52 protein-coding genes and 6 tRNA genes are annotated in these 57,671 nt (G+C 42.8%); 15 read left to right on the top strand and 43 right to left on the bottom strand.

The annotated features are described in order from the left end of the window. The first annotated feature begins 21 nt into the window (after positions 1-21). The gene (gene cspE, locus AABS66_RS18325) at positions 22-231 is read left to right on the top strand and encodes a transcription antiterminator/RNA stability regulator CspE (RefSeq protein WP_206085253.1); all 210 of its coding nucleotides are present in this window, start codon (positions 22-24) and stop codon (positions 229-231) included. Between the two features lie 159 nt (positions 232-390). On the opposite strand, the gene lipA is transcribed toward cspE, so the two are convergent. The 9 genes from lipA to rsfS form a co-directional block, all read right to left on the bottom strand. Beyond that, positions 391-1,356 carry a lipoyl synthase gene (lipA, locus tag AABS66_RS18320; protein ID WP_206085254.1) on the bottom strand — a complete coding sequence of 322 codons (966 nt, stop codon included), beginning with the start codon at positions 1,354-1,356 and terminating at the stop codon, positions 391-393. A 123-nt stretch (positions 1,357-1,479) separates the two neighbouring features. Next, a complete protein-coding gene (gene lipB / locus AABS66_RS18315; RefSeq protein ID WP_241016873.1) occupies positions 1,480-2,043 on the bottom strand; it encodes a lipoyl(octanoyl) transferase LipB in 564 nt (187 codons plus the stop codon). Between the two features lie 218 nt (positions 2,044-2,261). Further along, complete coding sequence (gene ybeD, locus AABS66_RS18310; RefSeq protein ID WP_047756149.1) at positions 2,262-2,525, bottom strand: DUF493 family protein YbeD; 264 nt, start codon at positions 2,523-2,525, stop codon at positions 2,262-2,264. Positions 2,526-2,662: 137 nt separating this feature from the next. Then, on the bottom strand, positions 2,663-3,874 hold the full coding sequence (gene dacA / locus AABS66_RS18305) for a D-alanyl-D-alanine carboxypeptidase DacA (RefSeq protein WP_206085256.1): 1,212 nt from the start codon (positions 3,872-3,874) through the stop codon (positions 2,663-2,665). A 167-nt stretch (positions 3,875-4,041) separates the two neighbouring features. After that, complete coding sequence (rlpA, locus tag AABS66_RS18300; protein ID WP_206085257.1) at positions 4,042-5,019, bottom strand: endolytic peptidoglycan transglycosylase RlpA; 978 nt, start codon at positions 5,017-5,019, stop codon at positions 4,042-4,044. 13 nt (positions 5,020-5,032) lie between these two features. Continuing rightward, positions 5,033-6,145, bottom strand: coding sequence for a peptidoglycan glycosyltransferase MrdB (gene mrdB, locus AABS66_RS18295; protein WP_272539839.1), 1,113 nt, complete (start codon positions 6,143-6,145; stop codon positions 5,033-5,035). A gap of 39 nt (positions 6,146-6,184) precedes the next feature. Beyond that, positions 6,185-8,074 (bottom strand): peptidoglycan DD-transpeptidase MrdA, encoded by a 1,890-nt coding sequence (gene mrdA, locus AABS66_RS18290; RefSeq protein WP_206085259.1) that lies wholly within the window; start codon positions 8,072-8,074, stop codon positions 6,185-6,187. A 32-nt stretch (positions 8,075-8,106) separates the two neighbouring features. Then, a complete protein-coding gene (rlmH, locus tag AABS66_RS18285) occupies positions 8,107-8,577 on the bottom strand; it encodes a 23S rRNA (pseudouridine(1915)-N(3))-methyltransferase RlmH (RefSeq protein ID WP_430225265.1) in 471 nt (156 codons plus the stop codon). Positions 8,578-8,579: 2 nt separating this feature from the next. Then, complete coding sequence (gene rsfS, locus AABS66_RS18280; protein WP_206085261.1) at positions 8,580-8,906, bottom strand: ribosome silencing factor; 327 nt, start codon at positions 8,904-8,906, stop codon at positions 8,580-8,582. Between the two features lie 267 nt (positions 8,907-9,173). Between rsfS and AABS66_RS18275 the strand changes: the two genes are divergently transcribed. Continuing rightward, positions 9,174-9,899: a DUF1722 domain-containing protein gene (locus tag AABS66_RS18275; RefSeq protein WP_272574310.1), complete on the top strand. Its 726-nt coding sequence runs from the start codon at positions 9,174-9,176 to the stop codon at positions 9,897-9,899. On the opposite strand, the gene nadD is transcribed toward AABS66_RS18275, so the two are convergent. The 8 genes from nadD to AABS66_RS18235 form a co-directional block, all read right to left on the bottom strand. After that, positions 9,887-10,561, bottom strand: coding sequence for a nicotinate-nucleotide adenylyltransferase (gene nadD, locus AABS66_RS18270; RefSeq protein ID WP_206085263.1), 675 nt, complete (start codon positions 10,559-10,561; stop codon positions 9,887-9,889). The two genes, AABS66_RS18275 and nadD, sit on opposite strands and share 13 nt — an antisense overlap. After that, entirely contained in the window at positions 10,554-11,585 is a 1,032-nt protein-coding gene (holA, locus tag AABS66_RS18265; RefSeq protein WP_206085264.1) for a DNA polymerase III subunit delta, read from the bottom strand. Before holA ends, nadD begins: the two co-directional genes overlap by 8 nt. Continuing rightward, the gene (gene lptE, locus AABS66_RS18260) at positions 11,585-12,124 is read right to left on the bottom strand and encodes an LPS assembly lipoprotein LptE (RefSeq protein WP_206085265.1); all 540 of its coding nucleotides are present in this window, start codon (positions 12,122-12,124) and stop codon (positions 11,585-11,587) included. The genes holA and lptE overlap by 1 nt, the downstream gene beginning before the upstream one ends. Before the next feature lie 30 nt (positions 12,125-12,154). After that, positions 12,155-14,737, bottom strand: a complete 2,583-nt coding sequence (gene leuS, locus AABS66_RS18255) for a leucine--tRNA ligase (protein WP_349422805.1) — start codon at positions 14,735-14,737, stop codon at positions 12,155-12,157. Positions 14,738-15,085: 348 nt separating this feature from the next. Beyond that, entirely contained in the window at positions 15,086-15,811 is a 726-nt protein-coding gene (locus AABS66_RS18250) for an amino acid ABC transporter ATP-binding protein (protein ID WP_206085267.1), read from the bottom strand. Then, on the bottom strand, positions 15,808-16,485 hold the full coding sequence (gene gltK, locus AABS66_RS18245; protein WP_206085472.1) for a glutamate/aspartate ABC transporter permease GltK: 678 nt from the start codon (positions 16,483-16,485) through the stop codon (positions 15,808-15,810). The genes AABS66_RS18250 and gltK overlap by 4 nt, the downstream gene beginning before the upstream one ends. Positions 16,486-16,489: 4 nt before the next feature. Further along, a complete protein-coding gene (locus AABS66_RS18240; RefSeq protein WP_206085268.1) occupies positions 16,490-17,230 on the bottom strand; it encodes an amino acid ABC transporter permease in 741 nt (246 codons plus the stop codon). A gap of 115 nt (positions 17,231-17,345) precedes the next feature. Next, a complete protein-coding gene (locus AABS66_RS18235; RefSeq protein WP_206085269.1) occupies positions 17,346-18,239 on the bottom strand; it encodes an amino acid ABC transporter substrate-binding protein in 894 nt (297 codons plus the stop codon). A 588-nt stretch (positions 18,240-18,827) separates the two neighbouring features. On the opposite strand from AABS66_RS18235, the gene AABS66_RS18230 reads away from it, so the two are divergent. From AABS66_RS18230 to AABS66_RS18220, 3 genes are read left to right on the top strand one after another with little or no spacing between them, the layout of a single operon-like run. Further along, positions 18,828-19,235: a metal resistance protein gene (locus tag AABS66_RS18230; protein ID WP_206085270.1), complete on the top strand. Its 408-nt coding sequence runs from the start codon at positions 18,828-18,830 to the stop codon at positions 19,233-19,235. Positions 19,236-19,283: 48 nt separating this feature from the next. Continuing rightward, on the top strand, positions 19,284-21,365 hold the full coding sequence (locus AABS66_RS18225) for a protein-disulfide reductase DsbD family protein (protein ID WP_430225264.1): 2,082 nt from the start codon (positions 19,284-19,286) through the stop codon (positions 21,363-21,365). Then, the gene (locus AABS66_RS18220; RefSeq protein ID WP_272682079.1) at positions 21,362-22,093 is read left to right on the top strand and encodes a DsbA family protein; all 732 of its coding nucleotides are present in this window, start codon (positions 21,362-21,364) and stop codon (positions 22,091-22,093) included. Before AABS66_RS18225 ends, AABS66_RS18220 begins: the two co-directional genes overlap by 4 nt. On the opposite strand, the gene AABS66_RS18215 is transcribed toward AABS66_RS18220, so the two are convergent. After that, positions 22,086-22,217, bottom strand: coding sequence for a hypothetical protein (locus AABS66_RS18215; RefSeq protein WP_430225263.1), 132 nt, complete (start codon positions 22,215-22,217; stop codon positions 22,086-22,088). The two genes, AABS66_RS18220 and AABS66_RS18215, sit on opposite strands and share 8 nt — an antisense overlap. A 151-nt stretch (positions 22,218-22,368) precedes the next feature. On the opposite strand from AABS66_RS18215, the gene AABS66_RS18210 reads away from it, so the two are divergent. Further along, complete coding sequence (locus AABS66_RS18210) at positions 22,369-22,869, top strand: protein disulfide oxidoreductase (RefSeq protein WP_206085273.1); 501 nt, start codon at positions 22,369-22,371, stop codon at positions 22,867-22,869. A 110-nt stretch (positions 22,870-22,979) separates the two neighbouring features. Further along, entirely contained in the window at positions 22,980-23,510 is a 531-nt protein-coding gene (locus AABS66_RS18205; protein ID WP_430225262.1) for a protein K, read from the top strand. A 47-nt stretch (positions 23,511-23,557) separates the two neighbouring features. Here the strand turns inward: AABS66_RS18205 and AABS66_RS18200 are convergent, their stop codons facing one another. Beyond that, positions 23,558-24,271, bottom strand: coding sequence for an NUDIX domain-containing protein (locus AABS66_RS18200; protein WP_206085275.1), 714 nt, complete (start codon positions 24,269-24,271; stop codon positions 23,558-23,560). A 151-nt stretch (positions 24,272-24,422) separates the two neighbouring features. Here AABS66_RS18200 and AABS66_RS18195 point away from each other — a divergent pair, with 151 nt between their 5' ends. Beyond that, positions 24,423-25,442, top strand: coding sequence for an SPFH domain-containing protein (locus AABS66_RS18195; RefSeq protein ID WP_206085276.1), 1,020 nt, complete (start codon positions 24,423-24,425; stop codon positions 25,440-25,442). Further along, entirely contained in the window at positions 25,442-26,365 is a 924-nt protein-coding gene (locus tag AABS66_RS18190) for a sugar kinase (RefSeq protein WP_430225261.1), read from the top strand. The genes AABS66_RS18195 and AABS66_RS18190 overlap by 1 nt, the downstream gene beginning before the upstream one ends. A 55-nt stretch (positions 26,366-26,420) precedes the next feature. Here AABS66_RS18190 and lnt read toward each other — a convergent pair whose 3' ends face one another. From lnt to miaB, 5 genes are all read right to left on the bottom strand, one after another. Next, positions 26,421-27,953 carry an apolipoprotein N-acyltransferase gene (gene lnt / locus AABS66_RS18185; protein WP_430225260.1) on the bottom strand — a complete coding sequence of 511 codons (1,533 nt, stop codon included), beginning with the start codon at positions 27,951-27,953 and terminating at the stop codon, positions 26,421-26,423. After that, positions 27,953-28,837 carry a CNNM family magnesium/cobalt transport protein CorC gene (corC, locus tag AABS66_RS18180; protein ID WP_206085473.1) on the bottom strand — a complete coding sequence of 295 codons (885 nt, stop codon included), beginning with the start codon at positions 28,835-28,837 and terminating at the stop codon, positions 27,953-27,955. The genes lnt and corC overlap by 1 nt, the downstream gene beginning before the upstream one ends. A gap of 404 nt (positions 28,838-29,241) precedes the next feature. Next, positions 29,242-29,709: an rRNA maturation RNase YbeY gene (ybeY, locus tag AABS66_RS18175; RefSeq protein ID WP_206085279.1), complete on the bottom strand. Its 468-nt coding sequence runs from the start codon at positions 29,707-29,709 to the stop codon at positions 29,242-29,244. Beyond that, a complete protein-coding gene (locus AABS66_RS18170; RefSeq protein WP_371007839.1) occupies positions 29,710-30,708 on the bottom strand; it encodes a PhoH family protein in 999 nt (332 codons plus the stop codon). A 93-nt stretch (positions 30,709-30,801) separates the two neighbouring features. Beyond that, positions 30,802-32,232, bottom strand: coding sequence for a tRNA (N6-isopentenyl adenosine(37)-C2)-methylthiotransferase MiaB (gene miaB / locus AABS66_RS18165; protein ID WP_206085280.1), 1,431 nt, complete (start codon positions 32,230-32,232; stop codon positions 30,802-30,804). 322 nt (positions 32,233-32,554) lie between these two features. Between miaB and ubiF the strand changes: the two genes are divergently transcribed. Next, complete coding sequence (gene ubiF / locus AABS66_RS18160) at positions 32,555-33,742, top strand: 3-demethoxyubiquinol 3-hydroxylase (RefSeq protein WP_206085281.1); 1,188 nt, start codon at positions 32,555-32,557, stop codon at positions 33,740-33,742. Between the two features lie 88 nt (positions 33,743-33,830). Here ubiF and AABS66_RS18155 read toward each other — a convergent pair whose 3' ends face one another. The 11 genes from AABS66_RS18155 to nagB form a co-directional block, all read right to left on the bottom strand. Further along, positions 33,831-35,162, bottom strand: coding sequence for a metallophosphoesterase (locus AABS66_RS18155; protein ID WP_430225259.1), 1,332 nt, complete (start codon positions 35,160-35,162; stop codon positions 33,831-33,833). A gap of 231 nt (positions 35,163-35,393) precedes the next feature. Then, on the bottom strand, positions 35,394-36,743 hold the full coding sequence (locus AABS66_RS18150) for a dicarboxylate/amino acid:cation symporter (protein ID WP_272516367.1): 1,350 nt from the start codon (positions 36,741-36,743) through the stop codon (positions 35,394-35,396). A gap of 516 nt (positions 36,744-37,259) precedes the next feature. Further along, positions 37,260-37,334: transfer RNA gene (locus AABS66_RS18145), tRNA-Gln, on the bottom strand. 13 nt (positions 37,335-37,347) lie between these two features. Further along, a tRNA-Met gene (locus AABS66_RS18140) sits at positions 37,348-37,424 on the bottom strand. A gap of 49 nt (positions 37,425-37,473) precedes the next feature. Then, positions 37,474-37,548 (bottom strand) — tRNA-Gln (locus AABS66_RS18135). Between the two features lie 32 nt (positions 37,549-37,580). Then, a tRNA-Gln gene (locus AABS66_RS18130) sits at positions 37,581-37,655 on the bottom strand. 31 nt (positions 37,656-37,686) lie between these two features. Continuing rightward, positions 37,687-37,771 (bottom strand) — tRNA-Leu (locus AABS66_RS18125). Between the two features lie 7 nt (positions 37,772-37,778). Beyond that, positions 37,779-37,855, bottom strand: a tRNA-Met gene (locus tag AABS66_RS18120). 389 nt (positions 37,856-38,244) lie between these two features. Further along, positions 38,245-39,468, bottom strand: a complete 1,224-nt coding sequence (nagC, locus tag AABS66_RS18115) for a DNA-binding transcriptional regulator NagC (RefSeq protein WP_206085283.1) — start codon at positions 39,466-39,468, stop codon at positions 38,245-38,247. Positions 39,469-39,471: 3 nt separating this feature from the next. After that, a complete protein-coding gene (nagA, locus tag AABS66_RS18110) occupies positions 39,472-40,641 on the bottom strand; it encodes an N-acetylglucosamine-6-phosphate deacetylase (protein WP_206085284.1) in 1,170 nt (389 codons plus the stop codon). A 76-nt stretch (positions 40,642-40,717) separates the two neighbouring features. Further along, positions 40,718-41,521 carry a glucosamine-6-phosphate deaminase gene (nagB, locus tag AABS66_RS18105; protein WP_272539849.1) on the bottom strand — a complete coding sequence of 268 codons (804 nt, stop codon included), beginning with the start codon at positions 41,519-41,521 and terminating at the stop codon, positions 40,718-40,720. 426 nt (positions 41,522-41,947) lie between these two features. Here nagB and nagE point away from each other — a divergent pair, with 426 nt between their 5' ends. Beyond that, positions 41,948-43,975, top strand: a complete 2,028-nt coding sequence (gene nagE / locus AABS66_RS18100) for an N-acetylglucosamine-specific PTS transporter subunit IIBC (RefSeq protein ID WP_206085286.1) — start codon at positions 41,948-41,950, stop codon at positions 43,973-43,975. 67 nt (positions 43,976-44,042) lie between these two features. On the opposite strand, the gene AABS66_RS18095 is transcribed toward nagE, so the two are convergent. Continuing rightward, positions 44,043-44,537 carry a DUF2569 domain-containing protein gene (locus AABS66_RS18095; protein WP_272682089.1) on the bottom strand — a complete coding sequence of 165 codons (495 nt, stop codon included), beginning with the start codon at positions 44,535-44,537 and terminating at the stop codon, positions 44,043-44,045. A 229-nt stretch (positions 44,538-44,766) separates the two neighbouring features. Here AABS66_RS18095 and AABS66_RS18090 point away from each other — a divergent pair, with 229 nt between their 5' ends. After that, positions 44,767-45,582: a sulfite exporter TauE/SafE family protein gene (locus tag AABS66_RS18090; RefSeq protein ID WP_430225258.1), complete on the top strand. Its 816-nt coding sequence runs from the start codon at positions 44,767-44,769 to the stop codon at positions 45,580-45,582. Between the two features lie 171 nt (positions 45,583-45,753). Next, positions 45,754-47,421 (top strand): glutamine--tRNA ligase, encoded by a 1,668-nt coding sequence (glnS, locus tag AABS66_RS18085; RefSeq protein WP_206085289.1) that lies wholly within the window; start codon positions 45,754-45,756, stop codon positions 47,419-47,421. Positions 47,422-47,630: 209 nt separating this feature from the next. Here the strand turns inward: glnS and AABS66_RS18080 are convergent, their stop codons facing one another. The 7 genes from AABS66_RS18080 to kdpF form a co-directional block, all read right to left on the bottom strand. Further along, entirely contained in the window at positions 47,631-48,026 is a 396-nt protein-coding gene (locus AABS66_RS18080) for a DUF5329 family protein (RefSeq protein WP_430225257.1), read from the bottom strand. Between the two features lie 92 nt (positions 48,027-48,118). Next, positions 48,119-48,802, bottom strand: a complete 684-nt coding sequence (gene kdpE, locus AABS66_RS18075; RefSeq protein ID WP_430225255.1) for a two-component system response regulator KdpE — start codon at positions 48,800-48,802, stop codon at positions 48,119-48,121. Positions 48,803-48,818: 16 nt separating this feature from the next. Next, the gene (gene kdpD / locus AABS66_RS18070) at positions 48,819-51,506 is read right to left on the bottom strand and encodes a two-component system sensor histidine kinase KdpD (protein ID WP_430225254.1); all 2,688 of its coding nucleotides are present in this window, start codon (positions 51,504-51,506) and stop codon (positions 48,819-48,821) included. 11 nt (positions 51,507-51,517) lie between these two features. Next, a complete protein-coding gene (gene kdpC, locus AABS66_RS18065) occupies positions 51,518-52,108 on the bottom strand; it encodes a potassium-transporting ATPase subunit KdpC (RefSeq protein ID WP_206085293.1) in 591 nt (196 codons plus the stop codon). A 10-nt stretch (positions 52,109-52,118) separates the two neighbouring features. Then, on the bottom strand, positions 52,119-54,182 hold the full coding sequence (gene kdpB, locus AABS66_RS18060) for a potassium-transporting ATPase subunit KdpB (protein WP_206085294.1): 2,064 nt from the start codon (positions 54,180-54,182) through the stop codon (positions 52,119-52,121). Positions 54,183-54,195: 13 nt separating this feature from the next. After that, positions 54,196-55,899, bottom strand: coding sequence for a potassium-transporting ATPase subunit KdpA (kdpA, locus tag AABS66_RS18055; protein WP_206085295.1), 1,704 nt, complete (start codon positions 55,897-55,899; stop codon positions 54,196-54,198). Position 55,900: 1 nt separating this feature from the next. Then, the gene (kdpF, locus tag AABS66_RS18050; protein ID WP_206085296.1) at positions 55,901-55,990 is read right to left on the bottom strand and encodes a K(+)-transporting ATPase subunit F; all 90 of its coding nucleotides are present in this window, start codon (positions 55,988-55,990) and stop codon (positions 55,901-55,903) included. A gap of 446 nt (positions 55,991-56,436) precedes the next feature. On the opposite strand from kdpF, the gene AABS66_RS18045 reads away from it, so the two are divergent. Both AABS66_RS18045 and AABS66_RS18040 read left to right on the top strand, forming a co-directional pair. Beyond that, entirely contained in the window at positions 56,437-56,643 is a 207-nt protein-coding gene (locus AABS66_RS18045; RefSeq protein WP_047756317.1) for a YbfA family protein, read from the top strand. Between the two features lie 203 nt (positions 56,644-56,846). After that, positions 56,847-57,590 (top strand): type 2 GTP cyclohydrolase I, encoded by a 744-nt coding sequence (locus tag AABS66_RS18040; RefSeq protein ID WP_206085297.1) that lies wholly within the window; start codon positions 56,847-56,849, stop codon positions 57,588-57,590. The last annotated feature ends 81 nt before the right edge of the window (positions 57,591-57,671 follow it).

Genomic DNA, 57,671 nt, shown 5'->3' with positions numbered 1-57,671 from the left:
TATTTTAAAGGTAATAATTTGATGTCTAAAGTTAAAGGTAACGTTAAGTGGTTCAACGAATCTAAAGGTTTTGGTTTTATCACTCCAGAAGATGGCAGCAAAGATGTTTTTGTTCACTTTTCTGCGATTGCTAGCGACGGTTTCAAGACCCTAGCGGAAGGCCAGAAAGTTGAATTTGAAATCACTGAAGGTGCTAAAGGCCCATCTGCTGTTAACGTTGTCTCTCTGTAATTTAAACAATTAACAATCAGAAACGAACAGCTGTAAACTCGCTCTAGTTAACTGGAGCGAGTTTTTTTATGGAAAAAACTGAGGAATGATTGGCAATAAAAAACCTGACTCGGTTTCCCAAATCAGGTCTCTAGGTGACTAAATGAATAAATTGAGTACTTATTTCACTTCTTCGCCTTTAGCTTGCAAGTCAGCATGGTAAGATGAGCGTACAAAAGGCCCACAAGCTGCATGGGTAAAGCCCATTGCCATCGCTTCTTCTTTCATCTCATCGAACTCTGCAGGGCTTACGTAGCGTTTTACAGGTAAATGGTGACGGCTCGGCTGCAAGTATTGCCCAAGGGTCAGCATGGTTACGCCATGGCGACGTAAATCCCGCATAACCTCAATGATTTCAGCATTAGTCTCACCAAGGCCAACCATCAAACCTGATTTGGTTGGGATATCAGGATGAGCTTCTTTGAATTTTTCGAGTAATTTTAGTGACCATTCATAATTTGCACCCGGGCGAACTTGGCGATAAACACGTGGCACGTTTTCAAGGTTGTGGTTAAACACATCAGGTGGTGTTGCCGTTAAGATTTCTAATGCGCGATCCATACGGCCACGGAAATCGGGGACTAGGGTTTCGATTTTAATCGATGGGCTTTTCTCGCGAATAGCACTGATACAATCCGCAAAATGTTGTGCGCCACCATCACGCAGATCGTCGCGGTCAACAGAGGTGATCACCACATAACGTAATGCCATGTCTTTGATCGTTTGCGCTAATTTTTCAGGCTCATTTGCATCGGGTGCGTTAGGACGGCCGTGGGCAACATCACAGAATGGACAGCGTCTGGTACAAATAGCCCCTAAGATCATAAAGGTAGCTGTACCATGATTAAAGCATTCAGATAGATTTGGGCAGGAGGCTTCTTCACATACGGAGTGAAGGCCATTTTTGCGCATCGCTGCTTTGATACCTTGTATACGTGTTGAGTCAGCGGGAAGCCGAATTTTCATCCAGTCAGGTTTGCGTAGAATTTCTTCGCGTTCAGTCACCACATTTTTGACAGGGATCAGCGCCATTTTGTCGGCGTCACGATATTTAATTCCGCGTTCTATCTGAATTGGTTTACTCATAATATGACGGTTCCAGTTATCTTTTATGCTGATGGATAAGTTCTAATTCTAAACAAAATACAGGGAGCGCCGTAACTCACCCATTAAAAAATTTTTTAAAAATGTTAAAAAATTATAGCATTATTATTGAACAATATGAAATCCCAGTGTGTCACAGAATTGGCTAATTAGCACAGGCTGAACATCAGATAATGACACTTTGGGGGCGAGGTCACAGACTTGAGTCATTTTCAACTCGCTGTAACCACACGGGTTTATACGGTTAAACGGCTCAAGATCCATATCAATATTTAATGCTAACCCGTGGAATGAGCAACCTTGGCGAATGCGTAACCCAAGAGAGCAAATTTTTTCCCCATTAACATAAACACCAGGGGCATCAGGGCGAGGGTAAGCTTCAATATTAAAATGGGCTAGAGTGTTTACCACCGTGTTTTCCAGCGCAGTGACGAGTTCACGTACGCCAATTTTATTGCGCTTTAAATCAAGCATAACATACATGACTTGCTGACCAGGACCATGATAGGTGACTTGGCCGCCTCTATCGCTTTGAATGACAGGGATATCTCCAGGAGCTAAAACATGTTCAGCTTTCCCTGCTTGCCCCTGAGTGAAAACACGCGGGTGCTCAACAAGCCAAATTTCATCAAGGGTTTTTGCGGTGCGACACTCAGTAAATTGGTGCATGGCATCAGAAACCGTTTGATAAGGTGCATGGCCAAGTTGGCGAATGATGATGCTTCTGTCTGACAAAATTTTGTGTCCAACGGTTCAAATGAAGGCAGTATAACTCCGCAAAAAGCATATCTCCAGTTTGCTTTGTTATTAATTTGTTATTTATCTAACCCATAAAACAAAAAAGCCGAACAGCAGTGATGCTATTCGGCTTGTCAGTTAAGCGTTCATTAAAGAACAACTTTCACTAATTCTAATGCACCTAATTCACTATACAAGGTTTCAACTTGTTCAATATGGGTGGCATTAATGGTAATCGACACTGAGTGATAATTACCTTTGCTGCTTGGTTTGACATCAGGGGCATAATCACCTGGTGCGTGGCGTTGAACCACTTCAATCACTTGATCAACCAGTTCAGGCTGTGCCAAGCCCATTACTTTGTAAGTTAATGGACATGGGAACTCAAGCAGTTCACCTAATTTCGTTTTCATGGGCACTCCTAATTTTTTTTAAATTGTGTCGCTGGTTGAAAAAGATTGGCTGGTATCAAACCAGCCAATGAGTTGTCTTCATCCAACAAACATATTGATACTTACTATATGGGGATGACTTATTTTCGTTTCAAGGGCTAGCCGAACCAGCGATGGAATAACAGTTTAATATAGTCGATTAGGCGACTGAAAAAACCACCTTCTTCAACATCTTTCAGCACCGCTAATGGGTGCTGCTCGATAGTTTTGCCATCTAGTTGGAAGCTAATTGTCCCCACCTGCTGGCCCTTTGTTAATGGGGCCTGCAGCTCTGTAGTGGATAGTTCATAGCTGGCTTTCAAGTCTTTTAAACGACCACGCGGTATAGTCAGGTAGAGATCTTCGACAACACCGAGTTTGACCTCGTTTTCATCACCAAACCAGACGGGTGCACTGGCAAAATCGACCCCTGCTTGCAGTGGTTTTACTGTTTCATAGAAACGGAAGCCATAAGTTAATAATTTTTTACTTTCTGCATCACGGCCTTTGCTACTTTTGCCTCCCATAACGACAGAAATTAAACGCATGTCACCTTCAGTTGCAGAGGCAACTAGGTTGTACCCTGCGGCATTAGTGTGACCCGTTTTGATCCCATCAACTGCGAGGCTCTTATCCCATAACAGGCCATTACGGTTTGTTTGGCGGATATTGTTAAAGGTAAACTCTTTTTCTTTGTAGATAGCATATTCTTCAGGGACATCACGTACGAGTGCTTGGCCAATCAGTGCCATGTCTCGTGCTGAACTATACTGCCCATCGGCATCCAAACCATGAACCGTTTGGAAATGGGTATTTTTCAAGCCCAGTTTATTCACATAGCCATTCATTAGCTGAACGAAATTGGTTTGATCACCCGCGATATGATCCGCCATCGCGACACAGGCATCGTTACCTGATTGCAGGTTAATACCGCGCGTTAACTGAGAAACACTGACGCGATCGCCTGGTTTTAAAAACATCAATGAGGAGCCTTTAAACACAGGATTTCCTGTTGCCCATGCATCTTCACCTACCGTGACCATGTCATTCGCACCAATTTTACCTGATTTAATCGCTTGACCAATCACGTAGCTCGTCATCATTTTGGTTAAACTAGCAGGATCACGGCGCTGATCTGCATTACTTTCAGCGAGGACTTTTCCTGAATTATAATCAATCAGAATATAAGCTTCTGCATCAATTGGCGGTGCCGCAGGAATTGAGGTATTTGGAAAAGTTTCATTAGCAGTTGCAATATTGGCAGTCAAAAGCAGCAGTGCAGAACCCAGCACAGTGTGACGCACAATGCGTGATGGAGCGACATTATTCATGGTTGTACCATTACATCCGAAATTCGGTTAACACAAGGAGGCGCAGTGTAGCAAAAGAGTGAGTGAACAAAAAAGCCCCTTTTACATTGCGCCAATCATTTTATTGCATTTTATCTTTTTCATATGTGAAGTGGTGTTATCTCTTTCCTCTTCACATATTTGAAGCCTTAAGGTGCGATAACCATCGAAGCTTGGTTGCGTTCGGACTGCAAACGCCCTTGAACCTCGACAGCTTGTTGTCTTGTACTAAATGGCCCTAATTGTACGCGGTAAATTCCATTGTAAGGTTGGAGACGACCAGGCACATTAAACTGGTTTTTTAACTCATTTAGCATCGATTGTGCATTGGTTTGGCTACTAATTGCCCCTGCTTGAACTAAAAAGCCGCGTTCAGGTACCGCTTCTTCACTCGCAGCTTGAGGCGCAGGTGTAGGCGTTGGTGTTTGCAAGCTCATGTCAGGCATGGTGGGCTGCATTGGTTCTTTAGGTTGTTGAACTGGCAGTGCATTTTCTGGCGTTGGTAAATTTTCCATTACAGGTGTGCCCATTGGGCCTGAACCTAATTGTGGACGTCCTGGCAGGGCATAGCTTTGTTTGACAAAGTTGGAGCCAACGGTACCTGCACCAGATAAACTGCCATCTTGTGCAACTGAAATTGCATCAATTTTGATTTTTGTTGTCGGCATTAAATTTAAGCGATCTGCCGTTGCGCGGGAAACTGCAATACTTTTACCTGGGATGTAAGGGCCACGGTCATTAACACGAACGACCATCATACGGCCATTCATCATATTGGTAATGCGAACATAGCTTGGGATTGGTAGCGTAGGATGTGCAGCCGTTAATTCAACGGGGTTTACGCGCTCACCAATTGCGGTCATATTGCCAGTCGATTCAGCACCGTAAATTGATGCATAACCGACTTGTGAAAATTGAGCTGGATCGCGAACAATTTGATATTGTTGCCCATTACGGGAATAGTCGTTATTTGCCGTCGGATGATATGGCTCATAATGAGGCTCTGCACCTAATACATCTTGTGTTGGCACATTTGTCGGCACTTGTGGTGCCTGCTTAACGTCTTCTGTCACACAGCCACTGAGTAGCGCGGCAGTGATGCCAAGCATTATCCATTGTAAACGCATACTAAGCCTCATTTTATAAACTTTTGGATAGAAATTTTCGGTGTGTATGTATCGACATGATAATACCGAACCCAGCCATTAATACAATTAAGGCAGACCCCCCATAACTCACCAAGGGGAGGGGGACCCCAACAACGGGTAATATACCACTTACCATGCCGATATTAACAAATACATAAACAAAAAGGATTAAGATCAAACCGCCAACCATCACTCGGCCAAACGTATTCTGTGCACTTGCGGCGATATACAGCCCACGAATGATTAGCAGTATATAGAGACCTAAAAGAATAAGAACACCAACCAAACCCAGTTCTTCTGCCAGTACAGCAAAAATAAAGTCGGTATGCCTTTCTGGTAAGAACTCCAGTTGAGATTGCGTACCATGTAACCAACCTTTGCCCATGAGCCCACCAGAGCCAATGGCGATTTTAGATTGAATGATATGGTAGCCAGCACCTAACGGGTCTGTTTCAGGATCGAGTAGCATCATCACGCGAGCTCTTTGATAATCATGCATCAAGAAGAACCATAACAGCGGGATAAAGGCGGCAAGTGCGATGGCTGCAACGGCGATAAGCCGCCAGCTCATCCCCGCAAGAAAGAGAACAAACAGCCCTGAAGCCGCGACTAAAATAGAGGTTCCAAGGTCAGGTTGTGCGGCAACGAGTAGTGTTGGAACAAAAATCAGTATTAAGGCAATCAGTGTATTTTTAAATGAAGGCGGGCACGAATCGCGGTTCATAAAGCGCGCTACCATCAGAGGAACGGCTATTTTAGCGATTTCAGATGGCTGAAAACGTACAAAGCCTAAATCTAACCAACGTTGAGCCCCTTTACTTATTTGCCCGAACACATCTACAAAAATCAGTAAAATCACGCAAAAAATAAATAAGTGCGGCGCCCAACTTTCATACATCCGAGGAGGAATTTGTGCCATCACAATCATGACAATAAAACCTGTGGCAATTTGCCCAAGTTTTCTTTCCATCATTTCAGGGTCTTGCCCACTAGCGCTCCACATGATAAACGCGCTGTAAGCAAGTAATGCAATAATGATCAATAACATAGGTACATCTATGTGCAGACGCGTTGATAATGAATTTTTTCTCTTATCGTCAGTCATAATCTTTATTGCTCATAAAAAAGGTTCTTAAAACACGCATTAGCGATCTTCCCCCACACCTGCTGCTGATGAGACAACTTCAGTTCGGTTATCGCCAAGCAGGACATGGTCAAATATTTGGCGAACAATATCACCAACTGCTGGACCTGCACCGCCGTTTTCTAAAATAATCGCGACAGCAATTGTTGGCTTATCATAAGGTGCATAAGCAATCATTAATTTGTGGTCACGTAAATGTTCTGCCAGCTTACTTGCATTATAGGTTTCATAGCTGAAAACCTGTGCAGTTCCTGATTTGGCAGCCACTTTATAGGGGGTGCCAATAAAGCTGCGACGACCCGTACCGTTCGGCGCATTTGCGACACCATACATACCGTGTTTAGCCAGTTCCCAATATCCCGAATGAATGTCACCAATTTGCTTGGTTTCCTTATCTTCATAAGGCACCATTGCGTTACCCAGTTTCGTGCCATACAGCAGGTGAGGGGTTTTGACTTGGCCATCATTGATTAACGTCATCAATGCTTTAGACATTTGGATTGGTGTTGCTGTCCAGTAGCCTTGTCCTATTCCAACCGGAATTGTATCTCCTTGATACCAGGGTTTTTTATAACGCTTTTGTTTCCATTCTCGGGTTGGCATGATACCTGAACGTTCTTCCGCAAGGTCAATGCCTGTGTATTCTCCGAAACCAAAACGCGTCATCCACGCAGAAAGACGGTCTATCCCCATATCATAAGCGACTTGATAGAAGAAAGTATCCGCTGATTCAACAATCGATTTAACAACATTTAATTTACCGTGCCCCCAACGTTTCCAGTCACGGTAACGTTTTTCTGAGCCAGGAAGTTGCCACCAGCCAGGGTCAAAAATGGTGGTATTCGGTGTGATTACTTTTTCGCTTAGGGCAGCAACCGAAATAAATGGTTTTACCGTTGATGCAGGAGGATAGAGCCCCTGAGTAGTGCGGTTAATAAGCGGTCTATCTGGGTTATTTAGCAACGCCTGATAATCTTTGTTCGAGATACCATTAACAAACAAGTTTGAGTCATAACTCGGGTTTGATACCAAAGCCAGTATTTCTCCATTGCGAGGATCGGTTACGACGACAGCGGCGCGGCTGGTGGTTAACAGTTTTTCGATATAAGTTTGTAGTTCTAGGTCGATAGTGAGATAGATATCACGCCCTGCTTGAGGCGGTTGCTCATGTAACTGGCGGATCACGCGACCGCGGCTATTGACCTCGACTTCTTCATAGCCTGTTTTACCGTGCAAGATATCTTCGTAAAAGCGTTCAATGCCTAATTTTCCAATATCGTGGCTCGCAGCATAGTTTGGCAATACGCCTTCTTTATCCAAGCGTTCTACGTCTTTATCGTTAATTTTTGCGACGTAGCCAATCACGTGAGTTAATGCGGATCCATAAGGGTAAGAACGGCGCTGGTAGCTTTTGACCTCTAAACCAGGAAAGCGGTATTGATTAACTGCAAAGCGCGCTACTTGTACTTCATTAAGTTGAGTTTTCAGTGCAATAGAGGTAAAACGGCGTGAACGTTTACGCTCTTTTTCAAAGTTAGTGATATCTTCATCGGTTAAATCGACAACATTGCGTAATTTTTCAAGTGTTTCTTTTAAATCATCGACTTTTTCAGGAATGATTTCTAGTTGATAGAATGTGCTGTTAAGCGCAAGTTGTGTTCCTCGTCGGTCATAAATAATTCCGCGGCTTGGCGCAATAGGGACTAATTTGATTCGGTTATCATTTGAACGAGTTTGATAATCTTCATGACGAACAATTTGCAGATGATACAAATTAGTGACAAGAATGGCAGTCAAAATAACAATCACGCCGAAGGCAATAAGCGCTCGGCGAATAAATAAGACAGATTCAGCGGTATGGTCGCGAAAAGGGGTGCGTTGTGTTTTCATCCCATTGCCATTTTGAACATATTAAAACCTGACTATTCCCTGTGGTAAGGGTGATTAGTCGTAATACTCCATGCCCGATAAAGACTTTCGGCAACAAGGACTCGAACTAAAGGGTGTGGTAGCGTAAGTGGTGACAATGACCAACTTTGCTCCGCTGCTTTTTTGCAAGCAGGGGCAAGGCCTTCGGGACCACCAATCAACAAGCTGACATTTCGACCATCTTGTTTCCATTTATCAAGTTGGACAGCGAGTTTTGGGGTATCCCAGCGGTCACCTGGAATATCCAGTGTGACAATGCGATTACCTTTCCCTACTGCGGCAAGCATTAACTCGCCTTCTTTTTCCAAAATACGCTTGATATCGGCATTTTTTCCACGTTTTCCTGCCGGAATTTCCGTTAGTTCAAACGGCATATCTTTAGGAAATCGGTGGAGATAATCCATAAAGCCGGTCTGAACCCAGTCCGGCATTTTTGTTCCAACGGCAATGAGCTGTAATTTCAACCTCAGCTCCAGAGTTTTTCTAATTCATACATACGGCGACTTTCATCTTGCATGATGTGAACGATGGCATCGCCAAGATCAACAACAATCCAATCAGAAATTCCTTGCCCTTCAACACCTAACGGCATTAACCCGTTTTTACGGCAAGCGTCAATCAACCTGTCAGCGACGGACATCAAATGGCGGCTTGAGGTTCCTGTACAGATGATCATCTGATCGGTAATACTTGATTTCCCTTGAACATCGATAGTGATGATATCTTCGGCTTTCGCATCATCGAGGCTTTCGATAATAAATTTTTGGAGTTCAGTTCCTTGCAAAAGGTTCACCTTTTATTCAAACAAACAGAATATGATGTTAAATACTGTTTGTAGTTTATAGACAAATAGTTTGCTGCCAATAAACGAATTAGACTCATTTTCAGCAGAGTCATTTTACCCTAGATTTTAAGAAAAATCGGCTAAATTCTTTTTTATTCATTTTGAAGTGAAATTTATAGGGATATCTGCTCATTTGGGCAAGAAGTTTGTGTTAACTTTACAAAATAACAAAAGAAATTTTTACCCTAACAAATATTTTAGAATGGGATGAACAGAGTGCAAATAATTAAGCCTCAAGTGTTTATGTTTGAAGGGATTAATCACCTCCCGATAGAAATACAGGATGACATCGCTCCTATTGTGGAATCCATAACCAATCTATCGAGTGTTTCTTGTACAGCGGGGGCGTTGGGAGTGGTCTGCTCATTATCGAATCTATCCGAATTAATCGGGTTATTTCCTGCGAATATACCTATTTTAACGGGAGATAAATTGCAAGATATACCCCACTGGGATGCTTTTTTAACGCAATTATATACCTTGCAACGGCTTGAATATTTGCAACAGCGGTTAACTCATCATGAAATAATTCAATTTCATAGTCGTCATAAATATTTGATTATGGCGTACTCCCCTGTGGGGTATCAATTAACAGGTCGTCTAGTGGCGACTATTCGCAAAGGCAGTAATTTGACGTTATTTTTTAATCAATATAAAGCGAGCTTGATGGAAATATTTGCAACCGTAGCGCCTAAAAATATTCAAGTAAATGCACTTAGCCATATGCAAGGCTATTTTAAACATAAAGCAACTCAAGACGAGAAAAAACGATTGTTGTGGTTAATTAATGATTATCGAGAAGGTTATTTGCCCATTAATCGGCCATTAATGATGATGCAGCAATTGCTACAGCAATATCCCGATGACTACCTCAAGGGACAATATTTCTTTGCGCCTTACCCTAACTGTAATGTATTAAGAGAAAGGCCTTATCGTTGGTAAAGACCTTGCTGGTGAATATACTGTAAAACAGCTTCAGGAATTAAATCACGGCAGCTATCACCTGCAATTAATTTTTGGCGTATCTCTGTAGCGGAAATATTAATAAGCGGTGTATCCCCTAAAAAAATATAACCGTGGGGTGTACTGCGCAATTTTTCGGGCTGGGCTGTTTTATGTTGTGAAAGCCATGCTTGCATTTTCGGGTCAGTAAATTGTGTTGCATACCCTGGACGTGAGCAAACCAGTAAATGGCAGTTATCTAATATTTTATCCCACCCGTGCCAGGTATTAATGGAAAGTAATGAGTCTTGCCCAATAATAAACGCTAAAGGTTGCGTCGAGCCCTTTTCTTGGCGTAATTCTGTCAATGTTTCAATGGTATAAGATGGCGAATTTTTTTCGAGTTCCCGTGTATCAATTGTAAATAACGGATTACCTTGAATGGCTAATTTTACCATTTCTAATCGTTGGGATGGGCTTGCTTCAGGCTGCGGGCGATGAGGCGGAACGTGGTTTGGTAGCAAAAGAACCTTTTGTAACCCAACTTGCTTTGCGAGTGCTTGAACAGGGCGCAAATGACCATAATGGATGGGGTCGAATGTTCCGCCAAATAAGGCTTGCAGACCCGTATTTTTTTTTGGAAAAGCAAACTGATTAACCATGAATAAAATTCTCTGCAAATGATTTGCCACACAGCAACATAGACAGGGATTGAAGATCGGGCCATGCAGAATGGCTAAAGTCTTGTTTAATGTGAACCTCTGCTTGAGTTAATAACATGAGTGCAGATTGTAATTGATGCAAACTTAAACGCTGCAAAGCTTCAGTCATCACGCCACGGCGGTTCTGCCAGACCTTGTGTTGGTCAAATAAGGTTTTTAAAGGTGTAGTCGCTGATTGGCGTTTTAAGGTGATCAACAGCATTAATTCTCGTTGGATTGAGCGCAATAAAATAACAGGTTCAACATCTTCATGTTGAAGTTGCTCAAGAATATGCCATGAGCGGCGAGATTTCCCCGCTAATAGGGCATCAACCCAATGAAAAGGGGTGAAATGTGCGGAATCATTCACCGCGCTTTCAACTCGTGGGTAGGTCAATTTGCCATCGGGGTAGAGTAATGAAAGTCGCTCAAGAGCTTGAGCTAACCCCAATAGATTCCCTTCATAACAATAGCAAAGCAATTGGTTTGCTTCAGCTTCGAGGGATAACCGCATATTGTATGCGCGCTTAGACACCCATTGAGGCAAGCGTTGGTATTCAGGCGTTAAACAGCTGACATAAATCGCATCTTGGCTAATAGCTTTAAACCAAGCACTGTTTTCTTGGGCTTTGGTTAACTTGTGCCCACGCAGCACCAACAGTAAATCGGCGTGCAATAATTGAGAAAGCTGGTTTAATTTTTCCGCCATTGCCGCATTTGGGCCATTTTCGGGGAGCAGTAAAGTGAGTGTTTGACGGCTGGCGAATAAGCTCAGTGCTTGGCACAAGCTAAAAATTTCATCCCAATCCGTGTTTTGCTCAAGGGCAAAAGTAAAATGCTCTTCGAACCCTTGCTCAATAGCGGCTTTACGAATCGCATCCTGACTTTCTTGAAGAAGAAGGGGCTCATTGCCCCAAATTAAATAGCGGCCTCTTAGAGACTCTTGTAACGAAGAGGCCAACTGTTCAGGGTAAATACGCGTCATTATGGTTGCGTGTTAGCTTCAGCGGCTTGAGCTTTCGCTTTTTCAAGTTCAGCTGAGTGAACCAACAGTAACTTGCGGACGATATTGCGTGCCGCCTGCTCTTGCATTTCTTGCTTAACAATCTCTTTTTCCGCATCTTTTGCAAGTGCTTCTAATGGGTTGTCAAAGAAAGTACGTTCTACACGGCTTTGCAGCGGGTATATTGCACCATCTGGCATTAAAACCTGCGCATTCATAGTGAACGTTAATTGTTTCTCAGCAGCTTTACCATCTTGATAAATCGATACAGTTTCAGTATTTTCACTGGAACTTGTGATTTTCAAAATAGGGACGCTCGCGTTGCCTGTTTCGAGGATCGTCACGTTATTGAGTCGCAATTGTTCCCGAAGGGCACGTGTCAGGTAGCCGTATGGATCGTTTGAACTCAGCTGCAATGTTTTCAATTCTTCAGGAATTTGCGTTGTTCCTTGTAAACGAAAACCGCAACCTGCGGTAACGAGTACCGCAAGACTCAAAAATAAAGTTATTAGATAACGCACCTGGCCTCCTTATCAGCCAACAGCCTAATATCAACCTACAACAAGGTTAAGCAATTTGCCTGGAACATAGATTACTTTGCGAATACTCACCTCTTCAAGGTATTTTGACACGCTAGGCTCTTGTTGCGCCATTTCTAAGACAAATTCTTGTGTCGCATCGGCTGGAACGGTAATACGACCACGCACCTTGCCATTGACTTGAACGACAACCAACTTAGTGTCATCAATCATGGCTTTTTCATCAGCAACAGGCCACTGTGCGAAATCGATGTCTGTTTGATGACCCAAAGCTTTCCACATTTCAAAGCAAGCATGTGGGATAATAGGTGACAGCATCAGTGTAATGGCTTCGAGAGACTCTTGGACTAATGCACGGTCTTGCTCGGTTTCTTGTGGAGCACGGACTAATTTGTTCAAGAACTCCATGATCGCGGCAATTGCCGTGTTAAATGCATAACGGCGACTAAAATCATCAGAGACTTTAGCGATTGTTTTGTGTAGATCACGGCGTAAGTCTTTTTGCTCTGTCGTTAATGCACTGATATCTAAAGGAGATGTAGCGCCTTTTTGAGAATGTTCATGCACTAAACGCCAAACACGGCGAACGAAGCGGTTGGCGCCTTCAACGCTAGACTCTTGCCATTCAAGGGTTAGCTCAGGCGGTGCTGCAAACATCATGAATAAACGAACCGTATCTGCGCCGTATTTTTCGACCATTAATTGTGGGTCAATACCGTTATTTTTAGACTTAGACATTTTGCTCATACCAGTATAAACCAGTTCATGGCCTTCATTGTCTACAGCTTTAGTAATACGGTTTTTGTCATCACGTTCAACAATGGCATCAGCAGGGGAAACCCAAACACGTTGTCCATCGCTTCCCGTGTAATAGAATGCATCAGCAAGTACCATGCCTTGGCACAGTAGGCGTTTTGCAGGTTCATCGGAGTTGACCAGCCCTGCATCACGCATCAATTTGTGGAAGAAACGGAAATACATTAAGTGCATGATAGCGTGTTCAATACCGCCAATATATTGGTCTACAGGTAACCAGTAGTTAGCTGCGGCTGGGTCTAACATACCGTCATCATATTGAGGGCAAGTATAACGTGCGTAGTACCAAGAAGATTCCATAAAGGTATCGAAGGTATCTGTTTCACGTAGTGCAGGTTGACCATTAATGGTCATTTTCGCCCACTCAGGATCTGCTTTAATCGGGCTGGTAATGCCGTTCATCACAACATCTTCAGGCAAAATCACAGGCAGTTGATCTTCTGGAACAGGAACGACAGTGCCGTCTTCCAATGTTGCCATTGGGATTGGCGCGCCCCAGTAACGTTGACGTGAAACACCCCAGTCACGTAAGCGATAGTTGACTTTACGTTGGCCTGCACCCAGTGCAACAAGTTTGTCTGAAATCGCATTGAAACCAGCTTGATGGTCTAACCCGCTGAATTCACCTGAATTAATCAGTGCGTTTTTCTCCGTCATGGCTTCTTGGGATAAATCAGGCTCGTTGCCTTCTGCATCAGCAATGACGGCTTTAATTGGCAGATTGTATTTGCGAGCAAACTCCCAGTCACGTTGGTCGTGAGCAGGGACGGCCATAACCGCGCCAGTACCGTATTCCATTAATACAAAGTTTGCGACCCAAATTGGCAGTTTTTCTTGAGTCAATGGATGTACAACGAATAAGCCTGTTGCCATCCCTTTTTTATCCATCGTTGCCATATCCGCTTCTGCGGTTTTGGTGTTACGGCATTCATCAATAAATTGCGCTAATTCAGGATTATTTGTAGCGGCTTCTTTTGCTAAAGGGTGACCTGCGGCAACGGCAACATAAGTTGCACCCATAAAGGTATCAGGGCGAGTGGTATAAACCGTTAAGGTTTCATCGCGGTCAGCAACATTAAAGGTGATCTCAGTCCCCTCGGAGCGGCCGATCCAGTTGCGTTGCATCGTTTTAACTTGCTCAGGCCAATCTTCCAATTTGTCCAGATCGTTGAGCAACTCTTCTGCGTAGTCAGTAATCTTGATGAACCATTGTGGGATTTCTTTGCGCTCAACTGGGGTATCACAACGCCAGCAGCACCCATCAATGACTTGTTCATTAGCCAGAACGGTTAAGTCATGTGGACACCAGTTGACCGCTGAGGTTTTTTTATACACTAAACCCTTTTCATACAGCTTAGTGAAGAACCATTGTTCCCAACGGTAATATTCAGGGGTACAAGTCGTGACTTCGCGATCCCAATCGTAACCGAAGCCGAGCATTTTAAGCTGGCTTTTCATGTAATCAATATTGGCATAAGTCCATGGCGCAGGAGCAGTGTTATTTTTAACCGCAGCACCTTCAGCAGGTAGACCAAACGCATCCCAACCAATTGGTTGGAGAACGTTTTTCCCCAACAAACGTTGGTAACGAGAGATAACGTCACCCATGGTGTAGTTACGTACATGGCCCATGTGTAGTCGACCAGAAGGGTAAGGTAGCATGGACAGGCAGTAGTATTTTTCTTTGCTGTTGTCTTCAGTCACTTTGAAAGTTGCTTTTTCATCCCAGTGACGCTGTACTTTAGGCTCTATATCTTCTGGACGATATTGTTCTTGCATGGCACCGATAATCCTATGGTGAATAAATGCTACATTTGTAGCGTGAATGTCTTTCTTAATTAAGATCCGCATAGCATAGCGGATCCTCACCGAAAACAACAATAGTTGATTAGCTGAACCTACGGGGGAAGCTGGATATTGCTTTTCGGGGAACGGAGTCAGAATATTTTACTCTGATAACCAAACAACTTAACTAAAAAGTCAGGCAAATGGTAGTGGTTTCTTGAACTATTTCAAATTCAGCGAGTTGTTGTGGATTTTTATTCGCGGATAATCGCAATTTGGTGTGTGAATCGGTGTGAAATTGCAATCTGAAGAGGAGGGAGCCAAGTGGCTCCCTGTAAAAAATTAATGCAAAATTTTCGCTAAGAAATCTTTGGCGCGGTCGGATTGCGGGTTAGCAAAGAACTCTTCTTTTTTACTATCCTCAACAATCTTCCCTTCATCCATAAAAATCACGCGATTAGCCACTTTTTTGGCGAAGCCCATTTCGTGCGTGACCACCATCATGGTCATGCCTTCATTGGCGAGTTCCACCATGACATCTAGCACTTCGTTGATCATTTCTGGGTCAAGTGCTGATGTGGGTTCATCGAACAGCATTGCGATTGGATCCATACAAAGTGCGCGAGCGATAGCAACGCGCTGTTGTTGGCCACCAGATAATTGCGCTGGGAACTTATTTGCATGACTTGCTAAGCCAACTCGTTCTAAGAGCTTAAGCCCTTTTGCTTCTGCTTCCTTTTTATCGCGATTTAACACTTTAACTTGCGCCAGTGTTAAGTTTTCAATAATCGATAAATGTGGAAATAATTCAAAGTGTTGGAATACCATCCCCACTTTAGAACGTAGTTTTGCAAGGTCTGTTTTTTTGCTATTGACTTGAATATCATTCACAAAAATCTCACCCTGCTGAATAGGTTCTAAGCCATTCACTGTTTTTATTAATGTGGATTTACCCGAACCAGATGGCCCACATACGACGACAACTTCACCTTTTTTAACTTCAGTTGTGCAGTCTGTGAGCACCTGAAATTGGCCATACCATTTGGATACATTTTTCAGGGTAATCATGAAACAGTCCTTTTCTTAAGATAATTCACTAACATTGAAGCGCCAAAACTGATAATAAAGTACACCAGACCTGCAAACAGTACCATCTCTACCTGTGTGCCATCTCGCTCACCAATATTTGTGGCGGTACGGAAGAAGTCGGTTAAGCTCAGGACATACACAAGGGATGAGTCCTGAAATAACACAATACCTTGTGTTAATAACAGTGGTACCATCGCTTTAAACGCTTGCGGTAACACGACGAGTCTCATGGTTTGCATTTGTGTCATGCCTAGCGCTAACGCAGCAGAGGCTTGTCCACGGGAAATGCTTTGAATACCCGCACGAATGATTTCGGAGTAATAAGCCGCTTCAAAAAGAGAGAAGGCTATCATTGCTGAAATCAAACGAATATCATTTTTTGGTGATAAGCCTAGAACATTTTGTAATAAGCTTGGAACGATTAAATAGAACCATAACAAGACCATAACGAGTGGAATGGAACGGAACGTATTCACGTAAAGCGCAGCAAACCAGCTAATTGGCTTGAAAGTTGATAAACGCATGACCGCCAAGACGGTTCCCCATAAAATCCCCACCACAATAGCAGTTAATGTGATTTTAGCCGTTACAATAAAGCCATCAATTAAGAAGGGCATGCTTGGGGCAATTGAGCTCCAATCAAAGTCATAAATCATTTTATCGCCCTCCTAATGTGCCAGGTAAGCGAACTTTGCGCTCTAATAGCGCCATCAAAATCATAATGACGACGTTAATACCTACATAAGCTAATGTAATTGCAGTGAATGATTCCCATGCGTGAGCTGAGTAATCGAGCAGCTTACCTGCTTGTGCCGCCATATCGACTAAGCCGATGGTGGAGGCAATGGCAGAGTTTTTCACCAAGTTCAACATTTCTGAGGTCATTGGTGGCAAGATCACGCGATACGCATTTGGCAATAATACGTAACGATAGGTTTGTGGCAAGGTTAAGCCCATCGCTAACGCTGCGCTTTTTTGCCCTCTAGGCAGTGATTGTATTGCGGCGCGTACCTGTTCGGTCATACGTGCTGCGGTAAATAACCCCAGACATAACATTGAAGAAATAAAAAATTGATAGTTAGGATCTAACTCCATTTTAAACCAATCGCCAATTGAGCGGGGAAGCAGCTCAGGGATCACTAAATACCACGTGAAGAATTGCACGATGAGTGGCACGTTACGGAATAATTCCACATAAGCGGTACCTAAAAAGGCTAAAAAGCGGTTAGGGACTGTACGTAAAATACCGAAAAATGAACCGACTAAGAATGCGATAATCCATGCGCAAATAGAAAGTGTGACAGTGACTTCTAGGCCAGATATTAACCACCCTAAATAAGTGGTATTCCCAAACGGGGCTTCCTGAAGGAATATTCCCCAATTCCAATTAATTGACATAATTTTGACTTCCTGTGGGCAATTAGATTGTCCCGAATACTGTGAAGAGTGAGCAAGGCGGGGAACGACCGCCTTGCAACCCTTACTTCCAGTAACACCCTGTTTGTCTTTTTTATTAGTTTAGTGCTTTGTCATTTGGCGCTTTAAACAGTGCTTTCATTTCATCGGACAACGTAAACTTCAGATTCAGATTTTTTGGTGGGATAGGTTGGTTAAACCAACGATCAAAGGATTTTTCAGCTTTGCCTGAGGTTTGTGCGGTTGCGATAGTTTCGTCAACCAGTGCTTTGAATTGCGGGTCGTCTTTACGCAACATACAGCCATAGGCTTCTTCAGTTTGTGGCTTACCAACGATTTCCCAAATTTCAGGTTTTTTCGCTTTAGCACGTTCACCCGCTAGCAGTGCGTCATCCATCATAAAGGCAACGGCACGGCCAGATTCTAAAGTACGGAATGAATCACCATGGTCTTTGGCGCTGATAATGCGCATTTTCATGTTTTTTTCGTCATTTAATTGATTTAACAGGATTTCAGACGTTGTACCAGAGGTTACAACAACGTTTTTCCCTGCTAAATCCGCAAAATCTTTGACGCCAGAATCGTTCTTAGTCAGTAAGCGTGTACCAACCACGAAAATTGTGTTGGAGAACGCCGCTTGTTTTTGTCTTTCTATATTATTGGTGGTTGAGCCACACTCGAAGTCAAAGGTGCCATTTTGTAACAATGGGATACGGTTTTGCGACGTAATTGGGATTAATTTCACTTGCAGATCTGGCATATTTAATTTTTTCTTCACTGCATCAACGATTTCGTTTGAGTAATCCTGTGAATAACCAACGACTTTCTGGTTATTGTCATAGTAGGAAAACGGTACAGAAGATTCACGGTGACCAACAACAATGACACCGTTATCTTTGATTTTTTTCAGAGTCCCGTTTAGCTCGTCTGCTTGAACTGCGCAGGTCGCACCTAAAATCATCATTGATAATACAAGCTTACTTATACGCATAATTACAGCTCCTTTAGAACATCGGTGTAAACCCGTCATATTTCAAAGGTGACCTGTCATGGAACGAGGTTACACTTGAATGACGTTAGTTTTGTTGTGTTATGTTTGCTGATGTGTCGAGGATTTCGATAACGCCACGATCATCGGCTGTATGTTTTATTATTGTTAAAAAGTAATTAAATTTGTTAACTAATGAAAATGGATTGTTTCAATTTCGGGAGCTATCTCGCATATTATTTGGTGCATTCTTGAATCAGCGCACTAATATGGTGAATAACGACTAAAAATTGTTTAAAACTGATAATCGCGCACTGTTAGGGTGCAAACTATCGCCACTTTCATTCCTGTATAAGATGTAGCAATTTCTGTGCCGAGTTTTAGAGATAGGTAAGTTTTTGTTTATCGAAAAGGGAAATGTATTTGTAAAGTTAGATGATGCTACTTGTACGGAATGTTTTGCTGTGTAAGATGTAACCTCCATTTAACTTATAGATGGCATAACGGTTTTAGTCAAAGTTAGATTTCTACCGTTATTATTGCTAAAGTTGTTTAATTGGTGTTATTTCAGGAAGATATACCGAGAAACGCATGAACAGGCATTTAAAATTAGGTAAAGGATTAGTGATATTCGCCTGTCTGATGGTATTGATTTGTATGAATCAGCGCGCCGTCGGAGAGCGTCTATTTGCCAATTTTTTTGTGCCGAACGTTTTAGTTCACGCACAAAGTCATGCTGGATCTAACCTTACCTATACCGATAAATCTCAATTAGAACAAAGTGATAGCAGTACGCATCTTTCTAGTTGTGAGCTTAGTGCTAAATCATTAATCACTTTGCTACCTGCTGTTATCGAGCCTTTCTTCTTTATGTTTCTTGCTTTAGCTGCATTAATGGTATTTTGCACTAATCTATTTATATCTAGAGCAAACAATGAAGAAAAGCATGCCCCTCCAAGAGTCAGACGACACTTACAGTTTTGTAATCTTCGGAATTAGCGCACAACGAATTTCAATTCGTTGGTGTAATTTATTCTGGAGGAAACAATGCGTTTTTTAATTAATTCATTTTTGATTTTATGTGCTCTATTTTCGAGCAGCTTACAGGCTGCGGATACGGGGTGGCTGCAACCTGCAAAAACTGGGTGGATGAGTGATAACACCCCAATGCATGCTCAAGTGCGTTTGCTGAGTTCGACTCAACAGGACGATGGCAAAATTGATATTTTGCTGGATGTGAAACTCGATGATGGTTGGAAGACCTATTGGCGCTCACCGGGAGAAGGGGGCGTCGCACCTGAAATCGTTTGGTCAACACCCGTCGATACAATAGATTGGCAATGGCCCGCACCTGGGCGTTTTGATGTGGCTGGGGTGTCAACTCAAGGCTATATGGGCGATATTATTTTTCCCATTACAGTCTCTAGCAAAGACAAACTCGATAAATTAACAGGTGTTTTAACGTTATCGACCTGTAGCAATGTCTGTATTTTAACCGATTATCCTTTTGAGCTTGATTTAACGGAGCCAGCCCCCGCTGATTTTACGTGGGCTTTTAACCAAGCCAAAGGGGCCGTGCCACCAACGAGTGGTTTGGTTGAACAAGCAAAAGCGGGTTTTGCCAATGAAAAATTGGTTATTGAGCTGCAAAAAAATTCAGGTAGTGCATGGATTAAACCAAATATTTTCACTGATGTAGTCGATGGCGCTGTTTTAGGGGTGCCAGTGATTAAAACATCAGGGAATAGCCTTACCGCAATCATTGATGTAAGTGATGATTGGGGGGAGGAATCACCAAACTTAACAGGAAAAACCGTATCATTTGTGGTCACTGATGGTGACATTTCCCAGCAAATTAGCAGTGAAGTGACGCCATTTACTGGCACAATTAGCCCAAATGGAGCGGGAAGTACAATTTCGTTGTGGCAAGTGGTCTTGTTCGCTGTCGTTGGCGGACTAATTCTTAATTTGATGCCATGCGTTCTTCCTGTGCTTGCAATGAAACTCGGCTCCGTATTGATGGTGCCACAGGGTGAACAAAAAACCATTCGTCGTCAATTTTTACTCTCTTCCTCTGGGATCTTAGTTTCTTTCTGGTTACTCGCTCTGTTGATGACGCTGTTACGTGTTGGCCAGCAAGCAGTTGGTTGGGGAATTCAATTCCAAAACCCGTGGTTTATTGGTTTTATGGTTCTAGTTACCGCATTGTTTACAGCAAATTTATTCGGTTTATTCGAAATTAACCTTGGCAGTAAAGCGAATACACGCCTCGCGACAGCGGGGGGACAGGGGAATAGTGGGCATTTCTGGCAAGGCGTATTTGCAACGTTATTAGCCACTCCGTGTTCTGCACCATTTTTGGGCACCGCTGTAGCCTTTGCGCTCGCCGCGCCAATGAGTGAGTTATGGTTAATTTTCACTGCATTAGGTATTGGAATGAGTTTACCTTGGTTACTGATTGCCGCTTTCCCTGCTATTGCAAAATTACTTCCGAAACCTGGCACATGGATGCTGAAATTACGCGCGGTGCTTGGCTTGATGATGTTAGTGTCTAGCCTTTGGTTAATTAGCTTATTAATTCCTCATTTTGGTGCAACCTACTCCACCGCGATTGCCATGATATTCTTAGTCTTGCTGGTGGTCTTTATTGCTATCAAAAAAGGGATAAAAGCGGCTATTTTCCCCTTAGTATTATTTACATTGTTTGCGGGCACTTTTGTTTGGATGACCCAAGGACAGCAGGCAGGAAGTCGCTCATTAGTCAAAGATACAGTGAATTGGCAACCTTTAACTGAGCAGGCAATTACCGATGCCCTAGCACAAAACAAGCGCGTTTTTATTGATGTAACGGCAGAGTGGTGTGTTACCTGCAAGGCAAATAAATACAATGTACTATTAAGAGATGATATTCAGCAGCTATTAGGTGAGCCAGATGTTGTCGCATTACGTGGAGATTGGACCAAACCGTCTCCTGAAATTACTGCGTTCTTGCAAAAACGTGGGCAAGTCGCAGTTCCTTTTAATCAGATTTATGGCCCTAACTTGGCCGGCGGCGAGGTGCTGTCAACAATACTTGACCGTGAATCGTTAATCTCAGTTATGAATCAGGCCAAAGGAGCCACAAAATGAAAAAAACAATTTTAGCTGTTCTATTTTCATCTCTCATGATGGGGGCAACAGCTCAAGCCGCCCCATTAACGGCAGACCAAGAAGCACAAGTGCGTAAATTGGTACGTGATACGTTAGTTGAAAACCCAGAAATTTTGGAAGAAGCTATTGTTGCGCTGCAAGCGAAGCAAGGTGAAAAACAACAAGCGCAGATGAAAGAAACGCTAAAAGCCGAGCACAATGCCTTATTTAACGACCCAACAAGCCCGCGCATAGGTAAAAAAGATGCCAAGTTGGTGTTAGTTAACTTTACCGATTTTAACTGCCCATATTGCAAACGTTTTGACCCACAACTGATGGATATCGTGAAAAAATACCCAGATGACGTTGCAGTGGTGATCAAGTATTTACCATTTAAAGGCCAAACATCGTTAGATTCAGCACAATTAACCATGACACTCTGGCAAGAAGACCCGAAAGCATTTGAAGCATTGCATCATAAATTTATGCAAAAGCAAGGCATGCTGTCAGATGCAAATATCAAAGATGCGCTCAAAGCAACGGGTAACGACAAGCTTAAAGCGAGTGAGAAAAGCCGTGAAGGCATTCGTACAAATATGATGTTAGCAGAAAAACTTGGGGTAAACGGAACGCCTGCAACGCTGGTGGGTGATGAGATGATCCCAGGGGCTATCGATGCACAGCAGTTTGAAGAGGTGGTGAAGGAGCAGCTAGCTAAGCTCAAATAATATCCTCGTTATCCTCGTCATACTTCGCGCTGTGGCGTTGTTGGTTATCCTCGTCATACTTCGTGTTATGGCGTTGTTGGCTGCTCTCGACTACGTGGGTCACATACTTATGTATGCTCCCCACGATAGTCTCGTTTGCCGCCTAGCCTCAACACGAATTATTTAGAGGATAAAAACCAAGCATTTTAAATAGCAAGGCATTCATTTCAATTGAATGTTTTGGTTTCTTACATTCTAGATTTGTACTATTTGATAACAAATAGGTTAATAACCTTATGAATAAACTGAAAAAGTGGTCTAAAGAAATTATTGTTTTGGCGATTATTTTATTTATTGCTTTTACCGTCATGGACTTGTGGCGCAAACCACAAGCGCTTGCACCTGTGCTATTGGAGCAACACACTTTGGTTAATGGTGAGACCGTTTCATTGGCTGAACTAAGCAAGGAAAAACCCATATTGGTTTATTTCTGGGCAACATGGTGTGGGGTATGCAATTTAACATCGCCAACGGTATCCGATTTAAGTCAATCAGGTATGCCAATTATCTCGGTTGCAATACGTTCGGGTGAAACACCGCGTTTAATAAAGGGAATGGAAAGCAAGGACTTAACGTTTCCTGTGATCAACGACATTAGCGGGCAGCTTTCCAATGCAGTGGGGGTTAGTGCAACACCAACATTTATGGTGATTGATAACGGTGAATTAGTCAGTTTTACTTCGGGCTGGACCAGTTCTTACGGCTTAAAAATGCGCATGTGGTTGGCCTCATTTTAGTATCTTCATTGTCCCCTTTGGGTTAAAAAAGGGGACTTTTCCGTCTATAAGTTTAATTTATCGTTGTGGTAAACTCATCTGGCATATAAATAATAAAATGGGAGGATGGGATGGTTGTGTTCAAAAAAGTGGTTGGGTTATTGCTAGGTGCGGTATTAATTGCGGGATGTTCCCCCGATGCCGAAGAGAAAAAGCCCGTTGAACAAACATCAGGAACGACTGCAAATTCAGAATTAAAACAGCGTTATGATGAAATAAAAGCCAATTCAACGGAAGAGAAAATTAATGCGTTTAATGCCAAAGGAGACGATGACCCGACGTTATTACGAGAGGTTTTCTTGACCGAAATGACAAAAGCATTACCGATGTTGATTGACGACGTCACATTATTGACGGAAGTTACGGCAAACCAAAATGGTATGCTGTTTTATCAGTACACCATCAAGGGGATCCCTGATAATGTTCTGGAAGGAAAGAACTGGCAGCAAAATATGCGTGAAATCTTAGATAAAAACTATTGTGGTAAAGACGTTGGCATGAAAATGCTGCATGAAATGTTCCCTGAAGGGATCACACACAATTACCATAAATCAGATAAATTGGTTTTCACCTACATTGTGACGCCAGCTATTTGCCACTAATCTCCTTTATAGTGCCTGATAAGCATTTTTATCAGGCATATCAATAGCTAAAACTCTAAATTGCGAATAAAACGGTAATCGGCTGATTGGGGCTTTAAACGGTATAAATTAGCGGGTCGGCCGCGCTCATGGCGCTTTTTCCCTGTATCAATCAATAAATCTGCTTGTTCTAGGCGACGTCTAAAAGACTTATTTTGCAATGGCTTACCAATCAAGACTTCATGCACATGTTGCAATTCTGCTAAGGTGAATTCATCGGGAAGGGCAAATCCTGGCACAATGGAATACAGTGATTTTTGTGTTAAGCGTGCTCTGGCTTGTTGGTAAAGTTCTAGATGATCAAAAGCGAGAGAAAGATGCTCAATCTCATCAATCGCCACCCATTTGACGGAGTCCACCGTTTCAATATGCGCGTTGCAGGCTTGATAAGCGATCAGCGCGGTATAGCACACTGTTACAGACCAACCACGCGGATCGCGTTGGTGGTTGCCGACTGTACAAAGTTGCTCAATATAAGGGGGGATCACGCCTGTTTTTTCGTTTAGTTTGCGCAAAACCGTCTCTTCTAACGTTTGATCACTTTGCTCATCAATAAATCCCCCGGGTAAGCCCCATTTCCCTTTTTCGGGGAAACTTGCTCGTTCAACCAGTAATACCTTCAACGTGTTTTCATGGTAAGTAAACAAAACGGCATCGACAGTGAGTAAAGGTGATAAGTAATCTTTTCTGTCATAGCTAGCGAGAAACTCTTTTTCATTCATATTGTTACCACTCAACGTTAAAGATGAAGTATAGGGCTAAATCATACACGCAAAAACAATTATTGTCATTAAGACATTTAATGCTTGACTTGTTTGTGTCTATAGGACAATAATTAATTAAGGTCATAAAGACATTAATGAGGGTTCCACTATGATTAACTTTAAATATTTCAAAGCAGACTCATCCACTTTTGTTATTCAATCAGTGAATGGAAAGGTACGTAAGCAAGGCAAAGGGATCAGTTTTTGGTATAACGCAGACAAAACATCGATAGCCGCTTTGCCTCTCAATGCTCAAGAGGCGCCGTTTATTTTTAATCTGCAAACGGCTGATTTTCAAAGCTTACGAGTACAGGGGCAAATTTCATTTCAAGTCAAAGAGCCTGAAAAAACGGCCGATGTATTAAATTTTAACTTAACTAAAGATGGGAAAGGCTATTCATCTGAAGATCCGTTAAAGATGAGCGACAGGGTAGTACGAGCAGCACAAACAGTGATCCAAGCAAAAATCCAAAGTACATCATTACGTGATGCACTATTAATTAGCCGTTCATTAGTCACGTTGGTTTCCCAGCAGTTAACTGAGCAGTCGGTTATCAATTCATTAGGAATAGACATTCTTGAGGTCTCTATTGCAGCGATTACACCATCGCCAGAAACCTTGAAAGCACTTGAAGCGCAGGCGAGGGAGTCTATTTTAAAAGAGGCGGATGATGCTATTTACGCAAGGCGCAAATTCTCCGTTGAACAAGAACGCACTATCAAGGAAGCTGAATTAGAAACCGATCTTTCTGTTCAAGCAAAGGAGCAGCAAATCGAAGAAGCTCGGTTAGACAATGAACGTAAATTATTACGTGAGCGGGCTGAAATTGAACAAGAGGAACTGACCGCACAAGTGAATGCTGAAGAGAAACGCCAAGAATTGGTGGCACTTAGTGTCGGGAACCAGCGTATTCAATCCGATGCGGATGCTTATGCCATTGAATCAAAAATGAAAGCTTATAGCCAATTACCCGTGGAGAACTTAAAAGCGTTAGCCCTTGCCAAAATGGGCCCTGAACAGTTGATGGCGATGGCGTTTGAATCACTGGCTCAAAATGCAGGGAAAATAGGTGAGCTCAATATCTCCCCTGATTTATTCGGTCAATTAATGAAAAAGGGGGCTAAATAATGAAAGTAATTGATGATGCACGTTTTGTTTTGGTTATGCGTAAGACACGCTTACAAGAACTCATTGAACGTTTTAATACATGGCCGCAAGCGAAATTCTATTTAGAACATAACCATGTTGAAGTTGATGATTATTTGCTTGAACATGATTTATACCAGCGACAATTAGTTCAAGCAGAATCAGTACTGAAATCACTAGGTCGATTTCAATTACTAGAAAGAAAATTATTGCCCAGTTATCAATTTTCCAAACAGGATATTGTGGTGGTGATTGGGCAAGATGGCTTGGTCGCGAATACGTTAAAATACTTGCAGGGGCAGCCTGTGATTGCTATCAATCCAGATCCAAAACGCTGGGATGGTAAGTTATTACCTTTTGAAATAGGCCAATTAAAGGAGGTCGTGACTCAAACATTAAAAGGGAAAACGGCGCAAAAGTCGGTCACTTTTGCTGAGGCGATAACGAATGATGGGCAGTCTTTATTGGCGGTAAATGACTTATTTATTGGCCCGAAAAGCCATACATCAGCGCGGTATCTCCTTAACTGGCAAGGTGAACAAGAGTTTCAGTCGTCCTCAGGGATCATTATTTCGACAGGACTAGGGTCAACAGGGTGGTTTCAATCTATTTTAGCGGGGGCTCAGGCTATAACAGGCACGAAAAACCATCCACTTGCGAGTGGATTTGCATGGGGAGATAGCAAGTTACAGTTTAGCGTGAGAGAGCCATTTCTCAGTAAAACAACGGGTATAAAGTGGGTATTTGGAACGATAGAACCTAATAGCCCGTTAGCATTGGAGTCTTTAATGCCTGATAACGGCGTAATTTTTTCAGATGGGATTGAAGAGGATTTTTTGCAATTTAACGCAGGATGTATTGTAACGGTGGGAATTGCTGATATACAGGGGCAACTCATTGCTTAGTTTAATATCACTAGCCTCAATAGACGTTTATTGACTATTGAGGCCAGTTAATAACTCAGTGCTTACGGCGTCGGTTCATTGCAAAACCAAGCACACCAAAGACCACGACAGCTCCCCACATTGGGTAGTTGCTCCAGCGTGCATAAGGGGTTAACCCTGTGGTTGGTGTCACTTCTGTAGCAAGCGTGGCAGTTTTGAATTGTGGAAGCATATCTTGAATAGAACCATCCGCACTGATCACTGCTGTGATACCGTTATTGGTTGAGCGTAATAGTGGGCGACCTAACTCCAAGGAACGCATCCGCGCCATTTGGAAGTGCTGCCAAGGGCCTATGGACTTTCCAAACCATGCATCATTTGAAACGGTAAGTAAGTAGTCGCTATCTGGTTTAAAGTTATCCCTGACCTGCGTACCTAAAATAATCTCATAACAAATAGCTGCGGTCAGATGAATATTGCCAACCGCTAATTGCGCTTGTTCGTAATCACCACGGCTAAAACCCGACATTGGCAAATTAAATAAAGGGGCGATAGGGCGCAGCAAATCTTCTAAAGGTACATATTCACCAAATGGTACTAAATGGTGTTTGTTATATCGGTTTTTAGACGGGTATAAATACGGTTTTTTATCCCCTAATACAATGATTGTATTATAGAAAGTATATTCACCATCTATTGGCCTTGCATCCACAATCCCTGTAATTAACTGAGTATTTGACTCCGCTAATAATTGGTCGAGAGATTTAAGCCAGGTCTGGTTATCGAGCTCAACGGAAGGCACTGCTGATTCAGGCCAAATAATCAAAGAGGCTTTACCGATATACGGTCGAGAGAGCTCCATGTAGGTGTCTTTGGTTTTTTGTAAAAAGCTGGCTTCCCACTTCATTGATTGAGGAATATTGCCTTGAACCAGTGCCACTTCCATTTTTTTGCCATCAAGGGGGGTGAACCACTGCACATTTTTGGCAATTAATGGGGCAAAAATCAAAACAACTGCAACTGTGAGCGCAACAAAGCTGCGGCGCAAGATAGCGAGTACTAACAGGCCACTGATGCTAAATAATAGCAATGTAACCATTTCCACCCCAAATACAGGGGCGAGTGCTTTCATCGGCCCATCAATTTGGCTATAACCAAATTGCAGCCATGGGAAGCCTGTTAACACCCAACCACGCAGAAATTCGGTGACTTGCCAGAGGGCGGGAGCGGCAAAAACCAAACGCCAAATATTGGCTTTAGGCGCAAATTTAGCCAATAACCCGCCAAATAGCCCTGTATACAGCGAAAGGTAAGCGGCTAATAAAATAACAATAAAGACGTTGACTGGGCCTGGCATTCCGCCGAAATCAGCAATACTGACGTAAACCCAATTGACGCCACTGCCAAATAGGCCAAAGCCCCATGCAAAACCTATCGCAAAAGATTGTTTTGTATTACGTTCTAGGGTGAGTAGCTGGAGAAATAAAATTGAGAGTAGCGCAGCAGGCCAGATGTCAAAAGGCGAAAAAGCCAGTGTTCCACTGGCTCCGAATAATAAAGCCAGCAGTAACCGCAACCACTGGCTTTGATACATAGATGTTGAGTTCATTAAGTCTGTTCTTCTTCCAAAGTAGGAACTGGCGCATCGTCTGGAATTTTCACGTGAAGCAGAAGAATTCGACGACTGTCTGCCATAGCAACTTTAAACTGATAATTATCTATTGTGATGGTTTCACCGCGGGAAGGCAAATGACCAAAGGCCTGCATGACTAAGCCACCAACGGTATCTACTTCATCATCACTAAAATGGGTATTGAACGCCTCATTGAAATCTTCAATCTGCGTTAGTGCGCGGACAGAATAGGAATGACGACTCAATTGGCGAATATCGACATCATCTTGATCGTCGTATTCGTCTTCAATTTCACCCACAATCAACTCTAAAATATCTTCAATGGTCACAAGACCAGAAACACCACCAAATTCATCGATAACGATAGCCATATGGTAGCGTTGGGAACGGAACTCTTTGAGTAATCGGTCTACTCGTTTACTTTCAGGGACAACAACCGCTTGGCGTAAGACTTTGTCGATACTAAAAGGCTCGGCATCCGTACGCATAAATGGCAGTAAATCTTTTGCCATCAACAGCCCTTCAATGTGGTCTTTGTCTTCGCTGATAACAGGGAAGCGTGAGTGAGCAGAGTCAATAATGACATCCAAGCACTCATCAAGCGTTTGGTTACGTTTTAAGGTAACAATTTGGGAACGCGGGATCATAATGTCGCGCACGCGCTGATCCGCGATATCCATAACCCCTTCAAGCATTTCACGGGTATCAGGATCGATTAAATCGTTTTGTTCAGAGTCGCGAATTAATTCGACTAAATCATCACGATTTTTAGGTTCACCATGGAAAAGGTGATTTAACAGTGCAAAGAACCCTTTCTTAGGACCAGGGTTATCGCTACTCGAAGAGTTATCGTCGCTCATGGCGGTTAATTTTTTTTTCCTCAAAAAATACTCGTCATACTTCGAACCGCAGCGTTGTTGGCTGCACTTGGCTACCCGAATCACATACTTGTGTATGCTCATCGGGATAGCCTCGCTGGCCGCCTAGCTGCAATCCGAATTATTTAGAGTATTGAATAGTCGTTACTCGTCATATATCGAACCGCAGCGTTGTTGGCTGCACTTGGCTACCTGAATCACATACTTGCGTATGCTCATACAAAAAAGTTAGCAGGTAAAGTACTTAGAGCGTTAGTTAGTTAATAAAAAACAGCTTACTTCATTCTTTTTTAGCATAAAACCGGTGGTTTATCTGCAAAATTACCATCAGTTTTTTGTAAAATAATGCATTCTTCGTAAAAGATGCCTAAAAAATTATAGTTAGGTCACTCTTTTTCTGCAAGATAGGGGTCTTCATAACCCAATTCAGCCAAAATTTCGGTTTCTAAACCTTCCATTTCTTCAGCTTCATCATCTTCAATATGGTCATAACCTAACAGATGCAAGCAGCCGTGAACCACCATATGCGCCCAATGTTCTTCGGCACTTTTTTGTTGTTCAATAGCTTCTTGTTCAACTACTTGGCGACAAATAATTAAATCGCCGAGCAGAGGAAGCTCAATTTCAGGTGGTGCTTCAAAAGGAAAAGATAACACATTAGTGGGTTTATCTTTTCCACGATAAGTGAGGTTGAGATGATGACTTTCCGCTTCATCGACAACACGGATAGTGACTTCGCTTTGAGCTTGGAATTTTGGTAACACAGCGGCTAACCAGCGCTCGAATAGTGCTTCAGAAGGTAAACCTTCAGGGTTTTCACACGCAATTTGTAAATCGAGAATGATGTCACTCATTTATTGGTTTTCCTGCTTTTCCAGCTCTTTTTGCTGTTCTTTTTCTTCACGTAACTGTTGACGGCGCTTGTTATCTTGTTCTTCCCACGCTTCGTAGGCCATAACAACTTTGGCAACGACAGGGTGGCGAACTACGTCTTCACTGTGGAAGAAATTAAAGCTTAAATCATCCACGCCAGAGAGCACTTCAATGGCATGGCGTAGACCTGATTTACTGCCGCGCGGTAAGTCGACTTGGGTGATATCACCAGTCACAACCGCTTTGGAGTTAAACCCAATCCGCGTCAAAAACATTTTCATCTGCTCGATGGTGGTGTTTTGACTTTCATCTAAAATAATAAATGCATCATTTAAAGTACGACCACGCATGTATGCCAGCGGGGCAACTTCAATCACGTTGCGCTCAATCAGTTTTTCAACCTTTTCAAAGCCTAACATCTCAAATAGCGCATCATAAAGCGGACGTAAATATGGGTCGACTTTCTGGCTTAAATCCCCAGGTAAGAAGCCCAGTTTTTCACCAGCTTCAACGGCAGGGCGCGTAAGCAAAATGCGGCGAACTTCTTGGCGTTCTAAGGCATCGACCGCAGCAGCTACCGCTAAATAGGTTTTCCCCGTTCCTGCAGGGCCAATACCGAAGGTAATATCATGGTCCAAAATATTGGCAATATATTGCGCTTGGTTTGGTGTGCGAGGCTTTATCACGCCACGTTTGGTTTTGATATTCACCGCTTTGCCGTAGTCTGGAACGCTTTCGGCGGATTGCTCTAAAATGCGGCTATCCAAAATGGCCAAGTGAATATTTTCAGGGTCGATATCAGGAATAACACCGCGCACAGGCGCGGTATCGACATACAGTTGACGCAAAATTTTGCTCGCCGCTTGTACATTAAGTGGCTTACCCGATAACTTAAAGCGGTTATCACGGCGGTTAATTTCGATAGCAAGGCGGCGTTCTAGCTGCTTGATATTATCGTCAAATGGCCCGCAGAGGCTCATTAAACGTTGATTATCTGCGGGTTCTAGAAAGATTTCTTGTGTTGCGATTTGCAAATTTTTTGTCTCGGTCACTGAATATCCTATGGTTGTGGCTTAGGGCTGGAAACTGCCAACACCTAGCTCATCTTCTTTACGGGTGCGTGCAATAACAGATTCTGGTGATTCGTGAACGCGAAGGCCCATTTGATCTTCTGTACGAATAACTTTACCGCGTAATGAGTTGGTATAGACGTCTACAATCTCAACATCCACAAACTTACCGATCATATCTGGCGTGCCTTCAAAGTTCACAACACGGTTATTTTCAGTACGACCAGAAAGCTCCATAACATTTTTACGGGATGTTCCTTCAACTAAGATACGTTGAACGGTACCCACCATTTGGCGGCTGAAGCTCAATGCTTGCTGATTAATGCGCTGCTGTAATAAGTATAGACGTTGTTTTTTCTCTTCTTCAGTGACATCGTCAGGGAGATCTGCTGCTGGCGTACCAGGACGCGCGGAATAGACAAAGCTGTAGCTCATGTCAAAATTCACGTCAGCAATCAGTTTCATCGTTCTTTCGAAGTCATCAGTCGTTTCACCTGGGAAACCAACAATAAAGTCAGAGCTGATAAGAATACCAGGACGCGCTTCGCGCAGTTTGCGAATAATGGCTTTGTATTCCAGTGCAGTATGAGCACGTTTCATCATGGTGAGAACGCGGTCAGAACCACTTTGCACAGGTAGGTGTAAGAAACTGACTAATTCAGGCGTATCACGGTAAACTTCGATGATATCGTCAGTAAATTCAATTGGGTGGCTAGTGGTAAAGCGAACACGGTCGATACCGTCAATAGCCGCGACTAAACGCAGTAATTCTGCGAATGAGCAAATTTCGCCATCAAAGGTTTCACCGCGGTAAGCGTTAACGTTCTGACCTAATAAGTTGACTTCACGTACGCCTTGCGCAGCTAATTGTGCGATTTCGAATAAAATATCATCACAAGGGCGGCTAACTTCTTCACCACGGGTATAAGGTACTACGCAGAAAGTACAGTATTTATTACAGCCTTCCATAATAGAAACGAATGCCGTTGGGCCTTCAGCGCGTGGCTCAGGCAAACGGTCAAACTTCTCAATTTCAGGGAAGCTGATGTCAATAACTGGGCTGCGTGTACCTTGCACTTGGTTTATCATCTCTGGAAGACGGTGCAATGTTTGTGGGCCAAAGACAATATCAACACTCGGCGCACGTTGGCGGATAAAATCCCCTTCTTGGGACGCAACACAGCCACCGACACCAATAATGATGTCAGGGTTTTTATCTTTAAAAAACTTCCAACGACCAAGCTGATGGAAGACTTTTTCTTGGGCTTTTTCCCGAATTGAGCAGGTATTGAGCAGGAGTAAATCTGCTTCTTCAGCAACTTCAGTTAGTTGATAACCGTGGGTACTTTCTAATAAAGAGACCATTTTGGATGAGTCATACTCATTCATTTGGCAGCCCCACGTTTTAATGTATAACTTTTTATTCGTCGACATGTCGTATATCCGGTGTTTTCGAAGCGGCTAGTGTAATGGACCCCGAAACGCGTTGTAAATCCAAAGTCCTACCCTCTTTTGGGAACTCGTTTGCATTTTGATTAAGAACATCATTGTATGATGGGATAAATGCAAAGATAGCAAGAAATAATATCACTTCACGAAATTTAAGGGCAGGCAATTTGCCTATTGTTTTAAAAATTAGGACGTATTGTATTCATTTGGGGCTTCAGTGACTAGAGTTCAAGTGGAGATATTGTCTGCGAGGGTAATAAATTTTCGGTACAATACGGCAATCAATTCATAAATAGTGGCCAATGTGATGAATAAACAAATCGAATCTTATGATGTTGTCGTGGTAGGTGCGGGAATGACAGGCGCAGCGGCGGCATTGGGCTTTGCCCAAGAAGGGATGAAGGTGGCTTTGCTTGAGAAGGCACAACCTGCACCATTTGAGCCACACAGTACCCCAGATGTTCGCATTTCGGCAATTAGCCGCGCTTCAGTCGAATTATTAAAGCAACTCGGTGCATGGCAGCATGTAGAAGTCATGCGCAGTGTGCCTTATCGCCAATTAGAAACATGGGAAGAACCCGATAGCAATGTGGTGTTTGATGCCCAAAGCCTTGGTTTGCCAGAGCTAGGTTTTATGGTTGAAAACCGAGTCTTGCAGCTTGCTTTATGGCAAGAGTGCCAACAATACAGTAATTTAGAACTTGTTTGCCCCGCAAAGCTGGTGAATTTATACCAACCCAAAAACCAAAAAGCGTGGCGATTAGAACTCGATGATAACCGTCTGTTAGAAGCAAAATTAGTTGTGGGCGCAGATGGCGCAAATTCCCAAGTGCGTAAAATGGCAGGGATTGGCAGCCGCGGTTGGCAATATCGCCAAGCTTGTATGTTGATTACCATTCAAACAGAACAACCTCAACAAGACAAAACGTGGCAGCAATTTTTCCCATCAGGCCCGAGGGCATTTTTACCGTTATACAATAATTGGGCCTCATTGGTCTGGTATGACAGCCCAGCAAAGATTAGACGTTTGCAAAGTATGTCCATGGAACAACTCACTGGTGCGATTTCGGAAGCGTTCCCTGAGCGTTTGGGCAAGGTGACCGCAATTGCATCAGGGGCATTCCCCTTAACACGTCACCATGCTAACCGTTATGTTATTGATGGTTTAGCATTGATTGGCGATGCAGCGCACACAATCAACCCTTTAGCTGGGCAAGGGGTTAATTTAGGCTATCGTGATGTAGAGAGTTTGCTGAATGTGGTGAGTTACGCACGTGAATATTTGCAACCTTGGTATTCTGTTGATGTCTTAAAGCGCTATCAGCGTCGCCGTTTGCCTGATAATTTGGTCATGCAAGCAGGAATGGATGTGTTCTATATGGCGTTTAGCGAGAATCTTCCAGGTTTAAAAATGTTGAGAAACCTAGGGTTGATGGCGGCTCAAAGAGCTGGGGAAGCGAAAAAACTTGCCCTGAAATATGCATTAGGGCTGTAAATGATAAGTGCTTTCATGTTCAGTGAAATATTTCACTCTAAACACCCTAATACTTTAGGGTGAGATAATGTTTGAATGATAAACAAGGTTATTTTGTTTTTTGGATATCAAAAAAGGCTTTTGATTTTAATAAGTATTCTTCCCCTTTGGAAATAACAAAAGTCTCTTGAGATGTAATTACGGTGCTCTTATAACCCGCAGAGGAGTTTATTTTGATGGTTTGATTTTTTTTATTTGCATCGGAAATGTATATTTCAGGAGACCAATGACCGTCTTTTAAGTATATGGCAATATTATCAGATAAGGCTAAGGCTTCATTGAGCATGTTTTGAGTGATAATTTCTGTATTCTCAAATGATACTTCGTGATATTCAATATTAGTTTCGAGATCGATTATTTTTTTGCGAAGTGAATTAATATTATTCCAAGTCTCAGGGCTGTAGTTTTTCTCGAGCCCATAATATTCTTGTGGTCTATAGGTCGCATCACCACTTGGTATATCATTATGATATTTTTTATTCATTAATGAATTTGCTTCTGCTAATAAACGAGGTTTGTCCTCATCATCATTGTTTTCCAGTTTTTTTGCGAGAACAGATAGTGTGGGTAAATGGATTGCATGGCCATATTCAGGTAGTTGAGTATTATGATAGAAGTTCCATGCTTCAAAGATAAGTTTATCATCACTGACTTTTAATAAATAACCTGTTCCTGATGTGGTGACGCCGTTTTCACCTTTAGTAAGGCTTGGGATCTCAATGAGTGTTCCAAAAGGTCGCTGAATGAACTCAATTGTCCCAAAGCCATTGTGAATGTGTCCGCTCAGTAAAATAATTTGGGGATAATCTAAAAAAATCTGTTTTAATTCTTCATCTTGGTTTCCAAAACCACCAAATAAGCCTGCTCGCCAATGTGTTGAGTTAAAGGCTTGATGAGTGAGTACAAAGATAGGTTTATCCGCTACTGCGCCCTCAGGTAATTTTTCTTTTAACCATGCGAGCGAATTAGCGTTCAGCTCCATTTCATCCTTTAGGCCAACATCAGTGTTTAAGCATAAAAAGTGATAGCCTCCGATCCATGCATCTATGCACATCGTACCTTCGTAGCGTGATACGCGGCAATTATCAAGATAGTCGTGATATATCTCAATAAGGTCTGGATCCAATGAACCGTCAGAAGCTGCTCCAGTTCTAACATCATGATTTCCAAGCATGAGTAATAGATTTTGATGGTATTTCGTTGGGAAATTATTCTGGAAGGTTTGCAATGCCTCTTTTCTATTGGCGTGATAGTCACCAATATCTCCCGCCATGAGCAGAGCAGTCGCCCCACAGTTTGCAATATTAATAATTGATTGTGCTAAGACTGTTTTATCTTCGGCCGAGTTTTGATGGATGTCACTAATAATACCTATAATCACAGAATATATCCTTTATATAATTTATACGTATTACTAATTAACTGTTTATTTAAAATAACTCAATTTCACCTTTTATTAGTTTTAAATAATATAAATTTAAATTGTGATTTATCAGGCTTGAATCTTGTGTATCGTTTTAAAAAAGTTGTAGAAGTGAGAGATAAAAAACCTCTCATGATTGAGAGGTTTTTTGGGATAGCTATCAAGTTTTATCAGAAGAAATGTTCGATCCTATTTAGGATTTCCAAGATCAACCGCGATTTTTTCTTTGGTATTAATGCTGTCATCTTCAGTAATCACTGAATCTAACGTTTCATTTTTTGCTGAGAATGCATGAGCCAGTTTCTCGGTATCTAGCTCTTTTTCCCAACGTGCAACCACGATACATGCGCATGCATTACCGACTAAGTTGGTTAATGCTCGGCACTCTGACATAAAGCGGTCAATACCAAGAATTAAGGCCATACCAGCAACTGGAATACTTGGTACAACCATCAGTGTTGCGGCTAAGGTAATGAACCCTGCACCTGTTACCCCCGCTGCACCTTTTGAGCTGATCATGGCAACGAGCAACAAGGAGATTTGTTCCCAAATCGTGAGCTCGATATTGGTAGCTTGTGCGATAAACAAGGCCGCCATGGTCATATAGATGTTGGTACCGTCAAGATTAAATGAGTATCCTGTTGGGATCACTAAACCCACAACGGATTTTTCACACCCTGCATGCTCCATTTTTCTCATTAAGCTTGGCAGTGCTGCTTCAGAAGAAGAGGTACCTAAAACTAACCAAAGTTCGTCCTTGATGTATTTAATCAACTCAATGATTGAGAAACCGTTATATTTTGCAACAGCCCCTAATACCAGTAATACAAAGAGTAAAGAGGTGATGTAGAACGTCATTATCAGCATCATTAAGTTGCCAATAGATGAGATCCCATATTTCCCAATGGTAAATGCCATTGCACCGAATGCCCCGATTGGTGCGAGTTTCATTAGCATCGCAACCATTTTGAACACAGGTTCAGAGAAGTTTTGCAGTAACTTAACAATTGGCTCCCCGTGCTTGCCTGTTGCTGCTAATGCTAATCCGAAAATAACGGCAATAAACAGAACCTGAAGAATGTTACCGTTTACCAGTGGACTAATCACGGTATCAGGAATGATGTTCATCAAGAAGCCAACAATTGATGACTCGTGTGCTTTGGCAACGTAACCTGCTACTTTTGTGCTATCGAGGGTTGCTGGGTCAATATTTAAGCCATCACCGGGGCGAATGACGTTCGCAACGATGAGACCAATAATGAGTGCGACAGTAGAGAAGGTAATGAAGTAGAGCATTGATTTACCCGCAACGCTACCCACAGCCTTCATGTTTGACATGCCTGAGATACCTGTTACCACTGTTAAGAAGATAACTGGCGCGATGATCATTTTAACGATTTTGATGAATGCATCACCAAGCGGTTTTAGTGACTCTCCAATGTCTGGGAAAAAGTGGCCTAGCGCAATACCTAAGGCGATGGCTACGATGACCTGAACATATAAGATTTTATATATTGGTTGCTTTATCATGTTTCGCATAAATTTTCTCTGTAAAAATGTTGCGTTTTGGCAATTTATAATTATTAGGTTTAAAACTTTTATTTGAGTTTTTGAGAACTAATTAATGGAACGGAAGATGGGAGTGAGTTTTCCAGTGACTTATTTGTCACCAATCATACCTAACTACAATTCGAGCGCAGGTTACCACTTTCAACAGTTAAATAGAAATGATTAAAGTCACAGATTTAATAGAAAAGTTATGCAAAAGTAAATTTTATGGGCGAAATGTTGCTTGGTTAACATTTAAAACGATTAAGTTACTGGTTAATTAGTATCCACGAGATTTAATAAAATAAAAAACATGAAAAAAGAGTACGATTCTACTGAAAAAGTGCATAAACATGCAAATTTTTATGCAATAAATTGGTTTTCAGTAAGAAAAATGGATTTATTATCTAATCTTCTAAACTTGATTTAATTTATTAATAAAAATGATAATGAAAATAAGCGAATTGAAAAGAGACTGTATTAGAAAGATAAGGAAGAAAAAAGGAATGGCTGGGGTACCAGGATTCGAACCTGGGGATGCCAGGATCAAAACCTGGTGCCTTACCGCTTGGCGATACCCCAACAACAAAAGAAATGGTAGCTACGACGGGATTCGAACCTGTGACCCCAACATTATGAGTGTTGTGCTCTAACCAACTGAGCTACATAGCCATTTTTTATTTCTTTAAGATGATTTTTTGCAACAAGAGGGGATAGTAGATGGCTGGGGTACCAGGATTCGAACCTGGGAATGCCAGGATCAAAACCTGGTGCCTTACCGCTTGGCGATACCCCATCCGGGAAATTCTACTATTGAATGTTTTAAGATGGCTGGGGTACCAGGATTCGAACCTGGGAATGCCAGGATCAAAACCTGGTGCCTTACCGCTTGGCGATACCCCAATCTTAAATTCAATACTACCGAGAAGGAAAATGGTGCGGGAGACAAGACTTGAACTTGCACACCTTGCGGCGCCAGAACCTAAATCTGGTGCGTCTACCAATTTCGCCACTCCCGCAAATAAATGGTGGCTATGACGGGATTCGAACCTGTGACCCCAACATTATGAGTGTTGTGCTCTAACCAGCTGAGCTACATAGCCATCTTTTTTTGCTTAACCTTCATCGGCGTTGCGGGGCGCATTATGCTAATTACAGACCCTACAGTCAACAGCTTTTTGCACTATTTTTCAGAAAATGCGTCTGTTTGTTTGTTGAATAATCATTTTGTCGATAAAGCCAGCAAAAAACAACCCTTAATTTGAAAAAAATCCGTTTTTGACTACTCGTCTGTTCAAAAAATAGTAGGGAGAAATAAAGGTATTTTTCGACGTTTGATTGTCAATGAAACCGAGATTATTTGATAAAATACAAATAGATTTTAAATTGAACAATAGCAGGGTGAAGGGATAGGTATTTTTTGATAGTGGGTCTCTCAAAGCAAAGAAGCAGGTTAAAACCTGCTTCTATTCGTTCATTGAGTAGAGTGAAATTAATTATCAAACAGCTTTTGCAGTAATTCACCATTAAGCATTGCGCGTTTGGTTAAGGCAAATGCACCAATTGCTGAATTATGAACTAATTGGGAGGTGACAATCGGTAAGTTCTCACGAAAGCCTTTGAGTGCTTGAGTATCAATACAGCTTTGAATCGCAGGCAGTAAAATTTGCTCGGCCTCAGTAATATCCCCTGCAATCACCACTTTTTCTGGGTTGAACAAGTTAATGGTAATCGCAACGGCTTTACCAATTTGCCGGCCAACGTGCTGAATAACTTCGGTGGCCAGTGGGTCGTTTTTATTTGCGGCTTGGCAAATAGAGGAAATCGTGCAAGTTTCTGCCGTAAGGGTGCTGGAGTAGCCTTGCTCTAAACGTTGTTTAACGCGCGCTTCAATCGCTTGGTTGGAGGCAATGGTTTCTAAGCAGCCAAAATTACCACAGTGGCACAACTCACCAAGAGGGTCGACTTGAATGTGGCCAATTTCCCCTAAATTACCGCGATGGTTGAGCAATATTTCTTTATTGATCACAATACCAGCCCCAGCACCTCTGTGAATACGCACTAGTAAAGAGTCTTCGCAATCCCGAGTAGCGCCAAAAAAGCTCTCAGCAAGCGCAAGGCTGCGAATATCGTGGCCAACATAACAGGTGATATTAAAATGGGCTTGTAGGTTATCAATTAGGTGCCAGTTATCCACTTTGATGTGGGGCATATAGAAAATAATGCCACGATTTGGATTGACTAAACCAGGGAGGATAATTGAAATGGCAATCAACTCTTTGATACGACGATGATTTTGTTCGATAAAATCTTCGAGGGAGGCAATCAGTTTTTGCTCGACCGCTTCTTGGGTAGGCTCAGAGATAGGGTAGTGCCCATCCACAATCATTTTTCCGCCTAAGTCGTACAATGCAATAGTGGCATCATAGCGGCCTAAACGGACACCAATGGTGTGGAAGTTTTTGTGTTCAGAAACAATAGAGATAGCACGACGGCCCCCTGTGGAGGCCTGCTGGTCAACTTCTTTAATTAAACCGCGTTCGAGTAGCTGGCGAGTGATCTTAGTGACACTGGCTGGGGCAAGCTGGCTTTGTTCCGCTATCTGAATTCTTGATATCGGACCCTGTTGGTCTATCAAGCTATAGACGACAGCACTATTGAGTTGTTTGACGAGGTCAATATTACCAATTTGCTTTAGCGAGTGGCTTTGATTCATTAGCTAGTTACTCATTTTGTAGACTTCCTTTCCGTTTACGTAAGTCGCGAGAATAGTGAAGTCGTGGTTAAATGCGGTCAAATTCGCAATTTTACCCGGAGCAATTGACCCTAAAGTTTCATCAACTCCGATGGCTCTTGCTGGATAGAGCGTTGCCATTCTAAGTGTTTCATCCAATGCGATACCGACATGTTCTACGCTGTTTCTGACTGCTTCAATCATCGTCAGTGACGAACCGCTGAGTGTGCCATTTTCATCAACACATAATCCATCACGATAGTATATGGTTTTACCTGCGAAGATAAAATGATCCATTTCACCAGTTTGAGGATCAATTCCTGCTGGTGCTGTTGCATCCGTCACTAAAATTAATTTATCACCTTTCAGATGCTTACTGTTCCGAATGTTAGCCCATTGAACATGTAAGCCGTCGGCAATAATGCCTGCATACACTTCTGGCGTATCATAAATGGCGCCAACTAAACCTGGGCCGCGGCCTGAAATGTATGGCATCGCATTGAAAAGGTGAGTTGAGAAACGGATACCAGCTTTAAAGCCAAGTTTCGCTTCTTCGTATGTGGCATTTGAATGCCCCGCAGAAATCACAATGCCAGCCTCTTTTAATTGGCGAATATAATCGAGGTCGACCATTTCAGGCGCTAAGGTGACTTTTGTGATGGCATCGGCGTGGGAGGCCAAGTAATCAATCATTTGAGCTGAAGGCTGGCGAATAAATTCAGGGTTATGGGTCCCTTTTTTGATCACATTAATATAAGGACCTTCTAAATGTAGGCCAAGGGCTTGGTTTTTGTGATCTTTTAAATATTCAGTCATGACGTTAATGCCATGTTTCATTAGATCATCAGAGCAAGTGATCAGCGTTGGTAGGTAGCTAGTACAACCTGTGCGTTCATTGGCTTTTTGCATGATATCTAAATTTTTCAATGTGACATTTTCTTTGTTGTCATTGAATTGAACGCCACCGCAGCCGTTAACTTGCAGATCAATAAAACCAGCAGAGAGAATTGCGCCTTGCAAATCGTGTTGTGGGATATTTGCAGGTATTTCAGAGACAGGGCAAACCTCTTTGATGATTTCACCATCAACGATGACAGCATGGTTATCCAGTCTTTCATGACCTGTATAAATAATGCAATGAGTTAGTGCATACATGGTTTTAAACTCCTGACCTCTGGAAAAATGGGTCACCGACTAGCCGTCGCCAGTCGGGTGATTGATAAATATAATCTTAGTTAAACGTCTCAATAATTTCAGATTCTAGCTGTTTGAAGTATTTGAGTGTTTTGACTTTTAACTCGAGTGTTGCAGGCTCATCACAGACAATCAGCGCTTTTGGATGCATTTGTACACAGCTCACTGTCCACATATGGTTGATGGAACCTTCCACGGCAGCGTGAACTGCATTTGCTTTATTCGCACCTGTTGCCAAGACCATTAGCTCTTCTGCATCCATTAATGTGGCAACACCCACCGTTAACGCAAATTTTGGCACTTGGTTGATATCGTTATCAAAGAAGCGTGAGTTTGCTTGGCGTGTTTCTGGGGTTAACGTTTTGATTCGGGTACGAGAATTCAGTGATGAACCTGGTTCATTGAATGCAATATGGCCATCATTTCCTACGCCACCCATGAACAAATTGATTTTGCCATAAGATTTAATTTTATCTTCATAACGTTGACATTCCTCATCAACATTTGGGGCATTCCCATTGAGCAGATTGATGTTTTCAGCTTGGATATCAATATGGTTGAAGAAATTATCATGCATAAACGTATGGTAGCTTTGTGGATGATTAGCAGGAATGCCAATATATTCATCCATATTAAATGTCACCACATGTTTAAAGCTCACTTTACCTGCTTGATACAAAGCAATCAGCGCTTTATAGGTTGCGAGTGGTGTGCCACCTGTTGGTAAGCCGAGAACGAAAGGGCGTTCAGCGGTTGGGTTGAATGCGTTGATTTTATCAGCGATATACTGTGCAGACCAAGTGCCGACATCATGCGCATTGTTTAATGGGATTAGCCTCATGTTTCAATTACCTCTAATAAGTCTGTGAAATCTTTCATATATATGTGTATCCCTGGTGTTATGCATTAGATATAGGAATACTCGTTATACTACAAATTTATTACGCGTTGGTGTTGGTATACAGTGCCGTTTTAACGGCTGCACCTGCATTTTAAACGCGCTGAGAATATACAGGTTAATGACGTAAATAAGTTATTTTTAATCATAAAATAAGTTTTCAATAATAGCTACTAATTTAGTCAGAACATGAACGATTTCGTTGACATTTATCACAAATCGCACCTATTTATTTTGCATCGCGAAACAATTAATCTAAAGTATGAAACTGATATAATTAATCATCAAATATTATCGGTTGCTGATCATTGATCGATTGAACAATAAGATCCTGTTAATGGGGCAAAATAAGGTTATAAGGGGGAGTTTGTGAATATTCTTAGCTACTTACAGCGGATTGGTAGGGCACTGATGGTGCCAGTTGCTGTACTACCAGCCGCAGCAATCCTAATGGGGATTGGCTATTGGATTGACCCAGATGGTTGGGGCGCTAATAGTGCAATCGCGGCGTTACTGATTAAATCTGGTGCGGCAATTATTGATAATATGTCCGTGCTATTTGCAATTGGTGTTGCATATGGGATGTCGAAAGATAAGGATGGTGCTGCGGCACTGACTGGTTTTGTCGGCTTCTTAGTGGTGACAACACTGTGTTCTCCTGCATCTTATTCTATGATTATGAATGTTCCTCTGGAAACTGTCCCAGCGGCATTCGGTAAAATTAATAACCAGTTCGTGGGTATTTTAGTTGGGGTACTGTCAGCTGAATTATACAATCGCTACAGTGGTGTTGAGTTACCAAAAGCGTTGTCATTCTTTAGTGGTCGTCGCCTTGTGCCGATTTTAACCTCATTCCTAATGATCATCTTAGCCTTCGTTCTGATGTACGTCTGGCCAGTGGTGTATAACGGTTTAGTGTCTTTCGGGGAAAGCATTAAAGATTTAGGTTCTGTCGGTGCGGGTATTTACGCATTCTTTAACCGTCTGTTAATTCCTGTTGGCTTACACCATGCACTGAACTCGGTGTTCTGGTTTGATGTTGCGGGTATTAACGATATTCCAAACTTCCTCGGTGGGGCTAAATCTATCGAAGCAGGTCTGGCAACGGTAGGTATCACAGGTCGTTACCAAGCTGGTTTCTTCCCAATTATGATGTTTGGTCTACCAGGTGCAGCACTCGCTATTTACCACTGCGCACGCCCTGAAAATAAAGCCAAAGTAGCTGGTATCATGATTGCGGGTGCATTTGCGGCATTCTTCACGGGTATCACTGAGCCGCTTGAATTCTCATTTATGTTCGTGGCACCAATCCTGTATGTTATTCACGCACTGTTGACTGGTATTTCTGTGTATATCGCAGCAACAATGGAGTGGATTTCGGGCTTCGGCTTCAGTGCAGGTTTAGTGGATATGCTGTTGCAATCGCGTAACCCATTAGCAGTTCAATGGTACATGTTGATTGTTCAAGGCTTAGTCTTCTTCTGTATTTACTACGTGATTTTCCGCTTCATGATCCGCAAATTTAACCTGTTAACTCCAGGCCGTGAAGAAAGCGCGGGTGATGAAACTATTGATGGTTACGATGAAAGCCTCAGCCCTGCCAATACCACGGATAGCGATATCCAAAAAGAAGCACGTCAGTACGTCTCTGCGGTAGGCGGTAGCGATAATATCGTGAATATCGATGCGTGTATCACACGTTTACGTTTAACGGTAAAAGACACTGCAATTGTTAACGATGCGATGACAAAACGTCTTGGTGCTTCAGGTGTTATTCGCTTGAACAAACAAAACGTACAAGTGATTGTAGGAACGCGCGCTGAGTTGGTTGCTAAAGCAATGACGGAAGTGATTGCGAAAGGGCCGATTGCCGGTACTGCGCCTGTTGCAGCCGCGGAAGAGAAAAAAGCAGCAGAGCCAGCGAAAGCGAAAGGCAATGCGATTTTATCCCTCGTTGCGCCAGTCAGTGGGCAAGTATATTCCCTCGATGATGTACCAGATGAAGCGTTCTCTAGCCGCATTGTGGGCGATGGTATTGCCATCAAACCAACCAGCAGTGAAGTTTTAGCCCCTGCATCAGGTACAGTGGTCAAGATTTTTGAAACTAACCATGCATTTTGCCTTGAAACTGAAAATGGCGTAGAGCTCATCGTTCATATGGGTATCGATACCGTTGCGCTGAAAGGTGAGGGTTGTGCGCGTTTAGTGGAAGAAGGTGCCGAAGTCACTGCGGGTACACCAATCCTGAAATTAGACTTACCGTTCCTTGAAGCGAATGCTAAATCAATGATTAGCCCTGTTATCATCAGCAATATCGATGATTTTGCTGGCGTCGAGATTTTAGTTGAAGGCGACGTGAAAGCAGGCGAAACGGTTATTTATAATGTTCTGAAATAATGTATTAAGTCTGATTTAAGTTTGTGATGATGCCAGCCGATAAAAAGGCTGGCATTTTTTATGGACGTTATCGGATAAAAACTTGTGGGATACGGTCAGATTTAATGAAATAACCAATCCACAGCGCGGCACTGAATGTGCTCATGAGTATTTGCTGGTAATCTGTGTTGGTTAATTTAGCACCATAAATTATGGCGATAAAAACGGTAAAATACAGCGTTACGATGAGCGCAAAAATGTAGTAGGAAATCATAACCCATTTAGTCGCTTTTTTCTTATTAAAGAAAAACCAACAAGCGACGAGTGTGATAATTATATAGACAAGTTGTAGCACAATGGCGCCAAGGTAAAATGCAGGAACACCCTTCGTATTTTCAGCATAATAGGTGACAACTTGGACTAATTGGTATGCCCCAAAGATAGACAAAAATGCGGTAATAATTAGCCCTAAAGCTGGCAGATAAAGTACGCCATTAATTTTATGGACTTCCAATTGTTCGCATTCATGACACCAACCAGACTCTTTATTCGCTTCGCGCTCATTGCAGTTAATACATTTCATTGACTTACCCAGCTGTGAATTTTTAGATTTAACTATTATCGGGATATTTTTTGAATAAATGAATTCTTAGAGGCACATTTATTTCACTTAGTTGGTTTAGTCATGTAGGAAATAAGTTATCAATGTTAACAATGTTGGCGAAATCTCAAAGCAGGTTGTCGAATCTGCACAAGCAAGGCGGCTTACTCATCGATAAGATATTTTCTCAATGACTGATGAGGAATTTTCTGTGGAACTGCTTCTTTGCTTATTTGGGTTTATTTCAGGGATCACAACTGCATTATTTGGTTTTGGTGGTGGGTTTATCACGGTTCCACTGTTGTATGCATTAATTACCTTAGTCTGGGGGCCGCAAAGCGATGCAAGCGCAGTGGCAATGCAAGTTGCGGTGGCAACCTCCACTTGTGTGATGATTTTTTCATCAACGCTATCGAGCCGTGCCCATTATTTAAAAGGCAACCTAAGCTGGCCAATTATCAAGCCGTTTATTATTCCGATTTCAATTGGCGGAATAGTTGGGGCAATTGTGGCGTTATCGGTAGATAGTGCGTTGATCCGCTGGATATTTATTAGTTATTTGATAATCACGATTTTGGATTGTTTTATTCGCCCTGGTTTTATGCAAACAGGATCGGAAGGTATCAAAGCTTCTCGAGGGGGCATTTTTGCTGATACCCCGATTGGCGTGGTGATTGGTGCTGTGGCGGCATTTTTAGGGGTGGGCGGTAGTGTGATGACCGTTCCATTAATGCGACGCCGCGGTGCGAGTATGATCCAAGCGGCGGCTTTTGCTAACCCGTTGACGCTACCGATGGCAATCACAGGGACATTAACTTACTTTTATTTTGCAATTGATAAGCACGTTGACCTCGGCGCGGGTTTTCTTGGCATGATTTACCTCAAAGGCGCGTTAATTTTGATTGCTGCTTCTTGGTTGGGGATCCGTTTTGCTTCATTATTAATGCCTTACCTCAGCGATAAGCGCCATGCACAAAGCTACCCATTGTTGCTGTTAGTGGTATTAACCGTGATGTTATTGACCTAAAAAAGGCGAGCAAGCAGAGCTCAATGTGCCTATTTTTTGTTGTGTTTGCCTCTTTGCTATAGCTTTTATCGGTTAAGCTCAATCAAACGGTTGTTTCCTGACGGATTATGGTAGAATATATCTGGTTACTAACCGCTTTTAGCGCGCTTTTGGCATTGAGGAATGATGACAATGAATGAGGCAGATGCTCGCCCAACAAATTTTATCCGTCAGATCATAGATGAAGATCTGGCGAGCGGAAAACACACGTCGGTCCATACGCGTTTTCCACCAGAACCGAATGGCTATTTACACATCGGCCACGCGAAATCAATCTGCTTGAACTTTGGCATTGCAAAGGACTATCAGGGACAGTGCAACTTACGTTTTGACGACACCAACCCTGTTAAAGAAGACGTTGAATACGTTAACTCAATCCAAGAAGACGTCAAATGGTTAGGTTTCGAGTGGACGGGCAATGTTCGTTACTCTTCTGACTATTTTGATACTTTATATCAATACGCCATTGAGCTGATTAAAAAAGGCTTAGCTTACGTTGATGAGCTAAGTGCGGACGAAATTCGTGAATACCGCGGCACATTAAAGGAGCCTGGTAAAAATAGCCCATACCGTGAACGCTTAATCGAAGACAACCTCGCATTATTTGAAAAAATGCGTGATGGCGGCTTTGAAGAAGGTAAAGCGTGTTTACGTGCGAAAATCGATATGGCATCGCCATTTATGGTCATGCGTGATCCCGTTTTATATCGTATTAAGTTTGCAGAACACCACCAGTCTGGCAATAAGTGGTGCATTTACCCAATGTATGACTTCACGCATTGTATTTCTGATGCGCTAGAAGGGATCACACACTCTTTATGTACATTAGAATTCCAAGACAACCGTCGTTTATATGACTGGGTACTGGATAACATCACGATTGATTGCCATCCACGTCAGTACGAGTTTTCTCGTCTGAATTTGGAATATACGGTGATGTCTAAGCGTAAGCTGAACCAATTAGTGACAGAAAAGCACGTGAACGGCTGGGACGATCCACGCATGTTAACCATTTCAGGTTTACGTCGTCGTGGCTATACCGCTGCGTCAATCCGTGAGTTTTGCCAACGCATTGGTGTGACTAAACAAGATAATAACGTCGAAATGGCGTCACTAGAGTCATGTATTCGTGATGATCTGAACGTGTCGGCTCCACGTGCCATGGCGGTGATTGACCCTGTGCGTGTGGTGATTGAAAACATGCCAGCAGGCGAAGAAATTTTAACGGCGCCAAATCATCCAAATAACCCTGAAATGGGTACGCGTAAAGTGCCTTTTAGCAATGAAATTTATATTGACCGTGCGGATTTCCGTGAAGAAGCCAATCGTCAATTTAAACGTTTAGTGTTAGGCAAAGAAGTGCGCTTACGTAATGCATATATCATCAAAGCAGAACGTGTGGAAAAAGATGCTGATGGCAACATCACAACCATTTTCTGTACGTATGATGCAGGCACATTAAATAAAGACCCAGCCGATGGACGTAAAGTGAAAGGTGTTATTCACTGGGTAAGCGTACAACATGCATTGCCAGCGGAAATTCGTCTGTATGACCGTCTGTTTACTGTGCCAAACCCTGGTGCGGAAGAGGATTTCTTATCGGTTATCAACCCAGAGTCGCTGGTTATTCGCCAAGGCTTTGTTGAACCAAGCTTAAAAGATGCTGCCCCTGAAAAGGCGTACCAATTTGAGCGTGAAGGGTATTTCTGTGCGGATAATAAGTTAAGCAGCGCAGATCATTTAGTGTTTAACCGGACTGTTGGGTTGCGTGATACTTGGGCGAAAATCGAAAATTCTTAATTTGATGTCCCCGTCATACTTTGCACCACAGGGGTGTTGGCTTCATTAAGTTACCCGAGTCACATACTTATGTATGCTCACGGGATAACTTAATTTGCCGCCTACCTGTGGTACAAATTATTTAGGGGCCAGACCGAGTATTAGAACAAAAAAAACGCTGGCAAATAAATGCCAGCGTTTTTTATAGTAATCTACAAAGCCTGCAGAATCTATTCGGGCTTGCTATCTACTTTTTCTTTTAATAAATCATGTAAATATTGATTGGCGGGGAATACGTTACCTTGAGCGTCTTTAACTTGGTATGCTTCGCCTGTGATGGACGATTTTGAGGCCACATTGTCAATAAACTGTTCAGTGGTGTTTAGGCGTTTTTCTGTTTTGCGTAATTTTAAACGTAAATGGGATTCTGCATCGACCGCGTTATGTTCTGTGCCGTTACGAGTAAATGTCAGGTTTTGTTGCTTACCAAGTTCCGTGAGTAAAGATTCAGTACGCGTTTTTTCTTCTGGGCTCAACGCGAGGGCTTGAGTAGTCACAAAAATCCCTAAAAAAAGGACTAAGGCAGATGAAAAGCGGTTTGATAATTGGGTCGTTAATGTTTGCACGAATTTCTCTCCATAGAAAATAATGGGGAAATTATAGCCAGCCAAGGGGTTTAAACTAGCGGAAAGATTCCGAGAATTGGGTGTAAAATGACTTATGGCATAAACCGATAGCCAATACCTGTTTCCGTTAATAAATGAATAGGGCGAGTCGGGTCATTTTCCAGTTTTTGCCGTAAATGCCCCATATAAATCCGCAAATAATGGTTATGCTCAATATAACTAGGCCCCCACACTTGCAATAACAAATGTCGTTGAGTCAAGACTTTACCGCTATTGGCAACTAACTCGCTAAGTAAACGAAACTCGATAGGCGTTAGGTGTAATTCTTCGTTTTGCTTAGTGACAATGCGATTAATAAAATCGACAGTGACATCCCCAAATTGAAATTGTGAGCTTTCTTGACCCACTTTACCAAATCGGCGTAGTGCTACACGGACTCGAGCTAGTAACTCACTGATACCAAAAGGTTTTGTTAAATAATCATCCGCACCTGCATCAAGAGCCGCAACTTTTTGTGATTCTTCTTCACGGGCAGACAAAACAATAATGGGAATGCTGCTCCATTTTCGTAAATCACGAATTAAATCAAGGCCATCACCGTCAGGCAGCCCGAGGTCTAAAATCAGTAAATCCGGTTGCCTTGTACCTGCTTCAATCAAACCCCGTAGGCAATTCTCAGCTTCGAAAACTTTCCAGCCTTCACCCTCCAATGCAAGTCGGACAAAGCGGCGAATTTCTTTTTCATCTTCAATAATCAGAATTTGATGGCTGCTCACAATAAGTTAATGTCTCCTAAACTTCAGCTTCAATATCAGGGAGTTGCTTTAAAGGTAAAACAAAGTGGAAGCTGGCTCCACCTTTATTATTGTTTTGTGCCCAAATTTCTCCTTCGTGTAATTGAATAATAGCACGACAGATAGCAAGCCCAAGGCCAACGCCAGGAATTGCGGATTCTTTTTGAGCGCGGGAGAATTTATCAAAAATTGTTTTTTCTTGCCCATCGGGAATTGCGTTACTGGCATCCCAGACTTCAATATGAATTTTCTGCCTTTCGACTCGGCCATTGATACCAATTGGGGTATCTTCATGGCTATATTTGACGGCATTTTCCAATAAATTAATTAATACCCGTTCAATTAACATAGCATCGCAATATAACAGTAAATCAGCAGGAATATTAATTTCCAATGGGTGGCTGTGTAGCGTGTAATCTAATGTTCTAACGGCGCTACTGGTTATTTCTTGCAAAGATTCCCATTCAAGGTTGGGTTGAATACTGCCTGATTGCAAACGTGCCATGTCGAGTAAATTATTCACTAAACGCGAGGTGCTAAGCACTTGTTGACGCATTTGGTTTACTTGCGCGGTATGGGGCGAATTTTCCGCGGATAAATCTAACATCAATATTTCTGTTTGCCCAAATAGCACGGTTAGCGGTGTTTTTAAATCGTGGGAAAGCGCTGCCAGCAACGAATTACGCAATTGTTCACGTTCAATATCTAATTTAGCGGACTCTGCTTGTTTTGTCAGCTGTAAGCGCGAAAGGGCGCTGGCGATCAGCCCAGTAAAGGTTTGCAGCATGCGTTGTTGTTCTGGGATCATCAACTGGCGTAAATTACGGGGTTCGATAGCTAATACTGCGAGGGTTTGGTCTGCTGTCGTGATAGGTTGTAATTGATAAGGTACACTCGGCAGAGTATCTGTCCCAGCCCCTGCGGGTTGGCGCTTATCAAAACTCCATTTTGCGATGGCTTTGTCAATCTGCATGGGGGTATGTCCATCACATTGCAGTGGTAATAAATCACCATTTTCATCAGGTACTAATAGGCAGCTTTTGGCTTGAAACGCGTTATTAAGGAAGTGATAGCCTGTTTTACCAATATCTTCTGTATTGAGTGCTTGCCCTAGTTCTTTTGTCATTTCATATAAATGACGAGTTCGCTGTTCTCGATAGCGGGCAATTCTCGCTTGATAGCGCATACCAGCAGTTAGGTTTCCCACCACAACCCCAACAATTAGCATCACCGTAAAGGTTACTAAGTACTGCATGTCCATGATGGCGAGTGAAAAGTGTGGTTGAACAAAAAACAGGTCGAAACTAATAACATTCACGAGTGCGGCAAAAATAGAAGGACGGCGTCCGTAAAACAGAGCTATCAACACAACACCTAAGAGGTACAGCGTCACAAGGTTTGCTTTGTCTAACGCGAGTAAAAATGTTCTCGAAAATAAAGTGATAGCAGCGCACATCACAATAGCCATCATGTAGCCATTTAAATCAGAGCGCCATTTTTCAGAAAACGGCTTTCTTTCAGGTTCTTTATCCCAATCACTTTTTTCTTCAAGGGCGACAATCACTAAATCGAGATCGGGCCCTAATTTCCCTAAGCGGTCGGCAAAACCAGGGCGGAAATTGAGTTTGGGCCATTTACGGTGTTTATCGCGGCGCCCAATCAATATCTTGCCTAAATTATGTTCCCGTGCATAACGGAGTATGGCTTTTTCTTCTGAAGAGTCGGATAGGGTAGCAGTTTCTGCCCCTAAATCTTGGGCAAGGCGCAGCGCTTTGAGTACGGCGCGGCGTTGAGATTCAGGGAGCTGGTGGAGGGTGGGAGTCTCGACATAAACCGCATGCCACACGCTGCCAAACTTTGCAGCAAGTCGCGCCGCGGCACGTACCAGTTTTTCGTTACCCATATTGTGGCCAATGCACAATAAAAGCCCGTCACGGGTGTGCCAGACGGGGGCGTCCCCTTTGCCATCACGAAACTCTCTCATTTGGTCATCGACACGATCGGCGGTGCGGCGTAAAGCCAGCTCACGTAGCGCGATTAAATTTCCTTTACGGAAAAAATGCTCAATAGCGCGTTCGGCTTGCCCTGGAATATACACTTTGCCTTCTTTCAGGCGTTGGCGTAGATCGTCAGGGGGCAAGTCGACTAACACCACTTCATTAGCGGCATCAAAAATATGGTCAGGAACCGTTTCGCGAACACGAATACCCGTAATGCTCCCCACAATATCATTCAAACTTTCAATGTGTTGAACGTTAATGGTGGTAAGCACATCGATGCCTGCATCTAATAACTCTTCAACATCTTGCCAGCGTTTTGGGTGGCGGCTGCCTGTTGGGTTACTAAATGCCAACTCATCCATGAGTATAATGGCAGGGTGTCTCGCAATTGCTGCATCAATATCAAACGCATTTAAGCGACGACCGCGGTGCTGCAATTTTCTGTGTGGTAACACAGAAAGCCCATCCAATAAGGCTGCAGTTTCTTCCCGTTCATGGGTTTCTACTACGCCGATAAGGACGTCTAACCCTTGTGAACGCAAGCGTTGAGCCTCTTGTAGCATGGCGTAGGTTTTTCCGACGCCAGCACAGGCACCGAAAAAAATTTTTAATTTACCTCGGCCATCTTCATTGGCTTTTACCAATAAGTCATCAGGGTTTGGGCGAGCAGGTTCCTGATTTTTCATAACTCACCTTATTAACGTTGGCTATTTATTTGCTGCATGTATTCATCTAGTGCCAAATTCAGTTGTAGCACATTCACAACGGGTTCACCTAAAAAGGGCAGCAAGGCCGTTTCTGTTTGTGCCGTAATTAATGATTTTACGGCCTCTAATGAAACCTGTCTGCTTTTCGCAATGCGTGGGGCTTGATAAATGGCCGCGTCAACCGAAATATTAGGGTCAAGACCACTAGCAGAGGCAGTCAATAAGTCTACAGGGATCGCATTTCCAGCTTCAGGATTCTGTGCACGCAGCAGTTTACTACGTTCAGCCATCGTTTGTTGTAACAAGGGATTACTTACCGCAAAGTTACTTCCCCCAGATGCTAACGTGTTGTATGGACTTTCCGCGGTGGCGGAGGGGCGACCATGAAAATACCCCTCACTTTGTATATTTTGCCCAATCAGTTTGGAACCGACAACATGCTCATCTTGTGTGATTAAAGAGCCTTTTGCTTGCCATGGGAAAAAGACATTGGCAAGGCCTGTGACCAATAGAGGGTAGGCTATTCCAGTTAATAGGGTTAGCACCAATAACATGATAATGGACGAACGGATCATGCTCATAATCAAATCCTTAAATACCAAATAGGCTAATAAACATATCGATCAATTTGATCCCCACAAAAGGCACCAACAAGCCACCTAAACCATATAAGCCTAAGTTTCGTTGCAAAAGTGATTGGGAGCTCATTGGGCGATAATTCACGCCTTTAAGTGCCAATGGGATCAAAAAGACAATAATCAGTGCGTTGAAGATTACCGCAGAAAGCAAGGCAGAAGCAGGTGAGTGCAAGTGCATAATATTTAACGCGTTAAGTTGTGGCCATGTCACGGCAAAGGCGGCAGGGATGATGGCAAAGTATTTGGCAATATCATTTGCAATACTGAAGGTGGTCAATGAACCACGAGTCATTAGCATTTGTTTACCAATGTGCACGACTTCAATAAGTTTGGTTGGGTTTGAGTCTAAATCTACCATGTTCCCAGCTTCTTTCGCGGCTTGGGTGCCCGAGTTCATGGCAACAGCAACGTCAGCTTGGGCGAGTGCAGGCGCATCGTTTGTCCCGTCACCGGTCATGGCGACCAATCGGCCTTCTGATTGGTATTGACGGATCAAGGCAAGCTTAGCTTCGGGGGTTGCCTCGGCAAGGAAATCATCGACACCCGCTTCCGCCGCGATGGCAGCGGCAGTTAAGTGGTTATCCCCCGTGATCATCACTGTTTTGATCCCCATGCTGCGCATTTGGGCAAATCGTTCTTTCATCCCACCTTTGACGATATCTTTGAGCGCGACGACGCCTAAAACAGTTTGGTCGTCAACGACAACTAATGGTGTTCCTCCTAAATGGGCGACTTTCTCCACCAATTTATCGGCTTCTTCGGGAAATTTTTGATGATTAGCTTCAACGTAGCGACGAATGGCATCGGCAGAACCTTTGCGGATCATGCGTTCACCGACGTTAACACCACTCATACGGGTCATTGCAGAGAATGGTACGAAAGTAGCATTCATTCCGTGAATATCTCTTTCACGTAAATTGAATTTTTGTTTCGCAAGCACGACGATACTGCGTCCTTCAGGGGTTTCATCAGCGAGTGAAGAAAGCTGTGCTGCATCTGCTAGTTGTTCTTCCGTAACGCCAGTTAAAGGCAGAAACTCAGAGGCTTGGCGGTTTCCTAAAGTGATGGTGCCTGTCTTATCAAGCAATAAAACATCCACATCCCCCGCGGCTTCAACAGCTCGCCCGCTGGTGGCGATAACATTCGCACCTAACATGCGGCTCATACCTGCTACACCAATAGAGGAAAGCAGGCCACCAATGGTCGTTGGGATCAAACAGATTAATAATGCAATCAGTACTAATATGGAAACCGCGCTGCCAGCCCCTGCATACTCAGCGGCAAAAACCGTAAATGGATACAAAGTTGCACACACTAATACAAAGATAATGGTGAGTGCAGTTAACAAAATAGTTAAGGCGATTTCATTCGGTGTTTTGCGGCGCTGTGCGCCTTCGACCATGGAGATCATGCGGTCTAGGAATGTCTCCCCAGGGTTAACGGTACATTCAACAATCAGCCAGTCGGACAGCACACGTGTTCCGCCTGTCACAGAGGAAAAATCGCCACCTGATTCGCGGATCACTGGAGCAGATTCCCCTGTGATCGCGCTTTCATCCACAGATGCTCCGCCCTCAAGAACTTCCCCATCACAAGGAATGGTTTCCCCTGCACGGATCAGCACGATATCACCTTTGCGCAGTTGATCGGAGCTGACAATTTCTTGTGTTGCATCCAATGAGGCCGCGGTAAGGCGAGTGGCATTGCTTTGCTGTTTTACACCTTTTAAACTTTGGGCTTGGGCCTTACTGCGTCCTTCGGCTAAGGCTTCAGCAAAATTGGCGAACAGTACGGTAAACCACAACCATAAGGTGACCATACCGCTAAACCATGCACTTCCTTCAGACAAACCTGCTGCCATCATTGCCCATAATAAGGTGGTGATCAGGCTACCGATATATACCACAAACATCACGGGGTTACGCCATTGGGCTTGTGGTGTGCATTTTTTTACGGCATCAATAATAGACTGTTGGATTAACTTTTTATCAAATAAAGGTGTTTTTTGCTTTTTCATTTTTTTCCCCTGATTATCCCGCAAAACCAATTTGTAGCTGCTCAGCAATTGGACCTAGTGCCAATGCAGGGACAAAAGTCAGTGCGCCAATAAGGAGGACAGTAAAGATTAATAAGCCAATAAAGAGTGGGCCTACGGTCGGCAATGTAGCCTGGCTTTGTGCTTGGGATTTTTTAAGTGCCATTGAGCCCGCAATCGCAAGTACGGGCAAGATGACGCCAAAGCGGCCGATAAACATGGCGATAGCAAGTAGCACATTGTAGAACGGGGTGTTGGCACTGAGTCCTGCGAATGCGCTACCATTGTTATTGGCAGCCGATGAAAAGGCATATAACACTTCGCTAAAGCCATGGGCGCCTGGGTTTAAAATGCCTGAACGTCCTGCATCGGTCATTAAGGCGATGGTTGTACCAAGTAGCACTAAGGTTGGTGTCACTAAAATTGCCAGTGCAACCATCTTCATTTCACGGACTTCAATTTTTTTCCCTAAGTACTCGGGAGTACGGCCAATCATTAGTCCAGCAAGGAAGACAGCGAGAAGAACAAACAGCAACATGCCATACAGACCAGAGCCGACACCGCCAAAAACGACTTCACCAATCTGCATTAACCACATTGGCACCATGCCGCCCATCGCTGTAAAGGAATCATGCATCGCATTGACAGCACCACAGGAGGCAGCGGTTGTGACAACGGCATATAAAGCCGAGGAAAGAATACCAAAGCGGCTTTCTTTGCCTTCCATGTTAGCGTTACTATTGGCGTGTAACTCACTTAGAAATGGATTGCCAACATACTCCGCTTTAATGACCACAATGGCGGCGATAACAAAAATGATCCCCATAACCCATAACAAGGTATGTCCTTGTTTGTTATCACCCACAGAACGACCGAAGGCAAAACACAACGCGGTAGGGATTAAGAATATTGCCAGCATCTGAACAAAATTACTTAATGCAGTCGGGTTTTCAAACGGATGAGAGGAGTTTGAACCAAAGAAGCCACCGCCATTGGTTCCCAGTAATTTAATCGCTTCTTGGGATGCGACAGGGCCCATTGGTAACAGTTGGGTTGTGTTATCTAAATTGTCAACTAAGAGGTAGTCAGAAAAGTTTTGGATCACCCCTTGGCTGACAAAAAATAAAGCAACAACAATGGCGAGAGGGAATAATAAATAGAAGGTGATACGGTAGATATCGACCCATGCATTCCCCAATGTTTTACTGCCATGGCGTGAAAAAGCACGGATCAAGGCAAAAACCACAGCTATACCCGTAGAGGCTGAGAGGAAGTTTTGTACGGTTAAGCCTGCCATTTGGCTTAAATAGCTCAACGTATTTTCACCGCTGTAAGATTGCCAGTTGGTGTTTGCTACGAAGCTTATCGCAGTATTGAAGGCTAAATCCCAACTCATACCAGCAAAGTGCTGTGGATTGAGCGGCAAGCTGCCCTGAAACATTAAAATGGCGAATAGCAAAACAAAACCGAGCACATTGAATAAAACAATGGCTAAGGCATATTGTTGCCAATTCATTTCGGCAGCTGATTTTCCAGGTTGTTTAATCCCCGCTAAACGCCAAAGCAATGATTCACTAGCCATTAAAGGACGAGGAATATCACTGTCAATAAGACGTGCAATTCCATTACCTAACGGTTTAGCTAAGATAAATAAGACCAGCAGGAAGCTGCCAATCAGTAAAAATGCTGTGGTGGCCATATCAGAAATCCTCCGCGTTAAGCAGGGCATAAATCAGATAAACCAGCAGTAGAACAACGAGAACTGCCCCAAAAATGGAAAGTAATGACACAGTGTTTTCTCCTTATTATTTCCATGAAATAAGGGTAGAGAGTTCGTTGTAAAGAAGCTGATAAAAAGATAGGACTAGGTGTAAAAAAAGTATAAAAATACACATTTTTTAATCAACTAAGCGAGGAATAGACACTCTTAAGTGAAATAACTAATAACACTTAAATTTTAACCTGTTATTTAATTGTTGCCACAATGTTTGTTTTTAACGATTTTGGGTTAAATTTTGTAGTAAAAATACAGAATAATGGGGAATTATTAGTAATATTTTAATTTTAGTGGTCAGATGAGTAGTTTTATTACACAGTTTGCGCTATTCTATATTCAGTTAATTAATTCTCGTATTATCTGTTCGGTTTTAGTCGCTCTGTGAAATAGCTGTATTTGGGGAGTTTTTAGAGCAAAGCTGGGATCGACAAATAAAGTGGCAACTGAAGGAGGATATCGATGTCCACATACCGCGAATATTCCCGTAATCAGGTACTTGCACGCCGCACTGCTGCTGTAACGGCAGGCATTATTGCGTTTCCTGTTATGGTTTTTCACCCGAAAAGAGCTAAATATTACAGTTACTTAAATAAAGTTTGGTCGAAAACAAGCGATAAGCCTGTATGGTTAGAGCGTTCAGAGACCACACTTGAAAGCCATCGTTAACCTTGCGTCTTAAGTAATTGATAAGAGCCCCTGCAATGACTCGTTGTGGGGGTTTTGTTTTTTATACCCCTACTTTTCTTTTCGAATGATGCACTTCAAATAACACAGAAAAAAAGTATGTTTCCGCTTATGATTATTGATTATCAGTAAATTATATTCAAAATGGCGTTATAGATTCGCTGTGCAGTAAAAAGGACAACATCATGCATAACTTAAGATTAGAAGAAGTCATTAACGATGAGCTCAAAGTGAGTGAGTTTCAAGATTTTGCACCAAATGGGCTGCAAGTTGAAGGACGCCCTCATGTGCATAAAATCATCACAGGAGTGACTGCCTGCCAAGCTTTACTCGATGTCGCCGTTGAGAAAAAAGCGGATGCGGTGATTGTTCACCATGGCTATTTTTGGAAAAATGAGCCTGCCATTATTAAAGGTATGAAAAAGAATAGATTAAAAACATTATTAGCTAATGATATTAATCTTTATGGTTATCACCTTCCTTTAGATGCGCACCATCAATTAGGGAATAATACACAGCTTGCTTATATCATGGGCGTCCAAGTGAATGGCCAAATTGACCCATTAATGCCATTTGGCTTTTTTGACCAGCCAATTACCCCAGCAGAATTGACCAATCGCCTAGAAACGCGCCTAGGTCGTAAAGTCCTTCACTGTGGCGACAACGCGAAAGAAGAAATTCGTCAAATCGCATGGTGCACAGGGGGCGGGCAAGGTTTTATTCTGCAAGCCGCAGAGTTTGGTGTTGATGCCTTCGTCACAGGGGAAGTCTCAGAACAAACGATTCATATTGCAAGGGAAATGGGGATCCATTTTTACAGCGCAGGGCACCATGCCACAGAGCGTTACGGGATTAAGGCGTTAACCAAGTGGCTAGTTGATGAGCAGGGGTTGGACGCCGAGTTTGTCGATATCGATAACCCAGCCTAAATTCTCGTCATATTTCGAGCTGTGGCGGTGTTGGCTTCACTCGGCTACTTGGGTCACATACTTATGTATGCTCCCCAAGCT

It is taken from the genome of Providencia sp. SP181 (assembly GCF_050446505.1).
In the GTDB taxonomy this organism is placed as follows: Bacteria; Pseudomonadota; Gammaproteobacteria; order Enterobacterales; family Enterobacteriaceae; genus Providencia; species Providencia vermicola.
This window is presented reverse-complemented; position numbering and strand designations above follow the sequence as displayed.

Coding starts and splice junctions, on each gene's coding strand:
- cspE (WP_206085253.1), top strand. CDS start 22: ATGTCTAAAGTTAAAGGTAACGTTAAGTGGTTCAACGAATCTAAAGGT.
- lipA (WP_206085254.1), bottom strand. CDS start 1,356: ATGAGTAAACCAATTCAGATAGAACGCGGAATTAAATATCGTGACGCC.
- lipB (WP_241016873.1), bottom strand. CDS start 2,043: ATGCACCAATTTACTGAGTGTCGCACCGCAAAAACCCTTGATGAAATT.
- ybeD (WP_047756149.1), bottom strand. CDS start 2,525: ATGAAAACGAAATTAGGTGAACTGCTTGAGTTCCCATGTCCATTAACT.
- dacA (WP_206085256.1), bottom strand. CDS start 3,874: ATGAATAATGTCGCTCCATCACGCATTGTGCGTCACACTGTGCTGGGT.
- rlpA (WP_206085257.1), bottom strand. CDS start 5,019: ATGCGTTTACAATGGATAATGCTTGGCATCACTGCCGCGCTACTCAGT.
- mrdB (WP_272539839.1), bottom strand. CDS start 6,145: ATGACTGACGATAAGAGAAAAAATTCATTATCAACGCGTCTGCACATA.
- mrdA (WP_206085259.1), bottom strand. CDS start 8,074: ATGAAAACACAACGCACCCCTTTTCGCGACCATACCGCTGAATCTGTC.
- nadD (WP_206085263.1), bottom strand. CDS start 10,561: ATGGTTAATCAGTTTGCTTTTCCAAAAAAAAATACGGGTCTGCAAGCC.
- holA (WP_206085264.1), bottom strand. CDS start 11,585: ATGACGCGTATTTACCCTGAACAGTTGGCCTCTTCGTTACAAGAGTCT.
- leuS (WP_349422805.1), bottom strand. CDS start 14,737: ATGCAAGAACAATATCGTCCAGAAGATATAGAGCCTAAAGTACAGCGT.
- AABS66_RS18250 (WP_206085267.1), bottom strand. CDS start 15,811: ATGATTACCCTGAAAAATGTATCCAAATGGTATGGCCAATTTCAGGTG.
- AABS66_RS18240 (WP_206085268.1), bottom strand. CDS start 17,230: ATGTCAATTAATTGGAATTGGGGAATATTCCTTCAGGAAGCCCCGTTT.
- AABS66_RS18235 (WP_206085269.1), bottom strand. CDS start 18,239: ATGCGTATAAGTAAGCTTGTATTATCAATGATGATTTTAGGTGCGACC.
- AABS66_RS18230 (WP_206085270.1), top strand. CDS start 18,828: ATGAACAGGCATTTAAAATTAGGTAAAGGATTAGTGATATTCGCCTGT.
- AABS66_RS18225 (WP_430225264.1), top strand. CDS start 19,284: ATGCGTTTTTTAATTAATTCATTTTTGATTTTATGTGCTCTATTTTCG.
- AABS66_RS18220 (WP_272682079.1), top strand. CDS start 21,362: ATGAAAAAAACAATTTTAGCTGTTCTATTTTCATCTCTCATGATGGGG.
- AABS66_RS18210 (WP_206085273.1), top strand. CDS start 22,369: ATGAATAAACTGAAAAAGTGGTCTAAAGAAATTATTGTTTTGGCGATT.
- AABS66_RS18205 (WP_430225262.1), top strand. CDS start 22,980: ATGGTTGTGTTCAAAAAAGTGGTTGGGTTATTGCTAGGTGCGGTATTA.
- AABS66_RS18200 (WP_206085275.1), bottom strand. CDS start 24,271: ATGAATGAAAAAGAGTTTCTCGCTAGCTATGACAGAAAAGATTACTTA.
- AABS66_RS18195 (WP_206085276.1), top strand. CDS start 24,423: ATGATTAACTTTAAATATTTCAAAGCAGACTCATCCACTTTTGTTATT.
- AABS66_RS18190 (WP_430225261.1), top strand. CDS start 25,442: ATGAAAGTAATTGATGATGCACGTTTTGTTTTGGTTATGCGTAAGACA.
- lnt (WP_430225260.1), bottom strand. CDS start 27,953: ATGAACTCAACATCTATGTATCAAAGCCAGTGGTTGCGGTTACTGCTG.
- corC (WP_206085473.1), bottom strand. CDS start 28,837: ATGAGCGACGATAACTCTTCGAGTAGCGATAACCCTGGTCCTAAGAAA.
- ybeY (WP_206085279.1), bottom strand. CDS start 29,709: ATGAGTGACATCATTCTCGATTTACAAATTGCGTGTGAAAACCCTGAA.
- AABS66_RS18170 (WP_371007839.1), bottom strand. CDS start 30,708: ATGAGCCTCTGCGGGCCATTTGACGATAATATCAAGCAGCTAGAACGC.
- miaB (WP_206085280.1), bottom strand. CDS start 32,232: ATGTCGACGAATAAAAAGTTATACATTAAAACGTGGGGCTGCCAAATG.
- ubiF (WP_206085281.1), top strand. CDS start 32,555: ATGAATAAACAAATCGAATCTTATGATGTTGTCGTGGTAGGTGCGGGA.
- AABS66_RS18150 (WP_272516367.1), bottom strand. CDS start 36,743: ATGCGAAACATGATAAAGCAACCAATATATAAAATCTTATATGTTCAG.
- nagC (WP_206085283.1), bottom strand. CDS start 39,468: ATGAATCAAAGCCACTCGCTAAAGCAAATTGGTAATATTGACCTCGTC.
- nagA (WP_206085284.1), bottom strand. CDS start 40,641: ATGTATGCACTAACTCATTGCATTATTTATACAGGTCATGAAAGACTG.
- nagB (WP_272539849.1), bottom strand. CDS start 41,521: ATGAGGCTAATCCCATTAAACAATGCGCATGATGTCGGCACTTGGTCT.
- AABS66_RS18095 (WP_272682089.1), bottom strand. CDS start 44,537: ATGAAATGTATTAACTGCAATGAGCGCGAAGCGAATAAAGAGTCTGGT.
- glnS (WP_206085289.1), top strand. CDS start 45,754: ATGAATGAGGCAGATGCTCGCCCAACAAATTTTATCCGTCAGATCATA.
- kdpD (WP_430225254.1), bottom strand. CDS start 51,506: ATGAAAAATCAGGAACCTGCTCGCCCAAACCCTGATGACTTATTGGTA.
- kdpC (WP_206085293.1), bottom strand. CDS start 52,108: ATGAGCATGATCCGTTCGTCCATTATCATGTTATTGGTGCTAACCCTA.
- kdpB (WP_206085294.1), bottom strand. CDS start 54,182: ATGAAAAAGCAAAAAACACCTTTATTTGATAAAAAGTTAATCCAACAG.
- kdpA (WP_206085295.1), bottom strand. CDS start 55,899: ATGGCCACCACAGCATTTTTACTGATTGGCAGCTTCCTGCTGGTCTTA.
- AABS66_RS18045 (WP_047756317.1), top strand. CDS start 56,437: ATGTCCACATACCGCGAATATTCCCGTAATCAGGTACTTGCACGCCGC.
- AABS66_RS18040 (WP_206085297.1), top strand. CDS start 56,847: ATGCATAACTTAAGATTAGAAGAAGTCATTAACGATGAGCTCAAAGTG.